The organism is Pseudomonas sp. 43(2021) (assembly GCF_017490805.1).
GTDB lineage: Bacteria > Pseudomonadota > Gammaproteobacteria > Pseudomonadales > Pseudomonadaceae > Aquipseudomonas.
Map to the genome: position 1 here is coordinate 1 of NZ_JAFGYJ010000008.1, position 56504 is coordinate 56504.

At 64.2% G+C, this 56504-nt stretch carries 51 protein-coding genes (1 of these 51 running past the window's edge); 21 read left to right on the forward strand and 30 right to left on the reverse strand.

All coding sequences use genetic code 11. The features are described from left to right. The first annotated feature begins 597 nt into the window (after window positions 1–597). Both rhtA and J5M71_RS08915 read left to right on the forward strand, forming a co-directional pair. Window positions 598–1485 (forward strand): threonine/homoserine exporter RhtA, encoded by an 888-nt coding sequence (gene rhtA, locus J5M71_RS08910; RefSeq protein ID WP_207831566.1) that lies wholly within the window; start codon window positions 598–600, stop codon window positions 1483–1485. A 190-nt stretch (window positions 1486–1675) separates the two neighbouring features. Then, window positions 1676–1957 (forward strand): hypothetical protein, encoded by a 282-nt coding sequence (locus tag J5M71_RS08915; protein ID WP_025338390.1) that lies wholly within the window; start codon window positions 1676–1678, stop codon window positions 1955–1957. Between the two features lie 37 nt (window positions 1958–1994). Here J5M71_RS08915 and J5M71_RS08920 read toward each other — a convergent pair whose 3' ends face one another. Further along, window positions 1995–3803 carry an aminopeptidase P family protein gene (locus J5M71_RS08920; protein WP_207831568.1) on the reverse strand — a complete coding sequence of 603 codons (1809 nt, stop codon included), beginning with the start codon at window positions 3801–3803 and terminating at the stop codon, window positions 1995–1997. A gap of 226 nt (window positions 3804–4029) precedes the next feature. Between J5M71_RS08920 and J5M71_RS08925 the strand changes: the two genes are divergently transcribed. Further along, on the forward strand, window positions 4030–5142 hold the full coding sequence (locus J5M71_RS08925; protein WP_207831571.1) for a DUF3182 family protein: 1113 nt from the start codon (window positions 4030–4032) through the stop codon (window positions 5140–5142). Further along, window positions 5126–5896 carry an alpha/beta fold hydrolase gene (locus J5M71_RS08930; protein ID WP_207831573.1) on the forward strand — a complete coding sequence of 257 codons (771 nt, stop codon included), beginning with the start codon at window positions 5126–5128 and terminating at the stop codon, window positions 5894–5896. The genes J5M71_RS08925 and J5M71_RS08930 overlap by 17 nt, the downstream gene beginning before the upstream one ends. 2 nt (window positions 5897–5898) lie before the next feature. On the opposite strand, the gene J5M71_RS08935 is transcribed toward J5M71_RS08930, so the two are convergent. Continuing rightward, window positions 5899–6255: an antibiotic biosynthesis monooxygenase gene (locus J5M71_RS08935; protein WP_207831575.1), complete on the reverse strand. Its 357-nt coding sequence runs from the start codon at window positions 6253–6255 to the stop codon at window positions 5899–5901. A gap of 106 nt (window positions 6256–6361) precedes the next feature. After that, the gene (locus tag J5M71_RS08940; protein WP_207831576.1) at window positions 6362–7345 is read right to left on the reverse strand and encodes a helix-turn-helix domain-containing protein; all 984 of its coding nucleotides are present in this window, start codon (window positions 7343–7345) and stop codon (window positions 6362–6364) included. Window positions 7346–7427: 82 nt separating this feature from the next. On the opposite strand from J5M71_RS08940, the gene J5M71_RS08945 reads away from it, so the two are divergent. Further along, window positions 7428–7976 carry a cysteine hydrolase family protein gene (locus tag J5M71_RS08945; protein ID WP_207831578.1) on the forward strand — a complete coding sequence of 183 codons (549 nt, stop codon included), beginning with the start codon at window positions 7428–7430 and terminating at the stop codon, window positions 7974–7976. Window positions 7977–8121: 145 nt separating this feature from the next. On the opposite strand, the gene J5M71_RS08950 is transcribed toward J5M71_RS08945, so the two are convergent. Then, complete coding sequence (locus J5M71_RS08950; protein WP_207831580.1) at window positions 8122–8685, reverse strand: XRE family transcriptional regulator; 564 nt, start codon at window positions 8683–8685, stop codon at window positions 8122–8124. Window positions 8686–8768: 83 nt separating this feature from the next. Between J5M71_RS08950 and J5M71_RS08955 the strand changes: the two genes are divergently transcribed. The 7 genes from J5M71_RS08955 (at window position 8769) to J5M71_RS08985 (ending at window position 15927) form a co-directional block, all read left to right on the forward strand. Beyond that, a complete protein-coding gene (locus J5M71_RS08955; RefSeq protein WP_207831582.1) occupies window positions 8769–9719 on the forward strand; it encodes a DMT family transporter in 951 nt (316 codons plus the stop codon). Between the two features lie 150 nt (window positions 9720–9869). After that, window positions 9870–12785, forward strand: coding sequence for a monovalent cation/H+ antiporter subunit A (locus tag J5M71_RS08960; protein ID WP_207831584.1), 2916 nt, complete (start codon window positions 9870–9872; stop codon window positions 12783–12785). Continuing rightward, on the forward strand, window positions 12785–13129 hold the full coding sequence (locus J5M71_RS08965) for a Na+/H+ antiporter subunit C (RefSeq protein WP_013971840.1): 345 nt from the start codon (window positions 12785–12787) through the stop codon (window positions 13127–13129). Before J5M71_RS08960 ends, J5M71_RS08965 begins: the two co-directional genes overlap by 1 nt. Beyond that, the gene (locus J5M71_RS08970; protein ID WP_207831587.1) at window positions 13126–14805 is read left to right on the forward strand and encodes a monovalent cation/H+ antiporter subunit D; all 1680 of its coding nucleotides are present in this window, start codon (window positions 13126–13128) and stop codon (window positions 14803–14805) included. Before J5M71_RS08965 ends, J5M71_RS08970 begins: the two co-directional genes overlap by 4 nt. Next, the gene (locus tag J5M71_RS08975; RefSeq protein ID WP_207831589.1) at window positions 14802–15290 is read left to right on the forward strand and encodes a Na+/H+ antiporter subunit E; all 489 of its coding nucleotides are present in this window, start codon (window positions 14802–14804) and stop codon (window positions 15288–15290) included. The genes J5M71_RS08970 and J5M71_RS08975 overlap by 4 nt, the downstream gene beginning before the upstream one ends. Further along, window positions 15287–15565: a K+/H+ antiporter subunit F gene (locus J5M71_RS08980; RefSeq protein ID WP_003259015.1), complete on the forward strand. Its 279-nt coding sequence runs from the start codon at window positions 15287–15289 to the stop codon at window positions 15563–15565. The genes J5M71_RS08975 and J5M71_RS08980 overlap by 4 nt, the downstream gene beginning before the upstream one ends. Beyond that, window positions 15562–15927, forward strand: coding sequence for a Na+/H+ antiporter subunit G (locus J5M71_RS08985; protein WP_063913967.1), 366 nt, complete (start codon window positions 15562–15564; stop codon window positions 15925–15927). Before J5M71_RS08980 ends, J5M71_RS08985 begins: the two co-directional genes overlap by 4 nt. Window positions 15928–15939: 12 nt before the next feature. Here J5M71_RS08985 and J5M71_RS08990 read toward each other — a convergent pair whose 3' ends face one another. The 13 genes from J5M71_RS08990 to J5M71_RS09050 form a co-directional block, all read right to left on the reverse strand. Beyond that, entirely contained in the window at window positions 15940–16152 is a 213-nt protein-coding gene (locus tag J5M71_RS08990) for a hypothetical protein (RefSeq protein ID WP_003259019.1), read from the reverse strand. Beyond that, window positions 16149–16619 carry a hypothetical protein gene (locus J5M71_RS08995; RefSeq protein ID WP_207831591.1) on the reverse strand — a complete coding sequence of 157 codons (471 nt, stop codon included), beginning with the start codon at window positions 16617–16619 and terminating at the stop codon, window positions 16149–16151. The genes J5M71_RS08990 and J5M71_RS08995 overlap by 4 nt, the downstream gene beginning before the upstream one ends. Before the next feature lie 406 nt (window positions 16620–17025). After that, window positions 17026–17220, reverse strand: coding sequence for a hypothetical protein (locus J5M71_RS09000; RefSeq protein ID WP_025338376.1), 195 nt, complete (start codon window positions 17218–17220; stop codon window positions 17026–17028). A gap of 178 nt (window positions 17221–17398) precedes the next feature. Then, window positions 17399–17803, reverse strand: a complete 405-nt coding sequence (locus J5M71_RS09005) for a TraR/DksA C4-type zinc finger protein (protein ID WP_003259022.1) — start codon at window positions 17801–17803, stop codon at window positions 17399–17401. Window positions 17804–18367: 564 nt separating this feature from the next. Beyond that, on the reverse strand, window positions 18368–19141 hold the full coding sequence (locus tag J5M71_RS09010; protein WP_207831593.1) for an enoyl-CoA hydratase: 774 nt from the start codon (window positions 19139–19141) through the stop codon (window positions 18368–18370). A gap of 13 nt (window positions 19142–19154) precedes the next feature. Next, window positions 19155–20282 (reverse strand): acyl-CoA dehydrogenase, encoded by a 1128-nt coding sequence (locus J5M71_RS09015; protein ID WP_025338375.1) that lies wholly within the window; start codon window positions 20280–20282, stop codon window positions 19155–19157. 8 nt (window positions 20283–20290) lie between these two features. After that, the gene (locus J5M71_RS09020; protein ID WP_207831595.1) at window positions 20291–21484 is read right to left on the reverse strand and encodes an acetyl-CoA C-acyltransferase; all 1194 of its coding nucleotides are present in this window, start codon (window positions 21482–21484) and stop codon (window positions 20291–20293) included. 11 nt (window positions 21485–21495) lie between these two features. After that, on the reverse strand, window positions 21496–22263 hold the full coding sequence (locus J5M71_RS09025) for an SDR family NAD(P)-dependent oxidoreductase (protein ID WP_207831597.1): 768 nt from the start codon (window positions 22261–22263) through the stop codon (window positions 21496–21498). Between the two features lie 13 nt (window positions 22264–22276). Then, window positions 22277–23923 (reverse strand): acyl-CoA synthetase, encoded by a 1647-nt coding sequence (locus tag J5M71_RS09030; protein ID WP_207831599.1) that lies wholly within the window; start codon window positions 23921–23923, stop codon window positions 22277–22279. 128 nt (window positions 23924–24051) lie between these two features. Beyond that, window positions 24052–28599: an NEL-type E3 ubiquitin ligase domain-containing protein gene (locus J5M71_RS09035; protein WP_207831601.1), complete on the reverse strand. Its 4548-nt coding sequence runs from the start codon at window positions 28597–28599 to the stop codon at window positions 24052–24054. Between the two features lie 321 nt (window positions 28600–28920). Then, a complete protein-coding gene (locus tag J5M71_RS09040) occupies window positions 28921–33441 on the reverse strand; it encodes an NEL-type E3 ubiquitin ligase domain-containing protein (RefSeq protein ID WP_207831603.1) in 4521 nt (1506 codons plus the stop codon). 78 nt (window positions 33442–33519) lie between these two features. Then, entirely contained in the window at window positions 33520–34542 is a 1023-nt protein-coding gene (locus tag J5M71_RS09045) for an AraC family transcriptional regulator (RefSeq protein WP_207831605.1), read from the reverse strand. 64 nt (window positions 34543–34606) lie between these two features. Beyond that, complete coding sequence (locus J5M71_RS09050) at window positions 34607–35470, reverse strand: LysR substrate-binding domain-containing protein (protein WP_207831608.1); 864 nt, start codon at window positions 35468–35470, stop codon at window positions 34607–34609. Between the two features lie 112 nt (window positions 35471–35582). Here J5M71_RS09050 and J5M71_RS09055 point away from each other — a divergent pair, with 112 nt between their 5' ends. The 3 genes from J5M71_RS09055 (at window position 35583) to panB (ending at window position 38491) form a co-directional block, all read left to right on the forward strand. Continuing rightward, window positions 35583–36689 carry a 2-aminoethylphosphonate--pyruvate transaminase gene (locus J5M71_RS09055; protein WP_207831610.1) on the forward strand — a complete coding sequence of 369 codons (1107 nt, stop codon included), beginning with the start codon at window positions 35583–35585 and terminating at the stop codon, window positions 36687–36689. A 34-nt stretch (window positions 36690–36723) separates the two neighbouring features. After that, on the forward strand, window positions 36724–37551 hold the full coding sequence (phnX, locus tag J5M71_RS09060; RefSeq protein WP_207831612.1) for a phosphonoacetaldehyde hydrolase: 828 nt from the start codon (window positions 36724–36726) through the stop codon (window positions 37549–37551). Between the two features lie 124 nt (window positions 37552–37675). Further along, a complete protein-coding gene (gene panB, locus J5M71_RS09065) occupies window positions 37676–38491 on the forward strand; it encodes a 3-methyl-2-oxobutanoate hydroxymethyltransferase (protein WP_207831614.1) in 816 nt (271 codons plus the stop codon). On the opposite strand, the gene J5M71_RS09070 is transcribed toward panB, so the two are convergent. Next, window positions 38479–39885, reverse strand: a complete 1407-nt coding sequence (locus tag J5M71_RS09070; protein ID WP_207831616.1) for a PLP-dependent aminotransferase family protein — start codon at window positions 39883–39885, stop codon at window positions 38479–38481. The two genes, panB and J5M71_RS09070, sit on opposite strands and share 13 nt — an antisense overlap. An 81-nt stretch (window positions 39886–39966) precedes the next feature. Beyond that, the gene (locus J5M71_RS09075; protein ID WP_207831618.1) at window positions 39967–41031 is read right to left on the reverse strand and encodes an AI-2E family transporter; all 1065 of its coding nucleotides are present in this window, start codon (window positions 41029–41031) and stop codon (window positions 39967–39969) included. A gap of 133 nt (window positions 41032–41164) precedes the next feature. On the opposite strand from J5M71_RS09075, the gene yegQ reads away from it, so the two are divergent. Then, a complete protein-coding gene (gene yegQ, locus J5M71_RS09080; RefSeq protein WP_207831620.1) occupies window positions 41165–42484 on the forward strand; it encodes a tRNA 5-hydroxyuridine modification protein YegQ in 1320 nt (439 codons plus the stop codon). 9 nt (window positions 42485–42493) lie between these two features. On the opposite strand, the gene J5M71_RS09085 is transcribed toward yegQ, so the two are convergent. Then, window positions 42494–43144 carry a hypothetical protein gene (locus J5M71_RS09085; protein WP_207831622.1) on the reverse strand — a complete coding sequence of 217 codons (651 nt, stop codon included), beginning with the start codon at window positions 43142–43144 and terminating at the stop codon, window positions 42494–42496. A 238-nt stretch (window positions 43145–43382) separates the two neighbouring features. Here J5M71_RS09085 and J5M71_RS09090 point away from each other — a divergent pair, with 238 nt between their 5' ends. Further along, on the forward strand, window positions 43383–43811 hold the full coding sequence (locus J5M71_RS09090) for a DUF411 domain-containing protein (protein WP_207831809.1): 429 nt from the start codon (window positions 43383–43385) through the stop codon (window positions 43809–43811). After that, window positions 43811–44248, forward strand: a complete 438-nt coding sequence (locus J5M71_RS09095; RefSeq protein ID WP_207831624.1) for a YqaA family protein — start codon at window positions 43811–43813, stop codon at window positions 44246–44248. Before J5M71_RS09090 ends, J5M71_RS09095 begins: the two co-directional genes overlap by 1 nt. A gap of 317 nt (window positions 44249–44565) precedes the next feature. Here the strand turns inward: J5M71_RS09095 and J5M71_RS09100 are convergent, their stop codons facing one another. From J5M71_RS09100 to J5M71_RS09125, 6 genes are all read right to left on the reverse strand, one after another. Beyond that, entirely contained in the window at window positions 44566–45147 is a 582-nt protein-coding gene (locus J5M71_RS09100) for a DinB family protein (protein WP_207831627.1), read from the reverse strand. A gap of 14 nt (window positions 45148–45161) precedes the next feature. Then, window positions 45162–46268, reverse strand: a complete 1107-nt coding sequence (gene zapE, locus J5M71_RS09105; protein ID WP_207831629.1) for a cell division protein ZapE — start codon at window positions 46266–46268, stop codon at window positions 45162–45164. A 109-nt stretch (window positions 46269–46377) separates the two neighbouring features. Next, window positions 46378–47526, reverse strand: a complete 1149-nt coding sequence (locus J5M71_RS09110; RefSeq protein WP_207831631.1) for a PQQ-dependent sugar dehydrogenase — start codon at window positions 47524–47526, stop codon at window positions 46378–46380. A 23-nt stretch (window positions 47527–47549) separates the two neighbouring features. Continuing rightward, window positions 47550–47867 carry a hypothetical protein gene (locus J5M71_RS09115; protein WP_207831633.1) on the reverse strand — a complete coding sequence of 106 codons (318 nt, stop codon included), beginning with the start codon at window positions 47865–47867 and terminating at the stop codon, window positions 47550–47552. Between the two features lie 208 nt (window positions 47868–48075). Continuing rightward, window positions 48076–49041: an agmatinase gene (gene speB, locus J5M71_RS09120; protein WP_063913945.1), complete on the reverse strand. Its 966-nt coding sequence runs from the start codon at window positions 49039–49041 to the stop codon at window positions 48076–48078. Between the two features lie 25 nt (window positions 49042–49066). Beyond that, window positions 49067–50146 carry an extracellular solute-binding protein gene (locus J5M71_RS09125; protein ID WP_207831635.1) on the reverse strand — a complete coding sequence of 360 codons (1080 nt, stop codon included), beginning with the start codon at window positions 50144–50146 and terminating at the stop codon, window positions 49067–49069. Between the two features lie 102 nt (window positions 50147–50248). Here J5M71_RS09125 and J5M71_RS09130 point away from each other — a divergent pair, with 102 nt between their 5' ends. Next, window positions 50249–51139: a LysR family transcriptional regulator gene (locus J5M71_RS09130; RefSeq protein ID WP_207831637.1), complete on the forward strand. Its 891-nt coding sequence runs from the start codon at window positions 50249–50251 to the stop codon at window positions 51137–51139. 114 nt (window positions 51140–51253) lie between these two features. Here the strand turns inward: J5M71_RS09130 and J5M71_RS09135 are convergent, their stop codons facing one another. Next, on the reverse strand, window positions 51254–53680 hold the full coding sequence (locus tag J5M71_RS09135; RefSeq protein WP_207831811.1) for a TonB-dependent receptor: 2427 nt from the start codon (window positions 53678–53680) through the stop codon (window positions 51254–51256). A 230-nt stretch (window positions 53681–53910) separates the two neighbouring features. Next, on the reverse strand, window positions 53911–55032 hold the full coding sequence (locus tag J5M71_RS09140) for a sigma-70 family RNA polymerase sigma factor (protein ID WP_207831639.1): 1122 nt from the start codon (window positions 55030–55032) through the stop codon (window positions 53911–53913). A gap of 135 nt (window positions 55033–55167) precedes the next feature. On the opposite strand from J5M71_RS09140, the gene J5M71_RS09145 reads away from it, so the two are divergent. Further along, window positions 55168–55650, forward strand: coding sequence for an LEA type 2 family protein (locus J5M71_RS09145; protein WP_207831640.1), 483 nt, complete (start codon window positions 55168–55170; stop codon window positions 55648–55650). Window positions 55651–55668: 18 nt separating this feature from the next. Here J5M71_RS09145 and J5M71_RS09150 read toward each other — a convergent pair whose 3' ends face one another. Next, a complete protein-coding gene (locus J5M71_RS09150) occupies window positions 55669–55932 on the reverse strand; it encodes a hypothetical protein (protein ID WP_025338356.1) in 264 nt (87 codons plus the stop codon). Window positions 55933–56061: 129 nt separating this feature from the next. Here J5M71_RS09150 and J5M71_RS09155 point away from each other — a divergent pair, with 129 nt between their 5' ends. Continuing rightward, window positions 56062–56382: a DUF883 family protein gene (locus tag J5M71_RS09155; protein ID WP_207831642.1), complete on the forward strand. Its 321-nt coding sequence runs from the start codon at window positions 56062–56064 to the stop codon at window positions 56380–56382. A 22-nt stretch (window positions 56383–56404) separates the two neighbouring features. Here J5M71_RS09155 and miaE read toward each other — a convergent pair whose 3' ends face one another. Next, window positions 56405–56504, reverse strand: partial view of a tRNA isopentenyl-2-thiomethyl-A-37 hydroxylase MiaE gene (miaE, locus tag J5M71_RS09160; RefSeq protein ID WP_063913938.1) — the 3' end only. 518 nt of this gene lie beyond the right edge of the window; 100 of the gene's 618 nt are visible here — the last part of the coding sequence; its start codon lies beyond the right edge, outside the window — the gene reads right to left on this strand; its stop codon occupies window positions 56405–56407.

Genomic DNA, 56504 nt, shown 5'->3' on the forward strand with positions numbered 1-56504 from the left:
TGTTAGGCCTGCCGCCAGCGTTCAATCTGAGCCATGATCAAACTCTTCAGTTCAATACTGCTTGGGTTTTTAAGAAACCCTAAACTTGGCTCAGCAATCTCAAATGACTATGTGATTTCTCGCATGGCCACTTGTGATGCTGATAATCTTTGTGACTATCAGTCCGTACTCACAAGCACCCACACGAATTGCTTGATTCGATTTGTTAAAGAGCGTTTGGTTAAGAGTTTTTCGTCTCAACCGAGGCGCGCATTCTACGCTTTCCTCATTTGCTGTCAAGCGTTTATTTTGAAGTTTTTTGCGAGAAACTCGTTTGGCTTCAAACACTTGACTCAACAGGGTGGCTGGCTTTGCTTCGCTACCGTGTTGGAGTGGTGCGCATTATAGGGCGGCTTTTCAGGAGGTCAACCTTTAATTTCAATAATTTAGAATCTTTTTGGAGAAGACCGCATCAGGGCCGCCAGGTGCTCGCCACAACACCTTCTGCGCCTGTGAGATCGAGCGCCGAAATAACAACGCCGGGCACCTTGCCCCCACGCGCCGTAATTGCGCACTATATTGCTCACCCCAACCCCACTCAAGGATCGCCGCACAGAAATGAACACCCAGCCCCGCAGCCTGGCCGCTACCCTCTTCCCGATCGGCCTGCTGCTCATCGCCATGGCATCGATACAGTCTGGTGCCTCCCTGGCGAAAAGCATGTTCCCCCTCGTCGGCGCCCAAGGCACCACCACCCTGCGCCTGATCTTCGCCAGCATCATCATGCTGCTGATACTGCGCCCGTGGCGTGTACGCATGACCACCAACACCCTGCGCAACGTCATCATCTATGGCATGGCGCTGGGTGGCATGAACTTCCTCTTCTATATGGCTCTGCAAACAGTACCGATCGGCATTGCCGTGGCACTGGAGTTCACCGGCCCGCTGGCCGTGGCGATCTTCTCCTCGCGTCGGCCGATCGACTTCCTGTGGATTGCCCTGGCCATCGTCGGCCTGCTGCTGTTGCTGCCTGCCGGCCATGGCGGGCAGGCCCTCGACCCGGTCGGCGCCGCCTTTGCCCTGGGCGCAGGGGTGTGCTGGGCGCTGTACATTCTGTTCGGCCAGCGCGCCGGGGCCGAGCACGGTATCCAGAGCGCCGCCCTGGGCGTCGTGGTCGCCGCACTGTTCGTTGCCCCCATCGGTATCGCCCACGCCGGCAGCGCATTGCTCACGCCCGCCCTGATCCCCATGGCCCTAGGCGTCGCAGTGCTGTCCACTGCCCTGCCCTACAGCCTGGAAATGGTTGCCCTCACGCGCATCCCGGCACGCACCTTCGGTACCCTCATGAGCATCGAACCCGCATTTGGTGCACTGTCTGGTCTGCTGTTCCTGGGCGAGGTGCTGACGTTCACCCAGTGGCTGGCTATCCTGGCGATCATTACTGCGTCGGTCGGCACCACCCTGTCCATGCGCACGGAACCCAGCCCGGCCGTCGCAGCAGACTGATATGAGAAATATTTTCATTTGAGACAGGATTAGTGATTGTAGCGGCCCGCCTCGCTGATTAAGCTGTCACCGAATCATCATCTTTGCGCTATCTACTGGACCGAACACGGACGCTGGGGAAATTTCAGGAAGAACCAAAGCGATAACGACGGGGCCAGACAGCGGATCCGCCCTGCATTTAAGGACAGGAATGAAACGTATTTTGCTCATCCTGGCCATCTTGGCTATTGCTGGATGTGCCGCCACGGCCAAGACCGAGGTCAAAAGGGGCAAGAAGGGCCTGCATATCAATTGCTCCGGCCTTTCTTCCTCATGGGACAACTGCTACAGCAAGGCCGCGAGTTCCTGCAGCACGCGCGGCTACCGGGTCATTGCACGCTCGGGCGATAGCGATGAAGAACCCGGTGACTATTTGTTCGGCATCAATCCGGCGGGTTACACCAGCCGCAGCATGATCGTCATCTGCAAGTAGGAAAAGGGCAGCTCGCAAGCTGCCCTTTTCATTTGCCTTACAACGGCGCAGTACGCGCCTGCAGCCAGGCCAGCGCTTCGCCCTTGAGCAAGGGCGCCAGGCGCTCGCGTACCATGGCGTGATAGCCGTTCAACCAGTCCAGCTCTTCCCTGGCCAGCAGCTCGGGCACCAGGCAGCGGGTGTCGATCGGGCACAGCGTCAGGGTCTCGAACTTCAGAAAGTCGCCGAAGGCGCTCTTGCCAGCCTCGCGATTGACCACCAGGTTCTCGATGCGCACACCCCACTGCCCAGGGCGATACGTACCCGGCTCGATGGAGCTGATCATGCCCACCTGCATCGCCGTCTGCGGCGTGGGTGCCGCCTGGTAGGCAATGACTTGCGGCCCCTCGTGCACGTTCATGAAGTACCCCACCCCATGCCCGGTACCGTGGCCGTAATCCACTTGGTCAGCCCAGATCGGTGCCCGGGCAATGGCGTCGAGCAACGGCGACAGCACGCCACGCGGGAAGGTGGCGCGCGACAGGGCGATCATGCCTTTGAGCACGCGCGTGCAATCCTGCTTCTGCGCAAGGCTGGGGTTGCCCACCGGCACCATGCGGGTGATGTCGGTGGTGCCGCCCAGGTATTGGCCGCCCGAATCGATCAGCAGCAAACCATCGCCCTCGATCACCGCATGCGACTGCTCGGTGGCACGGTAATGCGGCATCGCGCCATTGCCATTGAAGGCGGCAATGGTCGAGAAGCTCAGTGACACGAAGCCTGGGCGGCGGGCTCGCGCGGCACTCAGCCGCTCGTCGACCGTCAGCTCGGTAATCCGCTCCCGACCGAGGTTGGCCTCAAGCCAGGCGAAGAACTCGCACAGGGCCGCGCCGTCCTGCTCCATCACCTGGCGGATGTGCACCAGATCGTCATCACCTTTGCACGACTTGCTCAGGGTGCTGGGGTTGAGCCCCTCGACCAACTCTACCTCGGCCGGCAGGTTGTCGAGCAGGCCGCAGGTTACCCGGGCCGGGTCGACCAGCAATCGGCTGCCGGCCGGCATGGCACCAAGGGCCTTGCCGGCTTCGGCGTAGTCACGCACCTCGATACCGTCGACCGCCAGCACCTGGCGTAGATGGTCATCGAGCTTGTCCTGGCCAACGAACAGGATCGCCTGCTGCTGGCTGATCAGGGCAAAGGCCACGAACACCGGGTTGTAGGACACATCGCTGCCGCGCAGGTTGAACAGCCAGGCGATGTCATCCAGGGTGGCGATGAAGTGCCAGTCGGCGCCCTTGGCCTGCACGCTCTGGCGCAACTGCGCCAGTTTTTCCGCCCGGCTCACCGTGGCATGCGGTGGCAAATGCTGGTAGACCGTGTTGCCCGGCAGTGCCGGTCGCCCTTCCCAGACCTGGCTCAGCAGGTCCTTGTCAGTCACCAGTCGCGCCCCGCGCGCTTTCAGCCGGTCACCCAGCTGGCGCGCCGAAGCCAAGGCCATGACCGCACCATCTACCGCAACGTTGCCATTGGGCTCGACGTGATCGCCCAGCCACTCCAGCGCGCCAGGCTTGCCCGGCAACAGCTTCATCAACTCGATGCCACTGCCTGCCAACTCGCGCTCCGCCTGTTCCCAGTAGCGGCTATCGACCCACAACCCGGCAAAGCCAGCCGTGACCACCAGCGTGCCGACCGAGCCGTGGAAACCCGACAGCCACTGGCGCCCCTGCCAGTAACCGGGCAGGTATTCGGAAAGATGGGGGTCGGCCGAGGGTACCAGCAAGGCATCGATGCCCTCTGCGGCCATGACCTGGCGCACCTGCGCCAGGCGCTGCGGCACGCTTTGCCCAAGGGTGGTCTGAACGTTCATGCGCTCTCCTGCGGCTACATCACGGTTGATCCAGTGTGCCGATAATGGAACAGCCGCCCAAGCCCTGCAATCGTGGCGACCGGCACTCGGCATGCATTGCCCGCCACGCCCTGCGTAAAACAGACATTTCCTACAGCATGGCCAGGACCACCGATCAAGTTCCGCTGAACTTCCCCAAAGCAGGGGCTTCACACACAGTACATTCATTACACACAGGCAAAAGACCATGCCCAATGCCTGCGCCCCTAAAAGCGGCGTGGTGCTGCTCGACACCCGCGCGCACACCCCTGACCACGAGCATGCCGTGCATCTGAAGCTTGCCGATGGCCTGGCCCGCCTGCTGGGCTGCCCGCACGTGCAACCCAGCCAGCCTCCGGGCGCCGCCGATGGCTACTACTACCTGCCTACCGAAACCCTGGTCGATCCCAAGCGCCATGCCGCCCTGGGCATCTGCAGCGAGCAAGACCTGTTCGGCGGGCTGGTCGCACACCCCTACATGGCGACCAAGGCAATCTCCCACCCGCTGCCGGCCGGAGCCAGTTTTCCGCCGGGCTGGACCGATGCCTTCGCCCGGCAAGCCAGCGACGCCCTGCTACGCGGCTACACCGTGTTCAGCAAGGCCGATGCGCGCACCGCCGCACAGCTGTTGCTGGCGGACGGCCCGTTGCGGATCAAGCCGGTACTGGCCTGTGCAGGCCGCGGGCAACAGGTCATCACCACGGTGGATGAACTGGAACCACTGCTGGCCCGCATGGATGACCAGGACCTTGCGCTATGGGGGCTGGTGCTCGAAGAAGACCTGAGCGAGGTGCAAACCTTCAGCGTCGGCCAGGTACGCGTCGCCGGCCTGACCTGCAGCTATCACGGCACCCAGCAACTGACCCGTGATCATCAGGGCACGCAAGTGTACGGCGGCTCCGACCTGGTGGTAGTACGCGGTGACTACCAGGCACTGCTGCAACTGCCGCTGGACGAGCCGCTGCGCCTGGCCATCAACCAGGCGATGGCCTACGAACAGGCCGCCGAACAGCACTTCCCCGGCTTCATCGCCTCACGACGCAACTACGACATCGCCCGCGGCATGAACCCTCTGGGTCGCCTGCGCAGCGGCGTACTCGAACAATCCTGGCGCCTGGGCGGCGCCAGCAGTGCCGAGCTGCTGGCCTTGCAGGCGTTTGCCGATGACCCGGCATTGCAACGGGTGCGTGCCTCCACCCATGAAGTGTTCGGCACCCCCGAACTGCCCGCTGACGCCACCCTCTTTTACCAAGGAAACGACAGTGAACTGGGACAACTCAGCAAATTTGCGCGGATTCGCGAACATGACCATTCAGAGTGAAACCGTTGAACTGCAGGTCGAGGATGACAGCATCGTCGGCACCTTGGTCAGCCCTGGCAGCAAGATGCCGGGCATCCTCTTCGTCCACGGCTGGGGTGGCAGCCAGCAACGCGACCTGGCCCGTGCCCGGCATATCACCGGGCTGGGCTGCGTGTGCATGACCTTCGACCTGCGCGGCCACGAAAAAACCGAAAGCCAACGGCTGACGGTGACACGCGAACAGAATCTGACCGACCTGCTGGTGGCCTACGACCGGCTGGTGAGCCACCCGGTCGTCGACCCCAGTGCCATCGCCATCATCGGCAGCAGTTATGGCGGCTACCTGGCCACCCTGCTGACCCGCGAGCGGCCGGTCAGATGGCTGGCCTTGCGGGTACCCGCCATGTACTGGGACGACGAATGGAACCTCCCCAAGCAAACCCTCGACCGGCAACGGCTGAACGCCTACCGCCAGCGCCCGCTCGGCCCGGGGGACAACCGCGCACTGGCGGCCTGTGCCGAGTTCGGTGGTGATGTACTGCTGGTAGAGTCCGAGCAAGACGACTACGTGCCGCACAGCACGCTGATGAGCTACCGCTCGGCATTCGTCAGTGCCCATTCGCTCACCCACCGCATCGTCGACGGTGCCGACCACGCGTTGTCCAGCGAAGAGAGCCAGAAAGCCTACAGCTCGATCCTGGCGGCATGGGTCAGCGAAATGGTCATTGGCGCGCGCCTGGACCGTTACCCGCACTACGCGCCCTGGTATGCCTGAAGCTAACCCACCTGGCAAAGCAGGCTGCCATCGGCGCCACGTACCAGGCTGCGCAGGGTCTGGTAGGCGGCAAAGTTGACGCTACGCGCCTGATGCTGGCCAAGCAGTTCAAGGAACGGCTCCTCGACGAAAAGCACCGCCGCCGCCGCCCACGCCTGGCGGGACTGCCATTGCAGGTACTGCAGCACCCGGCTGCCATCATCACTGGCCTGGATGCTGACACCCAGCAGGCCTTCGCAGCGCGCGGCCAGCTCTTCGCTGCGCGCCACCAGCGCCTGAGCCAACGCCTGCTGGCACCTGCCGGGCACTTCATATTCGATCATCTGGGTAAACCACAGGGGATGAGATGTTGCCGTCATGAAAGGTCTCCTGGCGACGGACGCATGCAGCGCGACGCCGAGCAGGGTAAAACCTCAAGTTATGTCAAGGTCAAGTGGTTTCCACCCCGGGAACGCCCCTCGCGCCCTAACCCGATACCGCGAAGCGCCGCCGGTAATCACTCGGGGTCAGACCGGTGATGCGCTGAAACACCTTGCGAAACGCACCCGGGTCCTGGTAACCGACGCCCCAGGCAATCTGCTCGACATTGCGCCGGGTAAACTCCAGCAAGCGGCACGCCCGCCCCACCCTCACCTGCTGGCAGTACTCGGTCGGCCGTAGCCCCGTGGCAGCACGAAAACGCCGCAGGAAGGTGCGTTCCTCCAGCCCCGCGCATGCGGCCATGCTGGCCAGGTCGGCATCCTGCCCTCCGTTGCCCTGCAACCAGTGCTGCACTTTCAGCACAGCCTCATCGCCATGGTCCAGGCGCGGGTTGAACACGGCACCGGGCAGCGGCGCCGCGACCGGATCGACCGCCAGGTAGCGGGCAGTTTCCCGCGCCACCGTCGCCCCCATGAAGCGCTCCAGCAAGCGCAAGCCCAGCTCGGTCCAGGCCATCAACCCGGCCGAGGTGACGATGTCTCCATCGTCCAGCAACGGTTGCTGGGCCTCGACCCGCACGCGGGGAAAACGCTGGGCAAGCGAATGCACGTAGTTCCAGTGGGTACAGGCCGGGCGCCCGTCGAGCAGGCCACTGGCGGCGATGAAGAACACCCCGATGCACACCGATGCCAGCACCGTTCCGTGCCCGTGCAACTGGCACAACGACGCGCGATGGCGCTCAAGCAGCTCACCCTGGGGTGCCGACTCCAGGCTCGGCGGAATGATCAGTACCTGCAGCTCGGACGCGACGGCAGGTGGGCTCTCTGGGGCAGGCTGCAACTGCCCCGCCTCGTCTGCCTGCCAGAAGCTGATACGCACCGCTGGCAACTCGATGGCCCCCAGTTCGGCAACCACCCGGTTGGCCACCAGGAACAGGTCGGCCAGCCCATGCACGGCAGCACGTTGCGCACCGGGGTACAGCAGCAGGCCGATGTCCAGTCTGGCAGGGTTGTCAGTTTTTGCCCGCATAGTGTCGTTCGCGCCAATCCTCAGGTCAGTGCGCACAGCCTATAACTAACGTCATCCAACGACCACTGCCACAGGAGGCAGCATGAGCAAGCAGGCGCTGATCATCATCGACATCCAGAACGACTACTTCCCGGGCGGCAAATGGACCCTCGATGGCGCCGAGCAGGCGGCTGACAATGCCGCCCGCCTGCTGGCGGCGGCGCGTCAAAGGGGCGATCTGGTAGTGCATGTGCGCCATGAGTTCGACAGCGCCGATGCGCCGTTCTTCGCGCCAGGCTCGCAGGGTGCGGCCATCCACGCCAAGGTCGAGCCGGTGGCGGGCGAGCCAGTGGTCCTCAAGCACAAGGTCAACGCCTTCCTCGGCACAGACCTTGAGCACACGCTGGACCGGCATGGCGTCGAAGCCCTGACCATCGTCGGCAGCATGAGCCACATGTGCGTTGACGCCGCCACCCGCGCCGCGGCCGACCTGGGTTATGACGTGACCGTGGCGCACGATGCCTGTGCCACCCTGCCACTGGAGTTCGATGGCAAGCGGGTGCCGGCGGCGCAGGTGCATGATTCAGTGATGGCAGCGTTGGCGTTTGCCTATGCCAAGGTGGTCAGGACCGATGAGTTGCTGAATAGCTGATCAGTGGAATTTGGGGGCGCTTTGCGCCCCATCGCGACGCAAGGCCGCTCCCACAGGTACCGTGCCAGACATCAGATTTGCGCGGCACCTGTGGGAGCGGCCTTGCGTCGCGATGGGCTGCGCAGCAGCCCCAAAACCGGCTACCTCAAATCACCACATTGCGCACAAACCGCACCGCCTCCGCCCCATCGTTGCGATACGCATATCGGCAATTGCTGGGAAACACATGGAACTGCCCGACCTGCAGGCGATGCTCGGCCCCTTCGATAATCAGCGTCAGTTGCCCTTGCGCTACGTAGATCTGCTCGCTCCAGCCTTCGGCATCAGCCTCGCTGGAATAGCACTCGCCTGGCGCCAACGTCCACTCCCACAGCTCCACCTCGCGTCGCGCCACACTGCTGCCCAGCAGCACCGCCCGGCTCTGCGGGTGCTCACCGGCCCAGGCCAGCTCTTCGATACGCCCGGGGTCGCGCTGGTCAGGCGCCTGGATCAGGGTACTGAAAGCCACGCCCAAGGCTTCGGCAATCAGGTCAAGGGTGGTCAGGCTGACATTCCTTTCGCCCGCTTCGATCGCCACCAGCATGCGCCGGCTGACCCCGGAGCGTTCGGCCAGCGCCGTCTGGCTCATGCCCGCAGCGTTGCGCAGGCTGCGTACATTGAAGCTGACATGTTGCAGCACCGATGCCCGGTGCGAGGAATCATTGTGCACTATATTGCTCACTGGTCGATATTGCGCAGTATACTGCCCACTTTGCGGCGATTGTGCGCCGCCCCCTTCGAGTGCGCAAGACCATGAACCAGCCCAGCAGCAAGCCGACCCCTGCCATTACCTTTCGCCTGAGCAAGGCCGAACTTGTACTGGTTTTCATCACCATGCTGTGGGGCGGCACCTTCCTGCTGGTGCATAACGTGATGACCGTCAGCGGCCCGATGTTCTTCGTCGGCCTGCGCTTCGCTGCAGCCGCCCTGTTCGTTGGTGTGGTCTCGGCGCGGGCGCTGCCAGGGCTGACCTTCACCGAGCTGAAAGCCGGCATGCTGATCGGCGTGTCGATCATGCTCGGCTACGGCCTGCAGACCATGGGCCTGCAAACCATCAGCAGCAGCCAGTCGGCGTTCATCACCGCACTGTACGTGCCGTTCGTGCCGCTGTTGCAGTGGCTGGTACTGGGCCGGCGCCCCGGCCTGATGCCCAGCATCGGTATCGGCCTGGCGTTCATCGGCCTGATGCTGCTGGCCGGGCCGGAGGGCGGCAGCCTGCACTTCAGCGAGGGCGAGTTGGTGACCTTGGTCAGCGCCGTGGCCATCGCCGGCGAAATCATCCTGATCAGCCGCTACGCCGGCCAGGTCGATGTGCGCCGGGTCACCGTGGTGCAACTGGCAACCGCCTCGCTGCTGGCGTTCCTGATGATCGTACCGACCCAGGAGCGCCTGCCCGACTTCTCCTGGCTGCTGCTGGCCAGCGCCGTGGGCCTGGGCGCCATGAGCGCGGTGATCCAGGTGGCAATGAACTGGGCGCAGAAGTCGGTCTCGCCCACCCGCGCCACCCTCATCTATGCCGGTGAACCGGTGTGGGCCGGGATCGTCGGGCGCATCGCCGGTGAGCGCCTGCCGGGCGTGGCACTGCTCGGTGGCTTGCTGATCGTGATCGCGGTGGTGGTCAGCGAACTCAAGGTGCGCCGCCCGCGCGAAGCGACCGAAACACCAGAAGTGCAGAATGAAGGCGAACGCCAGGCCGGCCTGTAAAGCCGCCAACTGCGGCTATGCTTTGTAAAAAACTGTTATAAAAAAACAGCTTGTCACAGCCTGTTTGTAGGATTCTGCGACAGCTTGCGTGTTGGTGATCACCCCCTCGACACGTATGATTCTTTGCAAACTTCTCCAGAATAGAACGCTATGTCATTGATAGTGCTATTGCTTCTGCCGTTCGTGGGCAGTTGCCTGGCAGCCGTGCTGCCGCACAACGCACGTAACGCGGAGTCCATTCTCGCCGGGCTCGTGGCCCTGGTCGGCACTGTCCAGGTAGCACTGCTGTACCCTCAGGTTGCCCACGGTGGCGTAATTCGCGAAGAGTTCCTCTGGCTGCCCAGCCTGGGGCTGAACCTGGTGTTGCGCATGGACGGCTTCGCCTGGCTGTTCTCGCTGCTGGTGCTGGGCATCGGTGCGCTGGTGTCGCTGTATGCTCGCTACTACATGTCGCCGCAAGACCCGGTACCGCGCTTCTTCGCCTTCTTCCTCGCCTTCATGGGCGCCATGCTCGGCCTGGTGATCTCCGGCAACCTGATCCAGCTGGTGTTCTTCTGGGAACTCACCAGCCTGTTCTCCTTCCTGCTGATCGGCTACTGGCACCACCGTGCCGACGCCCGCCGCGGCGCCTACATGGCGCTGATGGTCACGGGCGCAGGCGGTTTGTGCCTGCTGGTGGGTGCCCTGCTGCTCGGCCATGTGGTCGGCAGCTACGACCTGGACAAGGTCCTGGCTGCCGGCAACACCATTCGCCAGCATGCACTGTACCCGGTGCTGCTGCCGCTGATCCTCATCGGCGCCCTGAGCAAGAGCGCACAATTCCCCTTCCAGTTCTGGCTGCCCCACGCCATGGCGGCCCCCACCCCGGTATCGGCTTACCTGCACTCGGCGACCATGGTCAAGGCCGGGGTATTCCTGCTGGCGCGGCTATGGCCGGTGCTGTCGGGTAGCGAGGAGTGGTTCTGGATCGTCGGCGGTGCCGGCGCCCTCACCCTGCTGCTCGGCGCCTTCGCCGCCATGTTCCAGAACGACCTCAAGGGCCTGCTGGCGTACTCGACCATCAGCCACCTGGGCCTGATTACCCTGCTGCTGGGCCTGAACAGCCCGCTGGCTGCCGTCGCCGCGGTGTTCCACATTCTCAACCACGCCACCTTCAAGGCCTCGTTGTTCATGGCCGCCGGCATCATCGACCACGAAAGCGGCACCCGTGACATCCGCCGCCTCAGCGGGCTGATCCGCCTGGTGCCATACACCGCCACCCTGGCCATGGTGGCCAGCGCCTCGATGGCCGGCGTGCCGTTGATGAACGGCTTCCTGTCCAAGGAAATGTTCTTCGCCGAAACGGTGTTCATCAGCTCCACTGCCTGGGTCGAAGCCACGCTGCCGGTGATCGCCACCCTGGCCGGCACCTTCAGCGTGGCCTATGCCCTGCGCTTCACCGTCGATGTGTTCTTCGGCCCCACTGCGCAAGACCTCCCGCATACCCCCCACGAGCCGCCACGCTGGATGCGTGCGCCGGTCGAACTGCTGGTGCTCACCTGCCTGGTGGTGGGCATCTTCCCTGCCCAGTCGGTCGGCCCGCTGCTGGCTGCCGCCGCCCTGCCGGTGGTAGGCGGCACCCTGCCGGAATACAGCCTGGCCATCTGGCATGGCTGGAACGCGCCGCTGATCATGAGCCTGGTGGCCATGAGCGGCGGTATCGTGCTGTACCTGTTGCTGCGCAAGCAGCTGCGCCTGGGCCGCTTCCCCTACCCGCCGGTGATCGAGCGCTTCAACGGCAAGCGCCTGTTCGAACACGGCCAGGTGCAGCTGATGCTGCTGGCCCGGCGCATCGAGCGTCTGCTCACCAGCCGCCGCCTGCAGTCGCAGCTGTTCATGCTGGTGCTCGCCGCCTTCCTCGCCGGCCTCACGCCTATGCTCTACAGCGGCCTGAGCTGGGGCGACCGGCCGAAGATTCCGGGCTCGGGCGTGTTCGTCGCGCTGTGGCTGATCGCCATTGCCTGCGCCATCGGCGCCGCCTACCAGGCCAAGTATCACCGCTTGGCGGCATTGATCATGGTCAGCGTCTGCGGCCTGATGACCTGCATCACCTTCGTCTGGTTCTCCGCACCCGACCTGGCCCTGACCCAACTGGTCGTGGAAGTGGTCACCACCGTGCTGATCCTGCTCGGCCTGCGCTGGCTGCCGCGGCGGATCGAAGGCGTATCACCACTTCCGGGCAGCCTGGAGCGCGCGCGCATGCGCCGCCTGCGCGACCTGCTGCTGGCGGTGCTGGTAGGTGGCGGCATGGCCGTGCTGTCCTACGCCATGCTGACCCGGCCGACACCCAACGACATTTCCTCGTTCTACCTGAGCCGGGCGCTGCCCCAGGGCGGTGGCACCAACGTGGTCAACGTCATGCTGGTCGACTTCCGTGGCTTCGATACCCTTGGTGAAATTACCGTGCTGGTGGCCGTGGCGTTGACCGTGTTCGCCCTGTTGCGGCGCTTCCGCCCGCCGAAGGAAAGCATGCAACTGCCGGCGCAGCAGCGCCAGCTGGCACCCGACGTGGTCACCGACCTGATCAACCCGCGGCATGCCACCGACACCGCCCTGGGCTTCATGATGGTGCCCGCGGTACTGGTGCGCCTGCTGCTGCCAATCGCCCTGCTGGTGTCGATGTACCTGTTCATGCGCGGCCACAACCAGCCCGGTGGCGGCTTTGTCGCCGGCCTGGTGATGTCGGTGGCGTTCATCCTGCAGTACATGGTGGCCGGCACCCAGTGGGTCGAGGCGCAGATGAGCCTGCGCCCGCTGCGCTGGATGGGCACCGGGCTACTGTGCGCAACCCTGACCGGGGTGGGTGCCATGCTGCTGGGCTACCCGTTCCTCACCACCCATACCGCCCACCTGCACCTGCCGTTGCTCGGTGATGTGCACGTGGCCAGCGCGCTGTTCTTCGATGTCGGCGTGTTCACCGTGGTGGTCGGCTCGACCCTGCTGATCCTCACTGCCCTGGCGCACCAGTCGGTGCGCGCCTACCGCCCGGGCAACCCGGCGAAAACCAGCCAAGCAGGAGCCGCCTGATGGAAGAAGTGATTGCAGTTGCCATCGGCGTCCTGGCCGCCTCGGGGGTGTGGCTGATCCTGCGCCCGCGAACCTATCAGGTGATCATGGGCCTGTGCCTGCTGTCGTACGGGGTCAACCTGTTCATCTTCAGCATGGGTAGCCTGTTCATCGGCAAGGAACCGATCATCAAGGACGGCGTGCCACAGGACCTGCTGCACTATACCGACCCGCTGCCGCAGGCCCTGGTGCTCACCGCCATCGTCATCAGCTTCGCCATGACCGCGCTGTTCCTGGTGGTGTTGCTGGCATCGCGCGGCCTGACCGGTACCGACCACGTGGATGGCCGGGAGCGTGACGAATGAGTGGCATGAGCCAACTGATCATCGCGCCCATCCTGCTGCCGCTGGTGACGGCGGCAGTGATGTTGCTGCTGGGCGAGAAACACCGGCAGATCAAGGCCCGGCTGAACCTGCTGTCGACCTTCGCCGGCCTGGCCATCGCGGTCAGCCTGCTGCAGTGGGTGCGCACCCAGGGCCAGGCGGAATCGATCGGTGTCTACCTGCCGGGCAACTGGCCAGCGCCGTTCGGCATCGTGCTGGTGGTCGACCACCTGTCGGCCCTGCTGCTGACCCTCACCGGCATCATCGGTTTCAGCGCCCTGCTGTTTGCCCGCGCCCGCTGGGACGGTGCCGGGGCCAGCTTCCACGCGCTGTTCCAGATCCAGCTGATGGGCCTGTACGGCGCCTTCCTCACCGCCGACCTGTTCAACCTGTTCGTGTTCTTCGAAGTGCTGCTGGCCGCTTCCTATGGCCTGCTGCTGCATGGCTCGGGCCGCGCCAGGGTGCGTGCCGGCCTGCACTACATTGCCATCAACCTGTTCGCCTCGTCGCTGTTCCTGGTCGGCGCAGCGATGCTGTATGGCGTGACCGGCACCCTGAACATGGCCGACCTGGCACTGAAGATTCCGCTGGTACCGGAGGCCGACCGTGGCCTGTTGCACGCTGGCGCGGCGATCCTGGCCATGGCCTTCCTGGTCAAGGCCGGCATCTGGCCGTTGAACTTCTGGCTGGTGCCGGCCTATGCCTCGGCCAGCGCGCCGGTGGCGGCACTGTTCGCCATCATGACCAAGGTCGGCCTGTATGCGGTGCTGCGCCTGTGGACACTGCTGTTCTCCGGGCAGGCCGGGGCCTCGGCGCATTTCGGTGGTGAATGGCTGGTGTACGGTGGCCTGGTCACCCTGGCGGTGGCGGCGGTATCGATCCTGGCCGCGCAGCGCCTGGAGCGCATGGCTGCCCTCAGCATCCTGGTCTCGGCCGGCACCCTGCTCGGCGCCGTCGGTTTTGCTCAGTCGGCGCTGACCGGTGCGGCCCTGTTCTACCTGGTCAACTCGACCTTGGCGCTGTGCGCGCTGTTCTTGCTCGCCGAGTTGGTCGAACGTTCGCGTTCGGCCAACGAAGCGCCACTTGAGGACGAAGAAGGCGCCATGCCGCCACCGCTGGAGTCACTGCACCCGCCCAAGGGCATCAACCTCGACGATGAGCAAAAGGTGGTGATCGGCCAGATCATCCCGTGGACCATGGCCTTCCTCGGCCTCAGCTTCATCGCCTGCGCCCTGCTGATCATCGGCATGCCGCCGCTGTCCGGCTTTGTCGGCAAGCTCAACCTGATCAGCGCGTTGTTCAACCCACAGGGGTTGGGCGTGCCTCCCGAGCAACCGCTGGGCACGGCGGGCTGGGGCCTGGTGGCGCTGTTGATCCTCTCTGGCATGGCCTCGCTGATCGCCTTCGGCCGCGTCGGCATCCAGCGTTTCTGGAAGCCGGAGGAGCGCCCGTCGCCGGTGCTGCGCCGCTATGAATGCCTGCCCATCGTCATCCTGCTAAGCCTGTGCATCATCCTCAGCCTCAAGGCCGAACCGCTGCTGCGCTACACCCAGGACACCGCCGCCAGCCTGCAGGCCCCCGACGCCTATATCGAAGCCGTGATGGCCGCCCGGCCGGTTCCTGGCCCCACCTCGCTCGACGTACAGGTGCAGCCATGAATCGACTGTTCCCCGCACCGCTGTTATCGGTTTCACTGTTCGGCCTGTGGCTGTTGCTGAACCTTTCGGTCAGCCCCGGCAACCTGCTGCTGGCTGCCGCGCTCGGCGTGCTGGCGCCGCTGCTGATGGCGCCGCTGCGCCCGCAGCATGCCCATGTGCGACGGCCGCTGGCCATCGCCCGGCTGATTGGCCGGGTCGGCATCGATGTGATCATGTCCAACCTGCTGGTTGCCCGTGGCGTGCTGCGTGCCGGAAAGCAGCCGCCACGCTCGGCGTTCGTGCACATCCCGCTGGCCCTGCGCGACCCGCATGGCCTGGCGGCGCTGTCGATGATTACCACGGTGGTGCCCGGCACGGTCTGGTCCGAACTGGCGCTGGACCGCAGCGTATTGCTGCTGCATGTGTTCGACCTGGGCGATGAGGCGGCTTTCATCCAGCACTTCAAGGACACCTACGAACGCCCGCTGATGGAGATTTTCCAATGACAGGCCTGCTCGCCAATGCTGTCCTCGCCAGCCTGTTCATCTTCGCCCTGGCCATGGCCCTGGCGCTGATCCGGCTGTTCCGCGGCCCGTCCGCCCAGGACCGGGTGCTGGCACTGGACTACCTGTACATCCTGGCCATGCTGACCATGCTGGTGCTGGGAATCCGTTATGCCAGTGACACCTACTTCGAAGGTGCCCTGCTGATTGCGCTGTTCGGTTTCGTTGGCTCGTTTGCCCTGGCCAAGTTCCTGCTGCGCGGTGAGGTGATCGAATGACTGAAACCCTGCAACTCCCCTTCTGGCTAGAGCTGGTTACCGCCGCGCTGCTGCTGACCGGCAGCCTGTTCGCCCTGATCGGTGCCGTTGGCCTGTTGCGCCTGAAGGACTACTTCCAGCGCATGCACCCGCCGGCACTGGCCTCGACCATTGGTGCCTGGTGCGTGGCACTGGCCTCGATCATCTACTTTTCCTGGCTCAAGGAAGCACCGGTGCTGCACGCCTGGCTGATTCCGATCCTGCTGTCGATCACCGTACCGGTAACCACGCTGTTGCTGGCGCGGGCGGCGCTGTTCCGCAAGCGCATGGCAAACGAGCCGGTCCCTGAAGAAGTCAGCAGCGGCCGCGATCGCGGTAACTGAAGAGTCGCCGCCTCAGCCTTGGGCAAGGCGCTGCAACTCGCGCCGGACCATGGCCGCATAAGGCGGCGGGCCGAGGCGGTACAATTCGCCTGCCACCCAGTTCAACCAGGCGCCTTGCAGTTCTTCGCGCCTGGCCAGCAAACGCTCGGCCTCGGCCACGGCATCTGCCTGGTGCTGCCGATGGAACTCGGCACGCGTTGCAGGCGCGTCGTCACTGTGGGTCATTCACTGGCCTTGAAGGTGGTCAGCTCACCTTTGCGCCATTTGGCAACCTTGCCGGTCACCGCCTTGAGCAACTTGCCAAGGCCTTCCTGCACTTGTTGCTGCGCGGCGAACACCAGCATCACACCGTGGCCTTCACGGAACACGATGCCCTCGCCTTCAGGTACCGACACGAAGGCGTAGTCGCCCACACCATATACATTCAGCTTGATATCGCGAAAGCGCATTTCCAGTTTGCCGCCTTCGCGGCTGGGCAGTACGGCGGCGCGAAAGTGGTCGCCGACCTTCAGCTCCAAACGCTGCTTGTCATCGACCACCAATGCACTTTCGGTATCGATTTCGGCCATGTACAGGCCTTCGGGATTCTGTTCGGTGACATAGACAAAGCGACCCTGAAACAGCTGGGCCAATTTACCGCGCAAGTCGCCCAGGGCGAACAACGCATGGGTATCAAGAGTGCTGACTGCCAATGAAGTAATCCTCAACCGGTTACAACCCGCGCTCACCCAAGTTCGGTGAGACACGGTCATTTCTATCGATAGGCGAAAAGAGTAATAAAACGATATGCGAAATGTCTGTGCCCGCTGGCGATGCAGCGCGCAGGATTCTTTACTCTGGCTTGCCAGATATGGCCACATACAGGCTTTCGGCATATTCCCGATTCGGGAAGCGTAATGCCTGACAGCAAAACCGCCAGGAAAGATGCGGCAGGCAATGCCAGAGCGCACGTGACAACCGGCCCTGCAATTCATCAGCGCATTACTGGGGGAAGAATATGCACGAAAACACCGAAATCCGTCGAGAGGCAAAGTGCATTTCTTGCAGGAGATCGCCCTGAACGACACTCCGCTCGCTCGCCGGAAGCACTCAATGCGCTCAGGCGGCCAGGCCCTTCTTCAACTGCTGCTGCCAGGCCGCCTGGCACTCCAGCGCCTCTTCGCGCGTGGCGAATGCGGTACCACGGCGCTCGCCATTGACCAGCACCACCCAGCAGATACGTTTACCCAGCGCCCGCAGTGTGGCCGGCACACCCGAACCAATCATCACGGCTACATCGACGCGGCTATTCATCATTCCCTCCGGAATTTAATTAGCACCCTAACGATAAAGCCATGATACGCCTGCTCGCGGCGTGGAAACAGCGCATCCCGGTACAGCAGTGTTACCTGCGGGGCAACAAAACCGCCGCCGGCAAGAAACGCAAAAAGCCCCAGGGATCGCTCCGTGGGGCTTGGCGCACCGCGCGGGGTTACACCTGGCGCTGGTGGCGGTCGAGCTGCTCGTGGCGCTCCTGGGCTTCGATGCAGTACTTGGTGGTCGGGCTGATCAGCAGACGCTTCAGGCCGATCGGCTCACCGCTGTCATCGCACCAGCCGAAGCTTTCGTCGGCAATACGGTCCAGGGCCATTTCCAACTGCGGCAGCAGGCGCTGGTCGCGGTCGATGGCATTCACCAGCCAGCTACGCTCTTCTTCGACCGAAGCCACGTCGGCAGGGTCCGACGGGGTGTCCAGGCCTTCGATGGTGGCACGGCTCAGCTCGATGCGTTCATGGGTTTCGACTTTCATCGCCTGCAGCAGGCCAGCGAAGAAAGCCAGCTGGTCAGCGTTCATGTAGTCATCGGCCGACATGGCCAGCAACTGTTCCTTGGTCATCGAATTCTCTATGAAAAAATGTGCATTTGGGCGATTCGGGTGCCGCCGACGCCTTGGCATCGGCAGCGGAATTCTTCAAGCGCCAACCGGCACTCTTTTACAGGGGGCGGCAGTCTAAGGCGCTGCGTCGCGTGGAGCAACTGCAAATGGGTGTGAATTTGCTTCTATTGCTCGGAATCCGCTGGTCGGTGCAAAGAAGATGCTTGGTAGGGGCCGTGGAGCATGGCGGGGAATTGGGCCAGGGCCGCTAGGTGCTCGCCACAGCATTTGCAGCGTCTGGAAGATCGAGCGCCGCCCGCGCGGCGCATCGCGAGCGAAGCTCGCTCCTACATCTGTTTCGGGCCAGTCGATCCTGAGGCAGAGGCGCGCGGCCCTTTGGTGTCCACCTCGATATCGTGAGGAACAAACAAGGCGGTCGCGCGCGTTGGCGCAGGCGTTACTGGCCCAAAACAAATGTAGGAGCGAGCTTCGCTCGCGATGCGCCGCGCGGGCGGCGCTCGATCTCACAGGCGCCGGACCTCTCAAGGCATGCACCCAGAGGCCCAGCGCAAAACCCCAACCAGATCAACAATCCTTGAACTGCGCCTCACGCTTGGCAATGAACGCAGCCATACCTTCTTTCTGGTCTTCAGTGGCAAACGCCGCATGGAACACCCGTCGCTCAAAGCGCACACCCTCGCTAAGGGTGACTTCGAACGCACGATTGACGCTCTCTTTCACCATCATGCTCACCGGAATCGACTTGCTGGCAATGGTCGCCGCCACCTTCAGCGCCTCTTCCACCAGCTCCGCCTGCGGCACGATACGCGCCACCAGGCCAGCACGCTCGGCTTCCTCAGCGCCCATCAGGCGACCGGTCAGGCACAGTTCCATGGCCTTGGCCTTGCCCACCGCGCGGGTCAGGCGCTGGGTGCCGCCCATGCCCGGCAGCACGCCAAGGTTGATTTCCGGCTGGCCGAACCTGGCATTGTCCGCCGCCAGGATGAAGTCACACATCATCGCCAGCTCGCAGCCGCCGCCCAGGGCAAAACCGGACACTGCAGCAATGATCGGCTTGCGCCGGTTGGCAATACGGTCGGAATCGCTGAACAGGTCGTCAACGTAGATTTGCGGGTATTGCAGCTCGGCCATTTCCTTGATGTCGGCGCCAGCGGCAAAAGCCTTGGCGGAGCCGGTCAGCACCACGCAGCCGATGTTCGGGTCACGCTCGAGCTGGTCCAGGGCCTGGTTGATCTCGCCGACGATCTGCGCGTTCAGCGCGTTCAGCGCCTGCGGGCGGTTGAGGGTGATCAGGCCGACCTTGCCGTGGATGTCCAACAGGATGGTTTCGAATGCCATGCAGACTGCTCCTTCAAAGATTGCGCGCAATGACCATGCGCTGAATGTCGCTGGTGCCTTCGTAGATCTGGCAAACCCGAACGTCGCGGTAGATCCGCTCCAGCGGGAAGTCACTCAGATAGCCATAACCGCCCAGGGTCTGCAAGGCATCCGAACAGACCTTTTCGGCCATTTCCGAGGCAAACAGCTTGGCCATCGAGGCCTCCACCAATGCCGGGCGCCCGGCATCACGCAGTGCGGCAGCATGCAGCACCATCTGCCGAGCCACGGCAATTTTCGTCGCCATGTCGGCCAGGCGGAAAGCCACCGCCTGGTGCTCGATCAGCGCCTTGCCGAAGCTCTGCCGCTCGTTGGCATAGTCGCGCGCCACTTCGAACGCAGCACGGGCCATGCCCACCGCCTGCGAGGCGATGCCGATGCGGCCGCCTTCGAGGTTGGCCAGGGCGATCTTGTAGCCCTCGCCTTCGGCGCCCAGGCGGTTGGCCACCGGCACACGCACATTGTCGAAGACGATCTGGCAGGTGTCGGAGGCGTGCTGGCCGAGCTTGTCCTCGACCCGCGCCACTTGATAGCCGGGCGAATCGGTAGGCACGATGAAGGCGCTGATACCGCGCTTGCCAGCGTCCGGGTCGGTCACGGCGAACACGATCACCACCCCGGCGTTCTGCCCGGAGGTAATGAACTGCTTGCTGCCGTTGAGCACGTAGTGGTCGCCATCCAGACGAGCACGGGTCTTCAGGCTGCTGGCATCGGAGCCGGCCTGCGGTTCGGTCAGGGCAAAGGCACCGAGCATCGCACCGCTGGCCAGCGGGGTAAGGAACTGCTCTTTCTGCTGCTCGCTGCCAAAACGCAGGATCGGCACACAGCCCACCGAGTTGTGCACGCTCATGATGGTCGAGCAGGCGCCGTCACCGGCGGCGATTTCTTCCAGAGCCATGGCATAGGCCACGTAACCGGTGTCGCTGCCGCCCCACTGCTCCGGCACCAGCATGCCGAACAGGCCCAGCTCGGCCATCTCCTCGATGGCCTCCTTGGGGAAGCGGTGTTCCTTGTCCCATTGCTCGGCAAACGGCTTCAGGCGCTCCTGGGCAAAGGCGCGTACCGCGTCGGCGATCTGTTGTTGCTCGTCAGTTACCAGCATGCTTCACCTCAGTACAGGCATTCGACAGCCATGGCCGTGGCCTCGCCACCGCCGATGCAGATGGCCGCCACGCCACGGCGCAGGTTGTTCTGGCGCAGGGCCGACAGCAGGGTCACCAGGATGCGCGCACCGGAAGCGCCGATCGGGTGGCCGAGCGCACAGGCGCCGCCATGGATATTGACCTTGTCGTGTGCCAGGTCGAGGTGCTTCATGGCCGCCAGGGTAACCACGGCGAAGGCCTCGTTGATCTCGAACAGGTCGACCTCGGCCAGATTCCAGCCGGTGCGTTTCATCAGCTTGTCGATGGCACCGATCGGCGCGGTCGGGAACAGAGCCGGGGTGTCGGCGAAGGCGGCGTGGCCGTGGATCACCGCCAGCGGCTTGAGGCCGCGCTTGTCGGCTTCGGAGCGGCGCATCAGCACCAGCGCCGCAGCGCCGTCGGAAATCGAGCTGGAGTTGGCGGCGGTTACCGTGCCGCCTTCGCGGAAGGCCGGCTTGAGCTGCGGGATCTTGTCCAGGCGCGCCTTGGGCGGCTGTTCATCGTCCTTGATGACGCGCCTTTCCTTACCCTCGGTGACTTCCACCGGCACGATCTCGGCAGCAAACCGGCCACTCTTGATTGCGTCCTGGGCACGGGTCAGCGAGGCAATGGCGAACTGGTCCTGGGCTTCGCGGCTGAAGGCGTTGGCCTGCGCGCAGTCTTCGGCAAAGGTGCCCATCAGGCGGCCTTTGTCGTAGGCGTCCTCCAGGCCATCCATGAACATGTGGTCGATGATCTTGCCGTGGCCCATGCGGTAGCCGCCACGGGCCTTGTCCAGCAGGTACGGCGCGTTGGTCATGCTTTCCATGCCACCGGCCACCACCACATCGGCGGTGCCGGCCAGCAGCAGGTCATGGGCCATGATCGCCGCCTGCATGCCCGAACCGCACATCTTGTTCAGGGTTGTGCAGGTGGTGTGCTTGTCCAGCCCGGCGCCCAGCGCGGCCTGGCGGGCCGGGGCCTGGCCCTGGCCGGCCGGCAGCACGCAGCCGAACAGCACCTGTTCGACATTGGCGGCATCGATGCCGGCGCGCTCCACGGCGCCACGGATGGCCGCGCTGCCCAGTTGCGGTGCAGTCAGGCTCTTGAGGTCGCCCTGCAGGCCACCCATGGGCGTACGCACGGCGCTGACGATAACGATCGGGTCATTGGCGAGGGTCATGTTCATTCTCCTTACTTGGCAGCCATGCGCAGTGCACCGTCGAGGCGAATCACCTCACCGTTGAGCATGCTGTTCTCGATGATGTGACGGGCCAGCGCGGCGTATTCCTGCGGGCGACCCAGGCGCGGCGGGAACGGTACACCGGCAGCCAGCGAGGCGCGTACTTCCTCGGTCATGCCGGCCATCATCGGCGTTTCGAAGATGCCAGGGGCAATGGTCATTACACGGATGCCGAAGCGCGCCAGTTCACGCGCGGTCGGCAAGGTCAGGCTGGCGATGGCACCCTTGGAAGCTGCGTAGGCGGCCTGCCCGATCTGGCCGTCATAGGCGGCGATGGAAGCGGTGTTGATGATCACCCCGCGCTCGCCACCCTCATCGGCAGCCCCTTCGGCCATGGCCGCAGCGGCCAGGCGCAGCAGGTTGAAACTGCCGATCAGGTTGACGTTGATGACCTTGGCGAAGCTGGCCAGGCCATGCGGGCCCTGTTTGCCCAATACCTTTTCGGCACCGACGATGCCGGCGCAGTTGACCAGCCCATGAATGCTGCCAAAAGCGCTGACGGCCGCATCGACCGCCGCCTGCGCCGCTTGCTCGTCGCTGATGTCGGCCACTGCGAAACGGGCGTTGTCGCCCAGCTCGCGGGCCTTGGCTTCCACGGCCTGGGCATTGAGGTCGACCAGCATGACCTTGGCGCCGGCCTCGACCAGCATCTGCGCGGTTGCCGCGCCCAGCCCGGAGGCGGCGCCGCTGACGATGAAGTGTTTGTTGGCTATTTGCATGATCGGTTTCCTTTCAGGCGCTGGCAGGGGTGGCCTGTTGCGCTTGTTGTTTGGCGACTTCCTGATTGCGCAGGATGAAGCGTTGCAGCTTGCCGCTCGGGGTCTTGGGCAGCTCGCTGACGAATTCGATTTCTCTTGGGTAAGCATGGGCGTACAGGCGTTGGCGCACGTGCTGGCGCAAAGCCTCTTCAAGCTCGGCGCTGCCCTGGCAACCGCTGGCCAATACCACGAAGGCCTTGATCAACTCGGTACGCTCGGGGTCCGGTTTGCCAATCACCGCCGCTTCGATCACCGCCGGGTGCTCGATCAGGGCGCTCTCCACGTCGAACGGGCCGACCCGGTAGCCGGAAGTGGTGATCACATCGTCGCTGCGGCCGACGAAGCTGATGCTGCCGTCCTGGTTCAGCTCGACGGTGTCGCCGCTGAGGTAGTACTTGCCGACGAAGGCTTTGGTCGGCAGGCCGTGGTAGCCCGCGAACCAGCACAGCGGCGACTGCTCGCGGTCGACCGCGAGGATACCCGGCTGACCGGCGGGCAGCTCGTGGCCCTGCTCGTCCAGCACCACGATGCGGTGACCAGGGATGGCGAAGCCTGCCGAGCCGAGATGTACCGGGTGCTGCAGGCCATGGTGGTTGCACAGCACCATGCCCAGCTCGGTCTGCCCGTAGTGATCGTGGATGGTCACACCCAGTTCGTCGGCGAACCAGCGGATCACTTCCGGGTTGAGCGGTTCGCCAGCACTGCTCACCACTCGCAGGCGGCCCTTGATCGGCGCGGCGAAACCATCCCCGGCAGCAATCAGCAGGCGGTACGCGGTGGGCGAGCCGGCCAGGTTGGTGATGCCCAGCTTGTCGATCACCCGCGCGCAGCTTTCAACACTGAACGGGCCATCGTAGAAGGTGGTGGCATGGCCCAGCGACAGCGGCCCAGTGACTGCGTAATACAGGCCATAGGCCCAGCCCGGGTCGGCCAGGTTCCAGAAGTTGTCCTCGGGGCGCAGATCGATGGCATCGCGCATGTAGCCCTGGAACGCGACGATGGCGCGCAGCGGCACTTCCAGCGGTTTGGCCGGGCCGGTGGTGCCGGAGGTGAACATCAGCAGGAACGGGTCGTTGCCCGAGCGCATCACCGGCTCGCATACGTCTGCGGCACTGTCCAGACACTGCTGGAAGTCCAGCTCGCCGCTGCGGGCCTTGACAGTGATGATGGTCGGGCAGGCGTGCACATCGTCCAGCTTGGCGCGGTTGTGGCTGTCGGTGATGACCACCCGGGCATGGGATTGCTCAAGCCGGTGCTCGATAGCCTTGGGGCCGAACGCAGTGAACAGCGGCTGGTACACCGCGCCGAGGCGCCAGGTAGCGAGAATGGTAACAAGCAGCTCGGGGGTTCGCGGCATCAGCCCGGCAACCCGATCACCGGGGCCTACGCCCTGCGTCTTGAGCACGTTGGCGAAGCGGGCGGCCTGGTTTTTGAGCTGATCGAAGCTGTAGCGGGCACTGTTGCCATCGCGGTCTTCGTAGATCAGCGCCAGCTTGCCCTCACCGGCATGGCGGTCACAGCATTCGACACAGGCATTGAGGGCTTCGAGGTTGCCATGCAATGCCGCCGCAGCGGCCTGGGCATGGTCGAACGCACGAGCGGCCTCGGCGTAATCGCGCATCGTCGGACTCCTGGTTTCTTGTTTTTGGAGTGAACCATCGGTCCGATGATGTTCGCGCCGCGCAGGCGGCGCGACAATGGCCAAAGCTGTCAATCTGGATGATCGGTTTGGCCGCTTGTACAGGATTGCTACACAGGGGTTTCCAATGCTTCGCGGGTCAGTCTCAAGGCCAGTGCGGCTAACGCCATCTCGCGCTCCCTTCGCAGGTTCGTGGCCTGACGCAGGTACTCCTGATGACCCAATGCTGCTTCACTGGTGGCTGCCGACTCCCACTGGGTTTCGACAGCCTGCCATCGTTTCTGGAACGCATCATCGATGGCGGAGAATGCCTCGGCGTGCTGTTCACGCAAGGCTGCTACCCAGAAGTCGCGCTGACTGATGAAGACAGCCCGCTCCTCGCCCGTTTCGGCGCTCAGTACCTGCTGATAAGCGTTGTCCAGATCCGCTTGGGTGACACCTGCCAGAGAGCCGAACAGCATGTTTCTCGGCTGCCCCAGCAGGTTCAGGCGCTCGGCCAGGCCGGTGCGGAAGGCCAGGCTCACCTCCACCTCCTCCTCTGCGTGCGTAACCTGCCACTGCCCGCTTCCGTAACGTTCATCCATGAACGCCCGGGCCAGGGCATTGACCCTCTCCAGGCGGAACAGCCGCTGGGCAAGTTGCATGCGCTCGACGCTGGTGGCACCGGGCGCGCCGTTGTGAGTGAACTGCGACACGTGCATCTGCACCTCAAGGTTGCTGAAACAATGCGCCACACTGTCGGCGCACGTACGCGGATCAGCGGCAATGTCGAACAAGTCCTGACGAATGCGAGGGTCCTCGGCGGCCGCTCCGACAACGCGCCAGACCCGCTCGGCAGTAGCCTGCGCAGCGGCCCTGAAATCGGCACTCTCGACCAACTCGTCGAGCAGCCCGAAGAACGCGTCACTACCCGGCATGGCACGTAGCGTGTCCCACTGCGTACTACGGGCCGTGTAATCAGCTGCATCAAGGGTCGACAGCCACCTGTTGGCGGACAGTGCAGGCTCGACATTCTCGATAGGCGCCAAGCGATGTCGAAGCAATTGGCTGTCAAGTGTCGCAACAACCGGGTTGCCAGTAAGCACCATCATTTGGCGCCGCATCACACGGGAACGCAGCAGTGCGGGTGGCAGGGCTTCGATCTGGTTATTGCGAAAATCGATGAACGTGAGCCGTTCGCAGCGTTCGAGCTCTTCGGGCATCGCCCGCAGGCCGGCACTTCGCATGACCAGCGCATGCAAGTCAGCCAGTCGCCCGACCCGCAAGGTAGCGGCGCCGAGCGGGTTGTCACTCAGGTCGAGGTGGCGCAACGCGGTAAGGCCGGCCAGCACATCGGCCTGTGCCTGTGTCAGACGCAGACGGTTACCGGCCAGGGTCAGCTCGCGCAGATCGTGAAGGCGTTCCAGCCCCTGTGGCAGCGCGTGAAGTTCGTTGAAACTCAGGTCCAGGTTCTGCAGGGAGGGGAAATTCTCAAGGAAGCCCGCGGGCAACACCGTGAGCCGCAAATTGACCAGGGTCAAACGCGTCACATGAGAAAAGTCAGTGCCCGCAGGAATATCGGGCAAATCCCCCAACGGCCAATTGGAAAGGGACAAACGCATGCTCCAGCGTGGGTCCTCCCCGTTTTCGCCCTCCACGTCATCCTCGATCCGCGGCCCCTCCAGGCGCCAGACACGGCGAATTTCGTCGCCGGCCGACGTGCGCAGCCTCCACTGCCCGGCATCCCCCTGTCGCGCCCAGGCTCTCAAGCTGCGGTCCAGCGCTGCATATTCCATTTCCTGCCGCAGCAAGGTGGTAAAGGGAGAGGCCCTGCGTAGAAGCAAGAAGTGAATGAACCGCTCGACCTGTGCTTCGCTGAAACCGGGGTAAAGGCTACGAACCCGGCGCCGCAGGGTACACGCCGGTGACTCCATGCACGAAAGCACAGGGCCGAGGGGGTAACCCACACGGCCATCGCCCAGGCGCTGGATCATTGCGCCCAGTGGCCTGGCTTCTCGCCAGTCCAGCAATGCAAGCAAGGCCTTGCGATCACGCGGCAACCAGACCTGCATACTGGCCCGGATGAGGCCAGGCACGTCTTTACCAACCCAACCCGAACGCTGAAGGAAACTGTCAGAAAGTACTGCCGCCAGTACTTCGAACACACCTTGCGGCTCCGCAACCTCAAGCTCGCTGGCCAGGCCTCTTTCGTCATACAGTTGGAAGCTGCCGTCTTTCCATACCAGGTCGAAGGTCTGAGTTGCATCACCAAAGGCTGGCAACAACCGGTCCTGCACCGCGCCAGTGGAAGTCCGGTCGCGCAACACCAGGTTCATCTTTTCTGCGGCAACGCCTTGACTTCGCAGAAGCGCAAACACCAGACGCACCAGGTCGGCACAATAGCTGCCCTGCAGGTACAAGGCCTCGCGCATTCTTACCAGCCGCACCTCCAGCAGCAGGAGCCGCGCCTGCTGGGCCAAAGCCAACGGCAAGCGGAAATCCTCGACCATCCGCTGGCGCATGAACGGCGAAGCGGCTTTGAGCAGCTCCCGCGCATAAGCCTTGGGCAGGCCGGGGAAGTCGCGCCGGATCACCGCCGTCGCCGGGTCGTCTGGCAGGCTGGCTTCGGCGAAATGATCAAGCATGGGCTGACGCAAGCGCTGAGCCGCCTCGTGGATTGCATCCATCTGTTCGGCCGGGTCCTGGCCCTGCAGCGACAACTCCTCGACGCACCAACTCAGGCGCTCGGCGTACTGCGGCCCTTCACTGGTCTGAGCAAAAAAGGCTTCATTCTCAGCCTGCACCGCAAACCGCTGCAGCGTGTCTCGCAACGCGACCGGCAGCGGCCGGCTTTCCACCAGCAACTGCCGCAGCATCGCTTCATCCAGCCCGGCCACTGTCAGGATTTGCCCGACCTGCTCGTCAGACAGTGCCCTGGCAGCTGGCCACAGGGCGGTCAACAGCCTGGCATTGCCCTGCCACTCCAGGGGACGGTCAATCCGCAGCCACCAGCCACGCTCGCCATTGCCTCGCAAAGCCGGGCCGAACCGTTCGGTGCCATCCTGATGCAGCAACCGCCAGCTCCCTTCGCGGTCCTGGCGCACAGCGTAGAAGGTGCCCTGGTCATGCCACCAGAGCTGGTCGTCCCCAGAAAACAAGCCATCGTGCCGCTCGGTCAGCGAAATGTCGGAGCCTGCCGTACGATAAGGGCTCAGGGTATTCTGCCAGAGCCGCTGCGAGCCCGACTCGGTGGTAACGGGCTCGAGAGTGTCGGCAAAGGCGCAGCGGATGGTATGGATTCCCGCTGCGGCCGTTCCCAGCACAGCTACCGATGCGACCAGGTCCACCAGATGCTCCAGCGCCTCATGCCGATGCCCCTGCGCCCAGTGGCTGGCGCCTTCATAAACCTGGGTCAGCAACTGCCTGGCGAAGTCGCCCAGCAGCACGGCATTGATGGCTGGCACGAACAGCCCTGCCAGGCCAACCAGCGCCAACCCCGCCTCCTGGAGCGCTGCCAGCCGGTCAGTGCTGGCGCGCCGGTCCACCTCAGCCGTTGGCACCGCCAGGAAGCGGGCGTCTTCCCTGATGCGCGAGGCATGTCGCCTGGCCGCATCGAGGAAGGGATCATCCTTTAGCGCTAGCCGTGATGGCTGCAGGTCCGGTTGATCGTCACTCAAGCGCTTATCCAGTAACGTCAGGAATTGAGCCCGCTGGCTTAATGCGATGCGCTGGACGAACGCGCTTCTGAATGGCTCGTCCCGCATGTACCGGACCAGCGCATCATTCACCGCATCCCAGTCAGCAAACCGCCGCAAGGGCTGCTCATGGTCGTCCGGCAAGTACAGGATCACGCCCTTGAGGCTGTCTGGCGGGCCAGCCGGGAAATCACTCTGCCGACGCGGCGGTTCGACCAGTTCGAAGGCCATGGCACCTTCCACTCGGCAGTCGAGAACCTGCACGGCTCTGGCAATGCCATTCCAGCCCTGGGCATGGCGAGCCGCCTTGCCCTGGACAAGCAGACGGAGCATGTCCAGATCACTGTTTTTGAGCTGTGCCTGCAGCGCGGCGATTTCAATGACCAACGCCAGACCAGTGCGTTGATCATTGCCCAGGGCCGTGGTCAGTTCCGGTGTCAGCACCTGGTCAAGATGGCGCTGGTAAGCACCGCCGACATCGGCGTCCCGACACAAGGCGACCAGGTCATCGATCTGCCAGGTCAGTACCTGTGCCGATGAGCCATCGGCCGGTTGCTGCCTGATGACCGCCGTCTGTTCGAAGAACGACTCGCCATCCGTGAAGTTCTGCAACAATTTCTGCAACAACGGCTCGTAGACCAGCACCTGCTGCAGGTCCGGGGGCAACAGTCCCGGTAAGGGGTCGAACGGCCGAGCGATGGCGCGAAGGCGCTCTTCACGCCACACCACCTTGTCCAGGTCGAGTTGCACCTCGAGTTTCGCTTCGATGGCGGGACCGAGGCGGGCCTTGGCGAATTGATCGAGCGGCAGCAAGCGGCCCAATAACGGTGCCAGCTGCTTGCGGCTCGCCAGGTGAGCAGTCGACGCTGCACGCAGTGCATTGATCGATTCCTTCCTGGCCTTCTTCAGCCATTCAGGCAGTATCTCGACAATGAAGTCGTTTACCGGGTAGGCAAGCTTGGCATGTTCGTGCAGTTCAGGCATGGCGATCTCCAGGCGACAGGGAAGGCGATCACCCTCCTCCTGCACGAGCGCTTCGTGCAGGAGGAAATTCGGCTAGGCAAGATCGAGCCTGGGCGCATGGGAGGTTGCCCAGCCCTTTGGGCTGCGCTGTAGCGTAGGGAACCGAGTTCTCAAGCGGTCCGCGTACCCTGTGGGAGCGGCTTTAGCCGCGAAGAATCCAACGCGGTGCATGGCACCGGCTTCGCCGGTGTTCGCGGCTAAAGCCGCTCCCACAGGGATCGCGCCAGCCTCTAGAAATTGAGCAAGACAGTTGCTCCCACACGGCCCCCCTGAATCAATGACTTATGTGTTGTTCTGCGAGAGGGCCGGCACGTTCATTTCATCCTGGGTGAGCCGTAAGGCAAGCGCATCGTAGGCTTGCTCGGTATCCCGGCGCAGCTGCTTGCAGCGTTGGACATAAGCGCCGCTGCCCAGGGCTTCTTTCTCTTCCTCAAGCTCGTCGATCTGCTTGCTGAAGTCGCTGGAGATCTGCTCGAATGCCTCGGGGTAGCGTTCACGCAGGTACGCCTGCCAGTAGTCTCGCTGGCTGATGTAGCGAACCCGCTCATCACCCGCTTCGGCGTTCAGGACTGCCAGGTAGACGCGATCCAGGTCCTCACTGGCCACACCGGCAACCTGGTGGAACTGCATGCTGCGCGGTTGCCCGATCAGGTTCAGGCGGCTTGCCAGGCCTGTACGATAGGCCAGGCTGACCTCGACCTCATCCACCCCTCGCCCTTCGGCCAGCCGTGCCTGGAAATCAGCACGGGCAAAGTGCTCCACCTGATCGAGACGGAACAGGCGCTGTGCCAACTCCAGGCGGGCATTACGCGTGGCGACCGGGTTTTCACCATGAGTCACCTGCAGTACCCGCATTCGGATTTCGAGCTGACTGAAACAGTGCGCCACGCTGTCGACACAGGTACGCGGGTCTGCAGCCCGCTCGAACAGTTCATCACGAATCAGTGTATTGCTGGTCGCAGCGTCTATCATCGCCCACACCCTTCGCAACAGGTCGTCACGGGCCACACGAAAATCGGAACTCTCGGTCAGCTCTGCCAGTAGCTGGAAGAACTGCACATGCCCAGGTTCACCCTGCAGGGCATCCCACTGTGCAGCCTTGGCCGCCTGCTCGGGCTCGGCGAGCGCCCCAAGCCAGGTGGTTCGTGCCCGCAAAGGATCTGCAGCTTCAGCAGGCTCTTCAGCATCGGGAACCTGGCCATGGGCATGTTCCGCCTCCGGTCCAAGGAGACGCTCACGATCGGCTGCCGTCAGCGGATTACCATCGACCCACACCGCCCGACGCAAGGCCAACGGCGCATCGAGTAACGCCTGTGGCAGGCTGGATATCTGATTGCCGCGCAGATCGGCATACTCGAGCAGGCCACACCACTCCAGCCCCCTTGGCACCGCCTGCAGACCTGCCCGGCTCAGATGTAGCTCTCGCAGGCGCGATAACTGATTGAAGCGCAGGCTGATCGAGCCGAGCATGTTTTCACTCAGGTCGAGGATGCGCAGACGGGCCAGGCCTGCCAGCGCGTCGACATGTGGTGCCGTCAGCCGGATCCGGTTGCGGGGCAGCCGCAGATGGCGCAGGCGCGTCAGCCCGGCGAGGCCTTCCGGAATCGCACGCAAGGCATTGTTGCCAAGGTCCAGGCGGCGCAGCTCGGGGAAGGTGCGCAGAAAGCCGGCTGGAAGAGACTCCAGGCGCATACCGACCAGTACCATGTCCGTAATGTGGGTAAAATCCGTCCCCTCCGGCAGGGTCGGCAGGCTGCCCGCCGGCACGCCGATGATGCTGAGCCGCATTCCTCCGGGCTCACCATTGCGATAGATCACCCTCTCCCCTTCAAGGCGCCAGGCACGGCGAAGTGCATCGGCAACCGCCTGCCGGTGGCCACGGGTTGTCTCGGCAACTGCGTCAGTCCAAAGCCGCAGGGCTTGATCCATCCGTCGATAATCCCCCTCCTGACGCAACAGCGTGGTATAGGCCGAGCTCGATTGTGCCAATAGCAGCTGCAGGTACCGCTCTACCTCCTCATCATCGAAGGCGGGATAGAGGCTACCGATACGACGCCGCAGAACCTGCCCGTGCGCTTGACTGGAAGCGCCCCTGCCACTTAGCAGATAACCTGCCCGCCCATCGGCCAGACGATGCATGAGGGGCGCCATGGGCCTGGCCTCACGCCAGCCGAGCAGTCGTATCAGTTCCAGGCGGTCACGTGGCAGCCAAGTCTGAAACGATGAGCGGATACGCCCGGCAGCGTCCTCGCCCGTCCAGCCTTGGCGTTGCAGGAACGTGGGCGGCAGACAGGCCGCAAGTACCTCGAAAAGCCCCTCAGGCTGGGCGACCTCGATGTCGCGGGTACGGCCCATGTCGTCGAACAGTTCGAAGCGCCCCTCACGCCATACCATTTCCGTCACGGACTGCGCGCCATTGCGCTCAGGGAAAAGCCGATCCAGTACCGGCCCGGTTGCAGAGCCCTCGCGCAGCACCAGGTTCACCCCACCCGGTGTCAAGCCGCGGCGGCGTAGCAAGGAGAACGCCAGGGATACTGTATCGGCACGATAACTGTTAGGTAGATAAAGTACTTCGCGCATCCTGGTCAGGCGCGCCTGTTGCAGCGCGCCGCGCGCCCGCTCGGCCAATGCCAGCGGCACTCGCGCTTCGTTGGTCATGCGTTCGCGCGATTCGGCACTGGCGCTTTTCAGCAGATCCAGCGCATAGGCATCTGGCAGTCCGGGGAAGCTGCCCTTGAGTGTGGCCAGCAGTGGATCAGGGGCAAGGTAACGCTGGGCGAAATGCTCCAGCATCGGCCCGCGCAACCGTTCGGCCGACTGGCGGATCGACCGGGTTTGCTCTACCAGGTTCTCCCCTTGCAGTTCCAACGTGTCGATACACCACTGCAACGCTTCGGTGTCGTCGCCTGCCACATCCACTTGCGCAAAGAACGCATCGACCCGGGCATCGGCAGCAAAGCGCTCCAGCGTATCGCGCAACCTGATGGGCAGGGGGCGGCCCTCCACCCATAGCCCACGCAAATACGCCTCGTCCACATCCGCTACCGCCAGGATCTGAGTGATCCGCTCCGCATCCAGCTCTGCTGCGCCAGGCCAGAGACCTTTGACCAGCCTCTGCGCCCCCTGCCACGCCAGCGGACGCTCCCAGGCAAGCCGCCAGGCACGCTCACCATTGCTTTCCAGCGCCGGCCCGAACACGCCTGGCCCGTCGCGATGCAGCAATCGCCAAGTGCCCGCCGCATCGCGGCGTACCCTGTAAAGCACAGCGTCGCGCCGCCACCAGTAGGCCTGGCCATCGCTGAGCAGCCCATTGTCCAGTTCAGTCAAGGATGCCGTGGTCGAGCGCTGCTCATAAGGTTGCAGGTCGTAGCGCCACAGTCGCTGCTCGCCCGCCTCGGTGGTAACCGGCTCCAGCTGCTCGACAAAGGTACTGCGCAGCACCTGACCACCTGCTGTGACGGTGGCGCCAGTGGCCAGTGTCGCTGCGACCTCCAGCAGGTGCTCCGTCGCTTCGTGCTGGTGCCCCTGCAGCCAGTCGCCGCTCCCCTCGAACACATGGCCAAGCACCTGTCGGGCCAGGTCAACCAGCAGCAAGGCGCCAACGACTGGCACGAACAGACCCACCAGGTTCAGCAATACCAGGCCCGCCGTTTCCAGTGCCTGCAATCGCGCTGCGGCCGACCGGGCATTCGCCTGCGCCGTCGGCACAGCCAGGAAAGCAGCATCCGCCTCGATACGTCGCACGTGTCTGGCAGCCAAGCTTGCAAAAAGCTCACCGTCACTGGCAAGCAAGCCGGGCTCCAGGTCCGGCTCGTCATCCTGCAGGCGCTTGCGCAGCAGCAGTTGATAGTCCACCTGCTTGTCCAGGGCGATGCGTCGGGCAATTGCCTTTCGAAAATCGGCACCGCACATCAACCTGGCCAAGGTACGGTTTGCCGATGCCCAGTCGTCGAACCGTTGAAAGGGTTGCTCCCGATCATCTGGCAGATAGAGCAGCACCGCCTGCAAGCGATCCGGATTGAAAACCAGGCCAGGCATACCGCTAACGGTGCCAGTCCACTCGAATGCCAGTGCGCCGTCCACGGCTTGCCCAAGCACCTGCAAGACGCCCATACCCAGGCGCAGGCTCGAAGGCAACTGTGCAGGTTCGCCCTTGCCTAGCTGGCGTAGCATCCGTAGATCGCTGCCCGCCAATTGCCCTTTCATGGCCGCGATCTCGACAGCTGCCGCCATGCACAGCCGCGTATCCTTGGCCAACTGGCGCCTGAAGGCTGGCGTCAGCGTTTGCTTCAAGTGCTCCTGGTAAGCCTTACCCACATCCACCCTGCGGCACAGACTGACGATTTCATCGATCCGTTGGGTGAGAACCTGCTCAGCACCATCTGGTGCTTGCCCCTCACGGATCACCGCTGTCTGCTCGAAATAGGACTCGCCATTCTTGAAGTTCTGCAAGAGTTTCTGCAGCAGCGGCACCGTCACGAAATACGACTCGAAATTGCGCACCGAGCCCTGCACGACCTCCAGCCGGCGGCGTTCTTCCCGCCATCGGTCGTGGGTCACATCGATGTCCAGCTTCAGCTGATCCTTCAGCGCCTGCTCCAGGCGCTGGGCGGCAAACTGCTCGAGCGGCTGCAGCGCCTGCAGGGCCGCAGCCATGTCCTTCTGGCTCTGCAGATGCGCCGTCATGCTGGCACGCAAGGCCTGGACCTGCTCATGCGCAGCGTTTTTCAGCCATGGGGGCAAGTGTTCGCCAATGAAGTCATCAGCCGGGTGCAGCAGTTTTGCGGGGATCCTGTCGGGCATGGTCGAATACCTCTGAATGGTTCGACCTGCCAGCCTGAACCTGCTCAGGGCATCCCGGCAGCGGGAAGGGCTGGCTCCTCAGCGCAGCCCATCTCGCGCCTGGATCACGGCACGGTAGTGCCCTGGGTTGCAGCCGAACCATTTGCGAAATGCCTTGTAGAACGAGCTGCTGTCGGCAAAGCCCAGGTGCTCGGCGATCTCGGCCATGGGCCGTTCACCCTGGCTGAGCCAGGCGATGGCCAGTTCGCGCCGCACACTGTCCTTCAACCCTTGGTAAGTCTGCCCCTCCTCTCCCAGGCGTCGGCGCAATGTCGAGGCTGACAGACTCAATTGGCGGGCCACGGCATCGGCATCGGGCCATGCGCCAGGGTCCAGGTGCAACAGGTTGGTACGGATACGCCGCCCCAGGCTGGCCGGATCACGATATTTGACAAGAATGTTGCCAGGCGCCTCGGCCAGAAAGCGCTGCAGGTCATCTGCCGAGCGCCGCAGCGGCAGGTCAAGGCAGTCGGCGGCGATGATCATGCGCGTGCGTGGGCGGCCGAATTGCAGGTTTTCCGAGAACATCACCCGGTAGTCATCGCAGAACGGCGGTTCGGCGCAACGCAGGTCCACGGCCAGGATCGGAATTCGCCGCCCCGCCAGCCAGCAGGCCACGCCGTGCACGATCATCCAGAAGGTGAAATAGGTGAAGGCACGCCGAGGTTGGTCACGCGGCTCGTTGATGACGATCTCGGCCAGGCTCTGCTGGCGTACCAGGCCCGGCTGCAAGTCTTCGAGCATCAGGGACAGAAAGGCCAACAACGTTTCCAACCCTTCGGCCAGGGTGGGTTGGGCCATGCTCGCCCGGCACATGAACGCCAGGCTGCCAGTGCGCAGCCCACGCGGGTCCATGGCGAAAAATTCGTCGTTGCAGCGACGGGCCAACAGCCGCCAGAGGTTTGCGTAGGATTCGGCACTGACCCGGGCCTCGGGCAATTCAAGTTGCCGGATGTCGATACCGGCACGGGCCAGCAAACCAGCATCGGGTTGCCCGGCCGGGCAGGTCTGCAACAGCGCTTCGCGCACCAGTTGCATGGAGATGGTGTCTTTTTCGCTCATCGGCCATCCAGTCTGCTCTATGCCGGCCATCTTAGGCCTGCCCGCAAAAAACACCAGCCCTGACCTACAGGCTGGCAGCCAAACCCAGGAAGGCCTGAATCAGGCGCAATTCACGACGGCGCTCCAGGCAGCCGAGCATGTGCTGATTGACCAGCCCTGCACCGGCCAGCGGGCGTGCCACAACCCTCGGGTCATTGGCCACCTCGGTGGATGACACCACACCAATGCCCAGCTCCGATGCCACCGCCTCGGTAACCGCCTCACGGCTATCCAGTTCGAGCAACACCTTGGGCTGCACTGCCGCGCTGATACAGGCCTTGTCGAAGGTACGCCGGGTGGTCGAACTCGGCTCGCGCAGCACCATGATCTGCTGGTGCAGCTCGGTCAGTGGCAAGTCGCCTTCGGCGCTGGCCCAGGCGTGCCCCGCCGGCAGCAAGGCGCACAGGCGCGACTCGCAGAGCGGCTGCAGGTGCAGGCCCTTGCGCGGTTCGATCTCGGTCAGCACCGCCACATCGGCATGCTCGCCGAGCAGTGCGGCCAAGGTTTCCTGGGCATTGCCCAGGCGCAGGTTCACCGTGATGCCCGGGTAACGCTCACGCAGTACCGCGAGCATCGGCATGACCCGGTGCGGGCCATCGGCAGCCACCTCAAGACGCCCGGTCAGCAACTGGCGGTTGGCCTCGAGCATGGCCTGCGCCTCTTCGGCAAGGCCGAACATGGCGCGGGTTATCGCCGCCAGGCGGGTTCCCTCTTCGGTCAGTTCCACCCGCCGGGCAGTGCGGCGCAGCAAGGTGATCTGGTAATGCTCCTCCAGCGCCTTGACGTGGCCAGTCACTGCCGGCTGGCTGATGAACAGCCGCGCCGCAGCGCGGGTGAAGCTGCCTTCACGGGCAACGGCGTCGAAGGCACGCAGCTGGAACAGGTTCATTTCTATCGGCCTGACTTATAGCTCGGATAACAACAAACAATTTGATTGATACAACCGGGAATTGCAACCTAGGCCCCGTAGTTTCAGCCCACCGCTTGTGAGGAATAACGGAATGAGCAACGCCCCGATTCTGCTTACCCCCGGTCCCCTGACCACATCAATCCGCACCCGCCAAGCCATGCTGGTGGACTGGGGCTCCTGGGACCGCGACTTCAACCAACTGACTGCCAGTGTCTGCGAGCAACTGCTGGCGATCATCGACGGCAGCGCCAGCCACCACTGCGTGCCCCTGCAAGGCAGCGGCACCTTCGCCGTGGAAGCGGCTATCGGTACCTTGGTGCCGCAGGACGGCAAGGTGCTGGTGCTGATCAACGGCGCTTATGGCCAGCGCCTGGCAAAGATCTGCAAGGTACTGGGCCGCGCCTACAGCACCTTCGAAACCGCCGAGGACCAGCCGACCACTGCCGCCGACGTCGACCGCCTGCTGGCCACCGACCCGGGCATTACCCATGTCGCGCTGATCCACTGCGAAACCAGCACCGGCATCCTCAACCCGCTGCCCGAGATCGCCCAGGTGGTCAAAGGCCACGGCAAGCGCCTGATCATCGACGCCATGAGCTCGTTCGGTGCGTTGCCGATCGACGCCCGCAAAATCCCCTTCGAAGCGCTGATCGCCGCTTCCGGCAAGTGCCTGGAAGGCGTACCCGGCATGGGCTTCGTATTCGCCGAAAAAACCGCCCTGGCTGCCGCCGAAGGCAATGCCCATTCGCTGGCCATGGACCTGCACGACCAGCACACCTACATGGCCAGGACCGGCCAGTGGCGCTTCACCCCGCCGACCCATGTGGTCGCCGCCCTGCACGAAGCGCTGCAGCAGTACAACGAGGAAGGTGGCCTGCCGGCGCGCCACCAGCGCTACGCCGACAACTGCAAGACCCTGCTCGACGGCATGGCTGCCATCGGCCTGCGCAGCTTCCTGCCCGCCGAGATCCAGGCGCCGATCATCGTCACCTTCCACGCACCGAAGGATGCCCGCTACCAGTTCAAGGACTTCTACGAGCGAGTCAAGGCCAAGGGTTTCATCCTCTACCCGGGCAAGCTGACCCAGGTGGAAACCTTCCGCGTCGGCTGCATCGGCGTGGTCGGAGCGGATGGCATGCAGGCCGCCGTGAATGCCGTGGCCGAGGTGCTGCGGGAAATGGAAGTGCTGGACATCTGACCCTTTGCCCACCCGATCTCAGGAACAAGCGCACATGAACTACAGCAACCCCACCCAGCTGCAAGCCGCCATCCTCGACTGGGCCGGCACCGTGGTCGACTTCGGCTCCTTTGCCCCGACCCAGATCTTTGTCGAAGCCTTTGCCGAATTCGATGTGCAGGTGTCCATCGAAGAAGCCCGTGGCCCGATGGGCATGGGCAAGTGGGACCACATCCGCACCCTGTGCGATGTGCCGGAAATTGCCGAGCGCTACCGCAAGGTATTCGGCCGCACCCCGACCGACGATGATGTCACCGCCATCTACAACCGCTTCATGCCACTGCAGATCGAGAAGATCGCCGTGCACTCGGCGCTGATCCCCGGGGCCCTGGAAACCCTCACCGGGCTGCGCCAGGACGGCCTGAAGATCGGCTCGTGCTCGGGCTACCCGAAGGTGGTGATGGACAAGGTGGTGGAATTGGCCGCGCAGAACGGCTACGTGGCCGACCATGTGGTGGCCACCGACGAAACCCCGAACGGCCGCCCATGGCCGGCCCAGGCCCTGGCCAACGTGATCGCGCTGGGTATCGACGATGTGGCGGCGTGCGTGAAGGTCGACGACACCGTGCCGGGCATTCTCGAAGGCCGCCGCGCCGGCATGTGGACCGTGGCCCTGGTGTGCTCGGGCAATGCCCTGGGGCTGACCTGGGAAGGCTACCGCGCGCTAAGCGCCGAGAAGCTGGAAAGCGAGCGCCAGCGCATCCACGCACTGTTCGCCGGCAGCCGTCCGCACTACCTGATCGACACCATCAACGAACTGCCCGAAGTGATCGCCGACATCAACCGCCGCCTGGCCAAGGGCGAGATGCCGCAAACCTCCTGAGCCGGCATTGGGGCCGCTTTGCGGCCCCTTGTTCTGGGTTGCGATCTGGCCCGAATCTGTACATTGAGTTGCCACTGAAATTGCCAAAACATGGGCCCTCCCTGTCCTGAGATGCCCAGCCCCAATGAGCACACACACCCGCACCCGGCGCCTGACAATCCCGCAACTGGTGGCCATGAAAGGTCAGCAGAAGATCGTCTCGCTGACCGCCTACTCCAGCACCATCGCTCAAGTGATCGACCCGCTGGTCGACTTCATCCTGGTCGGCGACTCCACGGCCATGGTCGGCTACGGTCGACCCTCCACCCTCGGCATGCGCCTGGACGAGACCATTGCCCATACCCGCGCCGTGGTCGACAGCACCCGCCTGGCCTGCGTGATCGCCGACATGCCGTTCGGCAGCTACCAGGAGTCCCATGAACAGGCGTTTCGCAACTGCGCCAAGGTACTGGCCAGCAGCGGCTGCGATGCCGTCAAGCTGGAGGCCAACCAGGCGTTGGCGAGCACCGTCGAGTTCCTTGTCGCCCGTGGCATCCCGGTAATGGCGCACATCGGCCTGATGCCCCAGTTCGTCAATGCCATGGGGGGTTACAAGGCCCAGGGGCTGAGCGAGGACAGTGCTGCAACGCTACGGGCCGACGCGCAGGCCAACCTGCGCGCCGGCGCTTTCAGCCTGTTGCTCGAAGGCGTGGCCGAGCCAGTGGCCCGCGCCATCACCGAAGCCAGCGCCAAACCGACCATTGGTATTGGCGCCTCACCCGCCTGCGATGGCCAGGTGCTGGTGACCGAAGACCTGCTAGGTCTGGGCAGCGCTCATGTACCGCGCTTCGTCAAGCAGTATGCCGACGTCGGCCAGGTAATCCGCGAGGCCTGTAACAGCTATGCGCAAGAAGTACGCAACGGCATGTTTCCAACCCGGCAACACTGCTACGGCGTTTGAGCTTCATCCTCGATGGCCTTGACCAGGCATTGCAAGGCCAAGGCAATATCCTTGCTCCAGTCCACGCTGCAACACAGCCGCAGGTGGCTGCGCCAAAGGCCGCACTGGCTGAAGATTTCCCCTGGGGCAATGACGATGCGCTGCGTCAGCAACCGGGCGAAGACCCGGCGCATGTCCACCGGGCGGGTCGCCTGCAACCACAGGCTGGCCCCGCCCTGCGGCTCGACGATATGCAGGCGCCCCTGGCCGTGCGTCTGCAATAGCGCCGCCATCTGTTGCAGGCGTTCCTGCAGCAGGGGCCGCAACCGCTGTAGATGCTGCTCAAGCCGGCGCGAGGTGAACAGCCTGGCGATCGCTCGCTGACGAATGGGTGAAAGGCGGAAGGCGCGCTCAAGAAAGAGCTGCTGCAAGCGATCGACATGATGCCGGCATAGCAGATAGCCAAAGGGCGCCTCCGCACCAATCAGCTTGTCGAAGGTAGAGAACACCAGCAGCCGGTCGGGGTCGGCGAAGTCGCGGTAGCGTGGCGCTGCCGGATGGAAACACAACTCGCCGTAAGCATCGTTTTCGAAAAGCCACACATTGCACTCGGCCAGCCATTGGCAGATCTGCTGCTTGTCTGCTGCCGGCATCAGCCCACCTTGTGGCACGTTGGCCGCCGACGACAGCACGGCCAGGCGAACCGGTTGATCGCACAGCAACTGGTGAAAGTGCTGCAGGTCGAAACGCCCGTCCTCACCCAATGGCACTTCAATGATGGTCATGCCTGCCGCCTGCAACTGCCGCAATACCGCCCAGTTGCAAGGCGACTCCACCAGCGCCACCTGGCCCTCGAGGCCGAGGGCGCGCAATGCCAATTCAAGGACGCTGCGCAGGTCTGCACCGATGAACACCTGGTTGGCCTGCCAGTAGTGCTGCGCCGAATGGGTGTAGCGGTCGGCCAGCATGCTGCGCAGCTCCGGCTCACCGAACGGTTGGTACAGGGGGGCCTGTGCACGTGGGTACTGGCGCGCCAGTTCGCGCTCGATCATCAGCAGTGGCTGCTCCAGCGACAGCAGCATGGCTGGCGCATCACTGCCCAAGGCGAGCATACCCGGCTGACGGGCGCTGGCGAATACCGTGTCAAGCAGGCCCGGGGAATGCCCGCGCAATGCAGATGGGCGAGTGCGGGTGAAGTAGCCCTGCTTGGGACGTGCATACACCCGCCCTTCATCTTCGAGCAGCGCATAGGCGTACTTGGTGCTGGATACCGAAACGCCAAGGCGCCGAGCCAGCTCGCGCAGCGACGGTAGGCGTTGTTCCACGTTGCATGGGGCTGCCTCGATCCGCTCGAGCAGGTAGCGGTAAACCGCTTGGTAGGTGTATTCGGGGTTGCTGTTCGGCCTGTTTTCCATAACCTGATCCATGCACGGCTTTTTATAGGAGCGTCCTTGTGTCGCGCCTACACTGAACCCGACAGGCCCGCCGGTAAAGCCCTACTGTGGCAACTGCACCTGCGGCTTGGTCGCGGCAAAGATCGCCCAGCTCGACACGAACAGCGCCGCGATCAACGGCCCGATCACGAAGCCGTTGAGCCCGAACACCGCCAGCCCGCCCAGCGTCGACACCAGGATCAGGTAGTCCGGCATGCGCGTGTCCTTACCCACCAGGATCGGCCGCAGCAGGTTATCCACCAAACCGATCACCAGCACGCCGAACGCGGTCAGGATCAGCCCCGGCAATATCGCCCCGGTCAGCAGGAAATACGCCGCCACCGGCGCCCACACGATCCCCGCCCCTACCGCCGGCAACAGCGACAGAAACGCCATCAGTACCGCCCACACCAGCGCACTCGGGATATCCAGCACCCAGAAGATGAAACCGCCCAGCGCCCCCTGGGTAATGGCCACCAGCACGTTGCCTTTCACCGTCGCCCGCACCACACGGTTGAACTTCAGCTGCAAACGGCGCTTCTGCTGCTCGGGCAGCGGCACCGCCAGACGCACCTGGCGGGCCACCTCCGCGCCTTCGCGCAGGAAGAAGAACAGCAGGTACATCATGATGCCGAAGCTGATCACGAACTCGAATGTTCCCTGCCCAAAGTTGAACGCCTGGCTGGCCAGCACCTGGCTACCCTGGGTGGCCCACTTGCTGATCTTGTCGCGCAGCCCGTCGAGGTTGCCCATGCCCATGCTGTCCAGGCCCTGCTGGGCAAACGCCGGGAGCATGTCCTTGCCGCGCTCGACATAACCGGCAATATCCAGCTCCCCGTGCTCGATGCGCTGGTACAGGGCGGCGCCCTCCTGCACCAGCAGTGCACTGGTGATGATCACCGGCAGGATCGCCACCAGCAGGCATACCAGCAAGGTGGTAGCCGCGGCCAGGTTGCGCCGGCGGCCGAAACGCAGCAGCAGGTGACGCTGCAGCGGGGCGAACAGGATGCCGAGTATCACCGCCCAGAAGATCGCACCGTAATACGGCAGCAGGATCCAGACGAAGGCAATGGTCACCAGCGCCAGCAGTACTGCCAGGGCTTTGTTCTGCAGGGCGGTCTGGTTCATCGCGGGTCCTCGCATGGCTTATGCGGTATTAGTGCACCACGTCTGGGCAAAAGTGCCGCTTTTCCCTTGATGCAAATCAATACGCGCCGTGTCCGCCAGCCCTAGCATCCTCGCCTTTTGCCCCGGTGCGCACATGAACCCTACCGCCAAGCCCGAACTGCTGGCCCCCGCCGGCACCCTCAAGACCATGCGCTACGCCTTTGCCTATGGTGCCGACGCGGTCTACGCCGGCCAGCCGCGCTACAGCTTGCGGGTGCGCAACAACGAGTTCGACCATGCCAACCTGGCCCTGGGTATCCAGGAGGCGCATGCCCTGGGCAAACGCTTCTACGTGGTGGTCAACATTGCCCCGCACAATGCCAAGCTCAAGACCTTCCTCAAAGACCTGGCACCGGTGATCGAGATGGCGCCGGATGCGCTGATCATGTCCGACCCCGGCCTGATCATGCTGGTGCGCCAGCACTTCCCGCAAATGGCGGTGCACCTGTCGGTGCAGGCCAACACGGTCAACTGGGCCAGTGTGCAGTTCTGGCAGCGGCTGGGCCTGAGCCGGGTGATCCTGTCGCGCGAACTGTCGCTCGAAGAGATCGAGGAAATCCGCCAGCAGGTGCCGGACATGGAGCTGGAGGTATTCGTCCACGGCGCCCTGTGCATGGCCTACTCCGGCCGTTGCCTGCTGTCAGGCTACCTCAACAAGCGCGATGCCAACCAGGGCACCTGCACCAACGCCTGCCGCTGGAAGTACGACGCCACCCCCGCCACCGAGAATGCCACCGGCGACATCGTGCGCGAAGTGCAACCGACCCTGGGCCTGGGTGCGCCGACCGAGCAGGTATTCCTGCTGCAGGAGAGCAACCGCCCCGGCAGCGAAATGCCAGCGTTCGAAGACGAGCACGGCACCTACATCATGAACGCCAAGGACCTGCGCGCCATCCAGCACGTCGGGCGCCTGGCCACCATGGGCGTGCACTCGCTGAAAATCGAAGGCCGCACCAAGTCGCACTTCTATTGCGCCCGCGCCGTGCAGTCGTACCGCCAGGCGATCGACGATGCGGTGGCTGGGCGGCCCTTCGACCGCTCACTCATGGACAACCTCGAATCCCTGGCCCAACGCGGTTACACCGAAGGTTTTTTGCGCCGCCACGTGCACGACGAATACCAGAACTACCAGCGCGGCAACTCGGTGTCCGAGCGCCAGCAGTTCGTTGGCGAGCTGACCGGGGAGCGCGTCGACGGCCTGGCCGAGGTCAAGGTGAAGAACCGCTTCGCCGTGGGCGACCACCTGGAACTGATGACCCCGCGCGGCAACTACCACTTCGATCTCGAGCACATGAGCAACGGCCAGCAGCAACCGCTGCAGGTCGCCCCGGGCGATGGCCACACCATCTACCTTCCTGTTCCCGAACAGGTGCCGTTGGCATACGGCCTGTTGATGCGTGACCTGCCAACTTGAGCGAGGTGGCTAGAGTTCAATCCTGGTAACGGCGCCAAGCCGTCGGGCGCCCAACTCTTTACGGATCTGCTGACGAAACGCGGCAAAACGTTCCACATCGAAACGGTAAGCAGTACCGGTGTTCCACACGACGATGTCACGCTGGGTCTCGCTCCAGAATCCGAAGTCCCGTAACTCGACGGTGCCGTTGAAACGGAAGGCGTAGACCGCCAGATGGATCTGGCCGGTCTCGTCCTTCTGGCAGGGGGTTATCAGAAACGATGAGGCGACGTCGTCCTGCCAGCCAGACTGCAAAAACTTCCTGGCGTGTGCACTGATTCGCAATTCCTGCATGGACGCACGCGCCAGCTGGGCCAACAGCGTCGGTGTGCTGCCTGTGCCGATGGGCCCGAGCCTGGTATCGAAGTCGTCATGGTCCCTGATGACCTGGGGCGGTAACTCCAGGGCGGCCGTCCTTACGCAGCCATGTTTCTCCAGGCGATTGCGGAAGCGGTCGAACCAACTCTTCCATAGCTCGTCCCGGTCGAGGAAGCGGCTTGCGAACTCGTCGGCATGGTCCAGCAACGTTTGCACGTCCAGGCGCTCCTCTTCAGACAGGTTTGGTCCGATACCAATCAGATTGGTCTTGGAGTACAACAGGCAGTCCAGTGGTAGGGTCATGATCAACCAGGCTCTCGGATAGGTCGGCCAAACGTTAGCCCGCATGTTGGCGGGCCGGCATCCGGAACCAGTACCTGGCAGATAAACCGGCCGCGCTGCGACTGGGGGCCACTTGCGCTATGCTGCTGGCCAACCGCTGGATACTGGACCGAACCACGGGCCGCAACGACGCCGGACGCAAGCAAGGCGCAGGCCTGGTCACTGGTGTCCACCTGTGTTTCCAAAGGAGTGCTTCATGATGCTGCATAAACACTTGCTGACCCTGGGCTTGCTGGCCGTCACCGGCCTGGCCCAGGCCGCCGAGACCATCGACGTCTACCGCGACCCCAACTGCGGCTGCTGCAAGGCCTGGATCAGCCACCTGCGCGACAACGGCTTCACCGTCAACGACCATGTCGAGCCGAATATGAGCGAGGTCAAGCAACGCCTGGGCGTGGCACCACGCCTGGCGTCGTGCCATACCGGGGTGATCGATGGCAAGTTCGTCGAAGGCCACGTGCCGGCCGAGCAGGTGCGCCTGCTGGCCAAGCGCAACGACCTCAAGGGCCTGGCCGTACCAGGCATGCCCATGGGCTCGCCCGGCATGGAAATGGGTGACCACAAGGATGCCTACCAGGTCATCGGCGTGACCCAGGACGGCAAGGACACCGTGGTCGCCAACTACTGATGCTAAGCCTGTGGGCGCTGTTCCTCAGCGCCTTCGGCGCCGCCACCCTGCTACCGCTGCAATCGGAGGCCGTGCTTGTCGGCCTTTTGCTGCGCCAGCCCGAGGCCTGGGCCACCCTGCTGCTGGTGGCTACCCTGGGCAATGTGCTGGGCTCGGTGGTCAACTGGGTGCTGGGGCGGGCCATCGAGCACCTGCGTGACAAGCGCTGGTTTCCGTTCAGCCCTGCCCAGCTGGAGCGCGCGCAGCAGCGCTACCAGCGCTGGGGGCAATGGTCGCTGCTGCTCAGCTGGATGCCGGTGATCGGCGACCCGCTGACGCTGATCGCTGGCATCATGCGTGAGCCGTTCTGGCGCTTCCTGCTGCTTGTGGCCCTGGCCAAGGCCGGGCGCTATGCGGTGCTGACGATGGTCACCCTGGGCTGGTTTCACGCCTGGTAAAACCTGTTGGGCTGACAGGCGTATGTCGTGAGATGTTCGGCGCCTGTGAGATCGAGCGCCGCCCGCGCGGCGCATCGAGAGCGAAGCTCGCTCCTACGTTTGTTTCGGGCCAATTATTCCTGTGGGATTTGCGCGCGAACGCTTTGGCGCATGACTCGATATCGGGTGGTACAAACAAGGCGGTCGCGCGCGCTGGCACAGGCGATACTGGCCCGAAACAGATGTAGGAGCGAGCTTCGCTCTCGATGCGCCGCGCGGGCGGCGCTCGATCTCACAGGCGCCGAACATCTCACGACATACGCCTCCCACAGAGGCCCCTACACTTTCCAGACCTGCTCCTCTGTCCAGCCCAGCTCGGCAAAATCCCCTGCCCGCAACCCCGCCTCTTCCTCGCAGAAAAACTCATCCAGTTGCGGCGGCCTCACCGCCGTATCACTGAGCATCGCATGCACCTGCCCGCGGTGATGCACCTGGTGCTCGAACAGGTGCGCCAGCAGGCGCAGCCGTTGCTCGCGCTGTACCCGCTCGGGGCGCACGATGTTCACATAGCGCCCCAATTCAGCATCGCGCAGGCCCCGGCAATAGGTGATCAGCCGGTGATCGGCCTGAGCCTGCTCGGCATGCAGGTCGGTGCAGGTGGCGAAGGGCTGTTCCGGCTCGAAGAAACGCTCGCCGTCAGCGTCAGGCAGTTCGCCGCGCTGCTCGCACTCGAGCATGTGCAGGTAGAACCAGTCCACCGTGAGCAAGTGGTTGAGGGTGGCCTTGATCGACGGGAAAAAGCTGCAGCGCGGGGCGACGAACTCGTCCTGGGTCAGTTGCAGGCAGGCCTTGTACAGGCGGTGGTTGGCCCAGCCATTGTTGTAGGCCTGGGTCAGCAGATGATGCGACAGCGGCTCCATGGTTCGGCTCCTTTTCAGGCGAAGCGTTGCAGTTGCATCTCCCGTAGCCGGCTCAGGGTCCGTTGGTACGGGAACGCCAGATACCCTTGAGTGTAGAGGGCATCCAGCGGCACCTGTGCCTCCAGGTACAACGCCACGCGGCGGTCGTAGCATTCGTCGACCAGGGCAATGAAGCGGCGCACCGCGTCGTCCTTGGGCGACAGCGCCGGCAGTTCGCGGTCGCCCGCCACCACCCGCGCCGCAGCATCCTCGGTGCCACGGGCAATGCGCCCGGCCCGCTGTTCCCCACCAAGCGCAGGAATGCCCGACACCAGGATGGCCGGGAAACGGTCGCACAGGGCCATGAACTCCATGGCCGCCAAGGGTTGTTCGCACAGGTCGGTGAAGCGGCACCAGATGGCCTGCGCGCTGCGCCGCACCACCTGCACCTGCCGGGAGCCGATGGCCAAGGGCTGATCGTGGCCCGCATCGCTCGGGCTAAGCTGGCGGAACACCTCGCCCAGCTGGCTGGCCTGCCCCGCTTGCGCCACCCAGTAGCGCTGGCGCTCGGCACCGGGGTGCAGGCGGTGGTCCTGCTCGCCGGCTACCGGCAGTACCTGCATGTGCCGCTGGATGGCGGCGATGGCCGGCAGGAAACGCTCGCGGTTGAAGCCGTCACGGTAGAGCTGCTCGGGTGGCTGGTTGGAGGTGGCGACAATCACCACGCCTTGGTCGAACAGTACCTGGAACAGGCGGCCGAGGATGATCGCGTCGCCAATGTCGTTGACGAACAGCTCGTCGAAGCACAGCACGCGAATCTGCCCGGCCAGTTCCCCGGCCAGCGCCAGCAGCGGGTCGGCGGTGCCGTTGAGCTGGAACAGGCGCTGGTGGACCCAGGCCATGAAGTGGTGGAAATGCTGACGCCGGCTGGGTACCCGCAAGCAGCGGTGGAACTGGTCCATCAGCCAGGTCTTGCCGCGACCGACCGGGCCCCAGAGGTAGATACCCCGGGTGGGGCGGCCCTGCTCGACAGACTGGAAACAGGCCTGCAAGGCCTCGACGGCACGGGCCTGGGCAGGGTCGGCGACATAACCCTGGGTGCTCAGGGCCTGCTGGTAGAGGGAATGGGGATCGATAGCCATGCGGCATTCTACACGGCTGACACCCCGCAGACCTCGCAGGAACAACCGTCTGCCCCAAATTCAAAAGGCTGCCGCGATCCCTGTGGGAGCCGCGTACAGCAGTAAGTAATCAGGCGTCGCCCAAGCCTACCTTGAGCAGTGCGCCGTCCTTGTCATCGGTCAGCACATACAGGTAGCCATCCGGCCCCACCCGTACATCGCGGATACGCGCCTTCAGCTCACCCAGCAAACGCTCTTCATGCACCACCTTGTCGCCATCCAGCTGCAGGCGGATCAGCTCCTGGGTCGCCAGCGCACCAATGAACAGGTTGTGGTCCCAGGCCTTGAACGTGGGGCTGTCGTAAAACGCCATGCCGCTGATGCCTGGCGATTTCTCCCATACATGGTGTGGGTCGACCATGCCCTGCACATGCTTGCCCTTGGCCTCGGGGATGGGCAGAAGCGAGTAGTTGATGCCGTGGGTCGCAATCGGCCAGCCATAGTTCTTGCCGGGCTCGGGAATGTTGATCTCGTCGCCGCCACGCGGGCCGTGCTCGTGGGTCCACAGCTTGCCGGTCCAGGGGTTGAGCGCGGCGCCTTGCTGGTTGCGGTGGCCGAACGACCAGATCTCTGGCCGCACGTTGTCCTTGCCGACGAAGGGGTTGTCCCTGGGCACCTCGCCGTCCGGCAAGATACGCACGATCTTGCCTTGCAGTTTGTCCAGGTCCTGGGCAGTCGGGCGCTGGTTGTTCTCGCCAAGGGCGATGAACAGGTAGCCGTCGCGGTCGAACACCAGGCGCGAGCCGAAGTGGTTGCCCTCCGACAGCTTGGGCTGTTGGCGGAATATCACGCTGAAGTTTTCCAGCCGGGCGCGGTCCTGGGACAACTGGCCACGACCGACCGCTGTGCCGGCCCTGCCATCACTGCCCTCTTCGGCGTAGGACAGGTAGACAGTGCGGTCCTTGGCGAACTCCGGCGACAGCACCACATCCAGCAGGCCGCCCTGGCCCTCGGCCCAGACCTTGGGCACACCGCTGATCGGCGGGCCGACCTTGCCTTCGGCATTGACCACCCGCAAGTTGCCGGCGCGCTCGGTGACCAGCATGTCCTTGCCGCCCGGCAGGAATGCCAGGGCCCAAGGGTTGCGCAGGCCATCGGCCACTGTGCTGACGGTCAAGGTGCCTTCTTCACTGCGGAACTGCTGTTCGGCCGCCGCCTGCGCCAGCAGGGGCAGCAGTGCGGCGGTGGTCAGGGTGACAAGCCAGGGTGCTCGAAGCATGCAGGATTCCTTTCGTAGGGCGGTCACGGCGCGCGCGGGTTGCCGCGGGGTGGTCGAGTGGGCTCCAGGTTCGGGGTTTGCTGCTGGCGGCGCAGGTTGTCGCCGTTGCCGATGCCGCGGTTGTCCAGGGTTGGCGTGCGCTGGTACGGGTCGGTGGACGGGCCGCGCACCGGCGGTGTGGCCGGCATGCTGCCCTGGCGGCTGTTGGGGTTGGCGCGCTGGATCGGGCTGTTGTAGGGGTTGTTGTTGCCGGCGGCGAGTTGCAAGGGCGGTTCGGGGGCCGCTTGCACAGGCAGGTACAGGGCCAGGCCGAGGGCCAGGATGGGCGATGTCGGGGTCATGCTTCACCTCCTGTACGAAAATGCCGCGCCTGGTGGGTTTGATAGCCTAAGGCGCGAAGGGTTCGCGGCAAAAGTGTGAATATGGGTGGAGATGATTCCTGATGTTTCAGTATGGGCCTTGGGGGCTGCTGCGCAGCCCTTTAGCGATACAAGGCCGCTCCCTGTGGAGCAGCCTTGTGCTGCGAATGGGCCGTAAAGCGGCCCCAGGTTACTGGCCCTTGTCCACCTTGTGCCGCGCCGCATACAGGCACAGCATTTCCATCGCCAGGGTGGCCCCCGCCAGCGCGGTGATGTCGGCATGGTCATAGGCCGGCGCCACCTCCACCAGGTCCATGCCCACCAGGTTGATGCCGCGCAGCCCGCCGAGGATCTCCAGCGCCTGCACCGTGCTCAACCCGCCGCACACCGGCGTGCCGGTACCGGGCGCGTAGGCCGGGTCGAGGCAGTCGATATCGAAGGTCAGGTACACCGGCCGCTCGCCCACCCGCTGGCGAATCGCCGCGATCACCGCCTCGGTGCCCTGTCGGTGCACCTGGCGGGCGTCGAGGATGGCAAAACCCTGGCTGTCGTCATTGGTGGTGCGCAGGCCGATCTGCACCGAGCTGGCCGGGTCCACCAGGCCTTCGCGGGCCGCATGCCAGAACATGGTGCCGTGGTCGATGCGCTGGCCTTCCTCGTCCGGCCAGGTGTCGCTGTGCGCATCGAAGTGAATCAGCGCCAGCGGACCATGGCGGCGGGCATGGGCCTTGAGCAGCGGGTAGCTGATGAAATGGTCGCCGCCCAAGGTGAGCATGGCGCAGCCTGCTTGCAGAATATGCGTGGCATGGGCCTCGATGCTGTCCGGTACCGACTGCGGGGTGCCGCTGTCGAAGGCGCAATCGCCGTAGTCGATCACCGCCAGGTGGTCGAACGGGTCGAACGCCCACGGCCAGTGCCGGGCCCAGGCCTGCTGCACCGAAGCGGCGCGGATCGCCCGTGGGCCGAAGCGCGCACCAGGGCGGTTGCTGGTGGCAGTATCGAACGGCACACCGCTGACCACCACATCGACGCCACGCAGGTCACGGCTGTAGCGGCGGCGGGAGAAACTGGTAATGCCGGCGTAGGTACTTTCCGCAGCGGTGCCATACAGGCTGTCGCGGGTCATGGCCTGGTCGTTGTTTGCTGCTTGCTCCACGGTCGGGCTCCTTTGTCGTCATGGGTTACTGGCGGCTGCGGAACGCGGTCCACAGGCGGTTGCGCTGGCGCAGGTCGGCCAGGGCCATGCTGCGGTCGGCATACAGGCGCTGGCGCACCGCGGCCGGCGGGTAGATGTCCGGGTCGTTACGCACCGCTTCATCCACCAGCGGCGTGGCCGCCTGGTTGGCGTTGGCGAAGAACAGCGTGTTGGTCAGCGCGGCCACCGACTCGGGCTTGAGCATGAAGGCGATGAACGCCCGCGCGGCCTCGGGGTGCGGGGCGTCCCTGGGGATGACCAGGTTGTCCTGCCACACCAGCGTGCCTTCGCGGGGGATGCGGTAGATCAGCTCGAACGGCTTGCCGGCGCGGCGCGCCTGGTCGGCGGCCATCGCCGCATCACCGTTGTAGGTCAGCGCCAGGCACACGCTACCGTTGGCCAGGTCGCTGATCTGCCGGCCATTGGCGACGTAGCTGATCGACGGCTGCAGCTGGCTCAGCAGGTTCTGCGCGGCGGCCAGGTCGTCCTTGTTCTGGCTGTAAGGGTCCTTGCCCAGGTAGTTCAGGGCCACGCCGATCACCTCCTGCGGCGAGTCGGGCATGGCGATGCCGCAGTCCTTCAGCCGGCTGGCGTACTCGGGCTTGAACAGCAGGTCGAGGCTGTCCAGCGGCACATCGCCCAGGCGCTGGCGCACGGCCTCCACATTCACCCCCAGGCCCAGTGTGCCCCAGGTGTAGGGCACGGCATGGCGGTTGCCGGGGTCGGCCTCGGCGAGCTTGGCCAGCAGGTCCTTGTCGAGGTTGGCGTAGCCGGGCATGGCCTGGGGGTCGAGCGGTTGCAGGGCGTTGGCCTTGAGCGCCCGGGCCAGCACGGCCGACGACGGCACCACCACGTCATAGCCGCTGCCACCGGTCAGCAGCTTGGTTTCCAGTACCTCGGTGGTGTCGAAGGTGTCGTAGCGGACCTTGTAGCCGGTTTCCTGCTCGAAGCGCTGGAGGGTTTGCGGGGCGACGTAGTCGGCCCAGCTGTAGAGGTTGACGACCTTTTCTTCGGCCTGCAGCGGCAAGGCCAGGACCAGGGATAGCAGGCACAACGATCGACGCATGGCGGACACCTCGGCAAATGGGTGGATGCCGCGAGCATGCCAGCCGGGTTACATTGCAGGAATGGCAAGTTTGCAAAGCTGACATTCATCAGGAGCAATGTAATGCTCGGACAAGTGCACGACCCCGACCTGCACCTGCTGCGGCTGTTCGTCACTGTAGTCGAGGCCGGTGGCTTCAGCGCCGCGCAAGGCGTGCTGGGCCTGAGTCAGCCCACCATCAGCCAGCGCATGGCGCAGCTGGAAACGCGGCTGGGCTACCGCCTGTGCAGCCGCGGCAAGGGTGGTTTTCACCTGACGGAAAAAGGCGCGTTGTTGCTGGACGCCGCCCGTGGGTTGCTGCTGAACATCGAGCAGTTTCGCCAGCAGGCCAATGGCGTTGCCGGGCGGCTGCTGGGGACCGTGCGGATCGGCATGGCGGAGCACCAGGACAAGGCGGTAAGCCTGAAGCTGGCGGCGGCCATTGCGGCGTTTCGCAGGCGCGAGGAGGCGGTGCAGCTGGAACTGATCAGTGCCCCGCCGGCAGAGCTGGAGCGGTTGTTGCTGGAGCAGCGGCTGGATTACGCCATCAGCTACTTTTCCGGCAACCAGGCAGCCTTCGATTACCAGCCGCTGTTCGAGGAGCGGCAACGGCTGTATTGCGGCAAGGGGCATGTGCTGTTCGGTGAGGCTGGCGTTGGGCGGGAGCGGTTGCTGGCGATGGACCAGGTGCGCCATCCGTACCGGTTGCTCAAGGGCGGCGAGCCGTTCCAGAGCCAGCGCAGCATGGCGGTGGCCGAGCAGATCGAGAGCGTGCTGACGTTCATTCTGTCGGGGCGGCATATTGGCTATCTGCCGTGCCATTGCGCACAGGGGTGGGAGGCTGAAGGGCTGTTGTGGGCGCTGGACCCGGGGCTGGACTTTGTGGTGCCGTTTACCCTGGCCAGGCACCGGGCGCAGGCGGTTGGCGAGGCACAGCAGGCGTTTGCGCAGGATTTGCTGGCGGCGTTTGCCTGACCTGGCCTCTTCGCGGGTGAACCCGCTCCCACAGGGTTCTCACACAGCCTTAGGGCTGCGCCGTGCCTGTGGGAGCGGGTTTACCCGCGAAGAGGCCGGGACAGACAACACCCATCAGTAAGCCATGCTCCAGGTCAGGGTGTAGGTGCGTCCACGCCCCTGGTAGTCATACAGGTACGCCGGCCCGTAGGTTGGCGAGTAGAACAGCGTCGCACGCTGCCCCCAGACCGTACTGTACTGCTTGTCCAGCAGGTTCTGGATGCCGGCGCTGAAGGTGCCGAAGCCGGTATCCTGGCTGCCCAGCAGGTCGAAGGTGGTGTAGCCGTCGATCTCGTGGTCGGCATCGTCCTTCAGGCTGAAGGCATGGTTGGCCTGCAGCCGCGCACTGCGGCCATCGCCCTTCCAGCCGACGAACGCGGTAGCCTTGGACAGCGAGGCATAGCGCGCATCGCGCTTGATCCAGCCGCCATCGGCAGCTTCTTCCTCGGAGCGGGTCAGGTGCAGGGTGCCACCGGCTTCCCAACCCGTCTGGAAGTGCCGGGTCAGCGCGCCTTCAAAGCCGAAGTCACGGCTTTTCTGCTCTTCCACATTGATGGTCAGCGTCTGCGAATCGACGTTGATGATCTTGTCCGACCAGATGTAGTACAGCGCCGCCTGGGCGTCCCAGTCCAGGTCGGCATAGCGCCAGCCCAGCTCCACCTGGCGGCTCTTGATGCCGGCCAGCGGGTTGTCGGCCACGCTCAGGCCGGGCTTGCCGTAGTACTTGGCCGGGTCGGGCAGGTCGAAACCTTCGCCGTAGTTGGTCCATACCTGGTGGCCATTCTTGAAGTCGTAGATGGCACCGACATTGAACAGGTTGACCTGGTAATCGTTGCTGCCGCCCGGCACGCCCTTGAAGTCGCTGACGTCCACGTCCATCTGCTGGCGCCGGGCGCCGCCGGACAAGGTCAGGTTATCGGTGGCATGCCAGTCCAGCTGGGCGTACACCGACACGCCATCGACCCGGTAGCTGGGGTAGCGGGCGGCCTTGCTGTCCTTCTCCAGCTCCAGCCCACCCGACTCGGACGATGTCTGGGCGTTGAAAGTGGTCTGCTCGGCGTTGAAGCGCTCGCGGTCCAGGTCGACGCCGTAGGTCAGCTTCAGCGTATCCCACTGCTTGGCGAACAGGCCCTTGAGGCTGGTGACCTCGAAGTTCTGCTGCGAGGCGGCGAAGTACACCCCGCGCGAGCCGGTGGGCGTGGCGCGGTTGTAGTACGGGAACGGGTAGAAGTTGTCGTCTTCCTTGCGGTACGAGGCCTGCAGGTAGAAGTCCTGGCCCAGCACGTCGGTGTGGTGGTAGTTGGCGTTCAGCAGCAGGCGCCGGGTACGCGGCTCGAGGTCTGACGAGTAGCCGCTGCGCAGCTCGGCGTCTTCCAGGTCGGACGGGGCGTTGTAGTTCAGGTGGGGGAAGTAGATGCCGGTGCTGCCGTGGTTGCCCGAGTCATAGTACTGGGCCAGCAGGTCGAGGCTCTGCTGGTCGTTCAGTTGCATCCCCAAGGTACCGAGCACGTCGATGGTGCGGTTGTACTGCAGGTCGGTCTGGGTGTTGTCGATGAAGATCTGGTCGCCGGCGCCGTCGTAGAAGGCTTCGTTCTGCTCACCGGAAACCCCCAGCCGGGCATTGACCCGCTCGTTGCCGCCGCTGACCGACTGGGCGAAGCGGGTGGCCAGGTCATCGCTGTTGTTGAAGCCGCTGCTGGCACCGAGCTGGGTCTCGAAGCGCGCCGGGCCGGGTTCGCCCTTCTTGGTCACGATGTTGATGATGCCGCCGGTGGCGCCGCCGCCGTAGATGGCACTGGCACCGGACAGCACTTCGACGCGCTCGACGTTGAACGGCGAAATGCTGTCGAACTGGCGCGACAGGCCGCGCGAGCTGTTCTGGCTGACCCCGTCGATCATCACCAGCACGTTGCGCCCGCGCATGTTCTGGCCGTAGTTGGTGCGCCCTTCCGGCGCCAGGTCGAGGCCTGGCACCAGCTTGCCGATGGCTTCCTTCAGGCTGACGCCGCTGTCGATCTGCTCGCGCAACTGCTGCTGGTCGACCACCCACACGGTGCCGGGGATTTCGCTGATGGCGGTGCTGGTGCGCGAGGCCACGCTGACCTCGATCGGCTTGAGGTTGACCGCTTGCGGCGCGGCGTCGGCCTTACGCAGGGTCACCGTGCGGGCATCGCTGAAGTGCCAGCTCATGCCAGTGCCGGCCAGCAACTGTTGCAGGGCCTGCTCGATGCTGTAGCTGCCCTGCAAGGCCGGGCTGGCCTGGCCGGCGACATCGCCGGTGGTGTACAGCAGGTGCAGGCCGGCCTGGTCGGCGAAGGTGGTCAGGGCATGGTCCAGCGGCTGGGCTGGCAGGTCGAGCTGGACCTGGCGAGCCTGGGTCTGGGCCTGTTCGGTGGCGGTCGAGGCCGACGCCTGCAGCGGGCCGACCAGCATGGCCACGGCACTGCAGGACATCAGGGCATGGTGAAGAGGGCCGCGGCGGCGGTGCAAGGGCTTGAGCATCAGAGGCACGAATGAGCTTCCTGACAAGTCGTAAATGAGAATGGGTTGCTGATCAGTCCCTCTACGACGATCTGGCTGGCAGGAACTTGCAGTGCCAAATGGAAAATATTTTTATTTCTGTGCCGGCCTCTTCGCGGGCTTGCCCGCTCCCACAGGTACACCACAGGATTCAAGATCTGTGGAATACCTGTGGGAGCGGGCAAGCCCGCGAAGGGGCCGACACAAACGAGTCAATGAACCACGGCCAGCCACGGCAGGTAGGTCACCTTCAGCCCATAGCGCTGTTCAAGTGTCTGCAACAGGGCCTCCGGCTCATCGAGGTCGAACACCCCGCTCACCTCCATCGCCGCGAGCTTGCTGTCCGACAGCACAATGCGCCCATGCCGGTAACGCTCAAGCTCCGCCAGCACCTGCCCCAGCGGCTTGCCGTTGAAGATCAGCTTGCCGCGCTGCCAGGCCATCTGCGTGCCGGCATCGGCCGCTACTGCCAGTTCATGCTCGCCAACCTTGGCCTCACCCTGTGCCAATACCACGCGGCCATCGCGACGCACGCTGAAGGTGGCCGCACGCCCCTGCACCCGCTCACCGGCCGTATCGACCACAAAGGGCCGTGAATCATCGGTGGTCTCGAACAAGGCCTCGCCAGACGCCAGCACCACCCGCCGCTCACGGTCGCTGAACACCACGCTCAGGGCACTGGCGCTGTTCAGCGTCACCCGTGTGCCATCGGCCAGGGTCACCACCTGCCGCTCCCCCACCCCGGTGCGGTAATCCGCCAGCAGCACCGGCGCCTGCTGCCAACCCGCCACACCAACGGCCAACACCAGCGCAGCAGCCACCCCCGCCTGTTTGAGCCAGCCTCGGCAATGGCGCAGGGCCTGGCCGATGTATTTCGCCACCATGCTTTCGGAAACCCCCAGGCGTTGCGCGATCTGCGCCTGGGTCAGGCCTTCGACGCGGTTGAGCAACAGCGCCTGGCGGGCATTGTCGGGCAGTTGCAGCAGCGCCTGGTCGAGAATCTGCAGACGCTCCCGGGCCAGCAACGCCGCCTCGGGTGCCGGCGCCGGGCAGGCCACCTCACCTGCCCGCTCGCAGTCGTCGTGGCTGGCGGCAATGCGCTGCTCGCGGCGCAAGGCATCGATCGCCAGGTTGCCGGCCACGCGGAAGATGAAACTGCGCGCGTGCAGCACCGGCACTGCCTGCTGGTCGATGTTCACCAGCTTCAGGTAGGTTTCCTGCGCGACGTCGGCAGCACGCTGGCGGTCGCTCATGCGCCGGGTCAGGAACTGCAGCAGGTCGTCGTAGTGCTCCTGGAAACTCGCCAGCAGGCCCGACACGGGTGAGGTCAGCATGGGTTTGGGAACAGCCAGTAGGAAAGTTTATCGGGCGTTAATGAGAAACAGTATCTTTCATATGGAGGGAGACTTTCAACGCCGACGCGCATTTGCCACACTGCCCATTCGCCCACTCTGGCAAGGTCGCAACCCATGGCTGCCCGTCTGCAACGCTACGCCCGCCTGTTCCTGGTCCTGCTGATGGCCTACGGCCTGGGGGCCTGCGCGCTGTTCCAGGCACGCGACCCGGTCAATATCAGCGTGATCGGTATCGAGCCGCTACCCGGCCAGGAGCTGGAACTGCGCATGGCGGTGAAGATGCGGGTGCAAAACCCCAACGAGGCGCCCATCGACTACAACGGCATCGCCCTGAACCTGGAAGTGAACGGCCAGCCGCTGGCTGCCGGGGTCAGCGACCAGCAGGGGCACATTGGCCGTTATGGCGAAGCAGTGATCGTGGTGCCGGTGAGCATCACGGCGTTTTCCTTCCTGCGCCAGGCCTATGGGCTGGGCCATGTGGATTCGCTGCAGGGCCTGCCCTATGTACTGCGCGGCAAGCTGGCCGGCGGGCTGCTGGGGACCGTGCGCTTCACCGACGAGGGCAGGCTGGACCTGCCCAAAGGCGCCTCCTGGTAAGCGCTCGGCGGGGTGTGATCAACGGTTGGCGCTGGCCGCGGCCATCAGCTTGTTGACTTCGCTGCGCACCATGTTGGCGTATTCGGGCGGCGACATGCCATCCAGTTCGGCGCGCACCCACTCGGCCCATTTGCCTTTGCGCCGTGGCTTTTCGGCGATCAACCGCGCCGCTTCGCCCTTGGCCTTGCCCAGGTTGTTCTGCCACAGCTCGAACAGCCGGGCCTTCTCTGCCTCGATCTGCGCCCGTTCCTCGAAGCTCATGTTGGCCAGATTGAAACTCATGAAGGTACCTGCAGATTTGAAAATGGCCGCTATCTTACACCCAGGTACAGCAACAGCCCAAAGCCGCCGCAACTTTCCCGACGCGCCGGCATCCATTGTTCAAACCACACCTTCGACGAGGACGAGTTCATGGCCCGGAAAAACGCCACGCTGGCCGACAGCGATCAGATCAAGGACCAGGTATTCAGCGAACTGCAGGCGCTGATCGAAGAATCGGAAAAGCTGCTGAACGACAGTGCCGCCCTGGTGGGTGACGAGGCCGAAACCCTGCGCGCGCAGGTAAGCCTCAAGCTACGCCAGGCGCGCCATGCCGCCAGCAAGGTACGCAGCAGGGCGCAACCGGTGGTGGAGGCTACCCAGGACTACATCGGTGGCCACCCGTGGCAGACCGTGGCCATTTCCGCGGGCCTCGGCCTGGTAGCCGGCCTGCTGCTGGGCCGTCGTCACTGACGCCAGGGCCGCCTGGTGCGAATCAGGCGGCCTGTGCCAGCGGGATACCGCTGTGGAAGCGCAGCTCCTGGTCCGGTGACTGGATCAGCTCCACCTCCGCTGCGCGCACCAGCTCCACCCGG

Bases quoted from the DNA above. Each gene is read 5' to 3' on its own strand.
- J5M71_RS08945 (WP_207831578.1), top strand. From the start codon at position 7,428: ATGAGCAAGCAGGCGCTGATCATCATCGACATCCAGAACGACTACTTC.
- J5M71_RS09145 (WP_207831640.1), top strand. From the start codon at position 55,168: ATGGCTGCCCGTCTGCAACGCTACGCCCGCCTGTTCCTGGTCCTGCTG.
- J5M71_RS09150 (WP_025338356.1), bottom strand. From the start codon at position 55,932: ATGAGTTTCAATCTGGCCAACATGAGCTTCGAGGAACGGGCGCAGATC.
- J5M71_RS08965 (WP_013971840.1), top strand. From the start codon at position 12,785: ATGGAAGAAGTGATTGCAGTTGCCATCGGCGTCCTGGCCGCCTCGGGG.
- yegQ (WP_207831620.1), top strand. From the start codon at position 41,165: ATGAACCCTACCGCCAAGCCCGAACTGCTGGCCCCCGCCGGCACCCTC.
- J5M71_RS09005 (WP_003259022.1), bottom strand. From the start codon at position 17,803: ATGACCAAGGAACAGTTGCTGGCCATGTCGGCCGATGACTACATGAAC.
- J5M71_RS09140 (WP_207831639.1), bottom strand. From the start codon at position 55,032: ATGCTGACCTCACCCGTGTCGGGCCTGCTGGCGAGTTTCCAGGAGCAC.
- J5M71_RS09020 (WP_207831595.1), bottom strand. From the start codon at position 21,484: ATGACCCTCGCCAATGACCCGATCGTTATCGTCAGCGCCGTGCGTACG.
- J5M71_RS09025 (WP_207831597.1), bottom strand. From the start codon at position 22,263: ATGCAAATAGCCAACAAACACTTCATCGTCAGCGGCGCCGCCTCCGGG.
- J5M71_RS08980 (WP_003259015.1), top strand. From the start codon at position 15,287: ATGACAGGCCTGCTCGCCAATGCTGTCCTCGCCAGCCTGTTCATCTTC.
- J5M71_RS08955 (WP_207831582.1), top strand. From the start codon at position 8,769: ATGAACCAGCCCAGCAGCAAGCCGACCCCTGCCATTACCTTTCGCCTG.
- J5M71_RS08970 (WP_207831587.1), top strand. From the start codon at position 13,126: ATGAGTGGCATGAGCCAACTGATCATCGCGCCCATCCTGCTGCCGCTG.
- J5M71_RS08930 (WP_207831573.1), top strand. From the start codon at position 5,126: ATGACCATTCAGAGTGAAACCGTTGAACTGCAGGTCGAGGATGACAGC.
- J5M71_RS08990 (WP_003259019.1), bottom strand. From the start codon at position 16,152: ATGACCCACAGTGACGACGCGCCTGCAACGCGTGCCGAGTTCCATCGG.
- J5M71_RS09155 (WP_207831642.1), top strand. From the start codon at position 56,062: ATGGCCCGGAAAAACGCCACGCTGGCCGACAGCGATCAGATCAAGGAC.
- J5M71_RS09040 (WP_207831603.1), bottom strand. From the start codon at position 33,441: ATGCCCGACAGGATCCCCGCAAAACTGCTGCACCCGGCTGATGACTTC.
- J5M71_RS09130 (WP_207831637.1), top strand. From the start codon at position 50,249: ATGCTCGGACAAGTGCACGACCCCGACCTGCACCTGCTGCGGCTGTTC.
- phnX (WP_207831612.1), top strand. From the start codon at position 36,724: ATGAACTACAGCAACCCCACCCAGCTGCAAGCCGCCATCCTCGACTGG.
- J5M71_RS08920 (WP_207831568.1), bottom strand. From the start codon at position 3,803: ATGAACGTTCAGACCACCCTTGGGCAAAGCGTGCCGCAGCGCCTGGCG.
- rhtA (WP_207831566.1), top strand. From the start codon at position 598: ATGAACACCCAGCCCCGCAGCCTGGCCGCTACCCTCTTCCCGATCGGC.
- J5M71_RS09090 (WP_207831809.1), top strand. From the start codon at position 43,383: ATGCTGCATAAACACTTGCTGACCCTGGGCTTGCTGGCCGTCACCGGC.
- zapE (WP_207831629.1), bottom strand. From the start codon at position 46,268: ATGGCTATCGATCCCCATTCCCTCTACCAGCAGGCCCTGAGCACCCAG.
- J5M71_RS09125 (WP_207831635.1), bottom strand. From the start codon at position 50,146: ATGCGTCGATCGTTGTGCCTGCTATCCCTGGTCCTGGCCTTGCCGCTG.
- J5M71_RS09075 (WP_207831618.1), bottom strand. From the start codon at position 41,031: ATGAACCAGACCGCCCTGCAGAACAAAGCCCTGGCAGTACTGCTGGCG.
- J5M71_RS09070 (WP_207831616.1), bottom strand. From the start codon at position 39,885: ATGGAAAACAGGCCGAACAGCAACCCCGAATACACCTACCAAGCGGTT.
- J5M71_RS09095 (WP_207831624.1), top strand. From the start codon at position 43,811: ATGCTAAGCCTGTGGGCGCTGTTCCTCAGCGCCTTCGGCGCCGCCACC.
- J5M71_RS09035 (WP_207831601.1), bottom strand. From the start codon at position 28,599: ATGCCTGAACTGCACGAACATGCCAAGCTTGCCTACCCGGTAAACGAC.
- J5M71_RS08960 (WP_207831584.1), top strand. From the start codon at position 9,870: ATGTCATTGATAGTGCTATTGCTTCTGCCGTTCGTGGGCAGTTGCCTG.
- J5M71_RS08935 (WP_207831575.1), bottom strand. From the start codon at position 6,255: ATGACGGCAACATCTCATCCCCTGTGGTTTACCCAGATGATCGAATAT.
- J5M71_RS08975 (WP_207831589.1), top strand. From the start codon at position 14,802: ATGAATCGACTGTTCCCCGCACCGCTGTTATCGGTTTCACTGTTCGGC.
- J5M71_RS09100 (WP_207831627.1), bottom strand. From the start codon at position 45,147: ATGGAGCCGCTGTCGCATCATCTGCTGACCCAGGCCTACAACAATGGC.
- panB (WP_207831614.1), top strand. From the start codon at position 37,676: ATGAGCACACACACCCGCACCCGGCGCCTGACAATCCCGCAACTGGTG.
- J5M71_RS09085 (WP_207831622.1), bottom strand. From the start codon at position 43,144: ATGACCCTACCACTGGACTGCCTGTTGTACTCCAAGACCAATCTGATT.
- J5M71_RS09135 (WP_207831811.1), bottom strand. From the start codon at position 53,680: ATGCTCAAGCCCTTGCACCGCCGCCGCGGCCCTCTTCACCATGCCCTG.
- J5M71_RS09055 (WP_207831610.1), top strand. From the start codon at position 35,583: ATGAGCAACGCCCCGATTCTGCTTACCCCCGGTCCCCTGACCACATCA.
- J5M71_RS09115 (WP_207831633.1), bottom strand. From the start codon at position 47,867: ATGACCCCGACATCGCCCATCCTGGCCCTCGGCCTGGCCCTGTACCTG.
- J5M71_RS09110 (WP_207831631.1), bottom strand. From the start codon at position 47,526: ATGCTTCGAGCACCCTGGCTTGTCACCCTGACCACCGCCGCACTGCTG.
- J5M71_RS08925 (WP_207831571.1), top strand. From the start codon at position 4,030: ATGCCCAATGCCTGCGCCCCTAAAAGCGGCGTGGTGCTGCTCGACACC.
- J5M71_RS08985 (WP_063913967.1), top strand. From the start codon at position 15,562: ATGACTGAAACCCTGCAACTCCCCTTCTGGCTAGAGCTGGTTACCGCC.
- J5M71_RS08940 (WP_207831576.1), bottom strand. From the start codon at position 7,345: ATGCGGGCAAAAACTGACAACCCTGCCAGACTGGACATCGGCCTGCTG.
- J5M71_RS09000 (WP_025338376.1), bottom strand. From the start codon at position 17,220: ATGAATAGCCGCGTCGATGTAGCCGTGATGATTGGTTCGGGTGTGCCG.
- J5M71_RS08915 (WP_025338390.1), top strand. From the start codon at position 1,676: ATGAAACGTATTTTGCTCATCCTGGCCATCTTGGCTATTGCTGGATGT.
- J5M71_RS09050 (WP_207831608.1), bottom strand. From the start codon at position 35,470: ATGAACCTGTTCCAGCTGCGTGCCTTCGACGCCGTTGCCCGTGAAGGC.
- J5M71_RS09045 (WP_207831605.1), bottom strand. From the start codon at position 34,542: ATGAGCGAAAAAGACACCATCTCCATGCAACTGGTGCGCGAAGCGCTG.
- J5M71_RS09015 (WP_025338375.1), bottom strand. From the start codon at position 20,282: ATGCTGGTAACTGACGAGCAACAACAGATCGCCGACGCGGTACGCGCC.
- J5M71_RS09030 (WP_207831599.1), bottom strand. From the start codon at position 23,923: ATGCGCGATTACGCCGAGGCCGCTCGTGCGTTCGACCATGCCCAGGCC.
- J5M71_RS09010 (WP_207831593.1), bottom strand. From the start codon at position 19,141: ATGGCATTCGAAACCATCCTGTTGGACATCCACGGCAAGGTCGGCCTG.